Origin of the sequence: Cognatishimia activa (assembly GCF_017798205.1) — a bacterium.
Lineage (GTDB): Bacteria > Pseudomonadota > Alphaproteobacteria > Rhodobacterales > Rhodobacteraceae > Cognatishimia > Cognatishimia activa_A.
Genome location: NZ_CP060010.1, coordinates 3,160,153 through 3,217,823 on the forward strand (window position 1 = coordinate 3,160,153; position 57,671 = coordinate 3,217,823).

Consider the following 57,671-nt stretch of genomic DNA (forward strand, 5'->3'; position numbering starts at 1 on the left):
TCGATTGTTTCCATCGCGCCGGGGTAAATCCAGCTATGCTCGCAAATTGTCTCACCATAGGCTTTCAGCAGCACTGGGTAGTACGCCTCTACCGTTTCAAGGCTGTAACGATCCGTGCGCTCAAGGCCCACGGTCAACATCCGCTTACCACCCCGCAACGCAACACCCGCATCGCGACCTACAGAAAGAACATCCCCTAACCCCATGTCGCGAAAGCAATAATTCGCTGCAGCCAAAAGGTCGCCGCTAGTGTCCGCCAGCGTCCCATCCAGATCGAAAACAACGGTTTTGCGCATAGCTGCCCCCTCAATCGGCCCAAAGCGCGGCGGTTTTCTGCCAAGCCCTGTTACAAGTCGCAAACATCTTTGATGCTTTCCCCACTTGCACGACCCCCGCACTCGGATAAAACGAGCGGGTTAGAAATACAAAGAGAAATCTTAATGTCTATTGCACTGGTCATCCTTGCCGCTGGGAAAGGCACTCGGATGAACTCGGATCTCCCGAAAGTCTTGCATCAGATTGCGGGCGCGCCCTTGCTGGTGCACGCCATGAAATCCGGGGCGTCGCTCTCGCCTGAGAAAACCGTTGTGGTCGCGGGGCACGGGTTTGAGGCGGTGAAGAAAGCCGCTCAAGACTGGGACGAAGTCGCCGAGGTCGTGCATCAGGAAGAGCAGAACGGCACGGGCCACGCCGTCATGGTCACGCGCGCGGCACTGGCGGGCTTTGATGGCGACGTCATGGTGCTCTATGGCGATACGCCCTTTGTGCAGCCTGAGACGCTGGAGCGCATGGTCGATGCGCGCGGAGACCACGCGATTGTCGTACTGGGGTTCAACGACGATACCTCTGAAAAATACGGCCGTCTGGTCATGGAGGGCAAGACGCTCACCGCAATCACCGAATACAAAGACGCAGATGACGCCACCCGCGCGATTGATTTTATGAACAGCGGTGTGATGCTGATCAAAGGCGATGTACTGTTTGATCTGCTGGATGAGACGAATTCTGAAAACGCCTCTGGCGAATACTACCTCACCGATATCGTTGAAGTTGCCCGCGACAAGGGCCTGACCTCCACCGCGATCTCTTGTGATGTCGCGGAAACCATGGGCGTCAATTCCCGCGCACATCTGGCCGAGGCGGAAGCCGCTTTTCAAGCGCGCGCCCGTGCCGAGGCCATGGAGGACGGGGTGACTTTGGTCGACCCCTCAACTGTCTTTCTGGCCCATGATACGGTTATTGGGCGCGATACAGTCATTGAACCCAATGTCTTCTTCGGCCCCGAAGTCACCGTGGAATCCGGCGCTCATATCCGCGCCTTCAGCCATCTTGAGGGCGCGCATGTCTCGCGCGGCGGAGTCATTGGCCCCTATGCGCGCTTGCGCCCCGGCGCGGAACTCGCTGAAGACGTCAAGATCGGCAACTTCGTCGAGGTCAAGAACGCGCAGATCGATGAGGGTGCGAAGGTCAATCACCTCTCTTATGTGGGTGACGCCCATGTGGGCGAAAAGGCCAATATCGGAGCGGGCACGATCACCTGCAACTACGATGGCGTGATGAAGCACAAAACCACCATCGGCAAAAACGCCTTTATTGGATCAAACACGATGCTGGTGGCCCCCGTCACTGTCGGAGACGAGGCAATGACGGCCTCTGGATCCGTTATCACCAAAAACGTAGGCGACGGCGCCTTGGCACTGGCCCGCGCCGAACAAATTGAAAAACCCGGCATGGCCCGCAAGCTTTTTGAGATGCTGCGCGCCAAGAAAGCCAAACTTTCTAAGGACAAATCATAATGTGTGGGATCGTTGGCGTTCTGGGGCATCACGAAGCCGCCCCAATTCTGGTCGAGGCGCTGAAACGCCTTGAATATCGCGGCTATGACAGCGCAGGCATCGCAACCGTCAAAGATGGCGCGCTGGATCGCCGTCGCGCGGTGGGCAAGCTGGTGAACCTCTCGGACCTTTTGGTGCATGAACCATTGGCGGGTAAATCCGGCATCGGCCATACCCGTTGGGCCACGCACGGCGCGCCATCGGTCTATAACTGTCACCCGCATCAGGCGGGCCCCGTCGCTGTTGTCCACAACGGTATCATCGAGAACTTTCGCGAGCTGCGCGAAGAGCTTTCCGCCGCAGGCTATGGCTTCACCACGGAAACCGACACTGAAACCATCGCCCTGCTGACGCAGATGTACATGGACGCAGGCGACGCGCCTGTAGACGCAGCCCACAAGACGCTCGCGAAGCTGGATGGTGCCTTCGCGCTTGCCTTCCTTTTCGAAGGCGAAGAGGATCTGATCGTCGCGGCCCGCAAAGGCTCGCCCCTGGCCATCGGTCACGGCGACGGAGAGATGTTTGTCGGCTCTGACGCGATTGCACTTGCGCCTCTGACCGATGAAATCACCTACCTTGAAGAAGGCGACAGCGCGGTCCTCACCCGCACCTCGTTAGAGATCCGCAACGAAGCCGGAGACCTTGCCAATCGCGCCAAAAAGAAAATCGCCATCGACTCAGCCCAGGTCGATAAGGGCGGCTATAAACACTTTATGGCCAAGGAGATCGCCGAGCAGCCGACCGTCATCGGCGAGGCGATCAGCCATTACCTGACGCAAGACGGAACGGATATCGCTCTGCCTGCAGAGATCGACTTCACCAAAATCGACCGCCTGACCATGGTGGCCTGCGGCACGGCATTCTATGCCTGTATGACCGCCAAATATTGGTTTGAACAATTGGCGCAGTTGCCGGTCGAGATCGACGTGGCCTCGGAATTCCGCTACCGCGATCCGGTGATCACCAAGGGCACCGCAGCCCTTTTCGTCAGCCAATCCGGCGAGACCGCCGACACGCTCGCAGCACTGCGCTATTGCGAGGGCAAGGCCGAACAGATTCTGTCGGTCGTCAACGTCGCAACCAGCTCGATCGCGCGGGAATCTGACGTTGCCCTACCGATCCTTGCAGGCACCGAAATCGGCGTGGCCTCGACCAAAGCCTTCACCTGCCAATTGACCGTTCTGCTGATCCTCGCGCTGAAGGCCGCCAAGGACCGCGGCACCATCGAGGACGCGCGCTACCAAGAACTCTTGACCGAACTGCGCGCCTTGCCCGGCATCATGAACCATGCGCTGACCATCGAAGCAGTCACAGAAAAGATCTCGCGCAAGCTGGCCGAGGCCCGCGACATCCTGTTTTTGGGCCGTGGCGTGATGTATCCACTCGCGCACGAAGGCGCGCTTAAACTGAAAGAAATCAGCTATATACACGCCGAAGCTTATGCATCCGGAGAGCTGAAACACGGCCCCATCGCCCTAATCGACAAGAAGGTTCCCGTGGTGGTTTTAGCCCCGCGCGACGGGCTCTTTGATAAGACGGTCTCCAATATGCAAGAGGTCATGGCCCGTAACGGGAAAGTGCTCTTGGTGTCGGATTCCAAAGGCCTGATGGAAGGTGGCGAAGGCACATGGGAGGCCATCGCCATGCCCGATGCAGATCCTGTCCTGACCCCGATCCTCTATGCGATCCCGGCCCAGCTTTTGGCCTATCACACGGCCGTGTCCAAAGGCACCGACGTGGACCAGCCGCGCAACTTGGCGAAATCGGTGACGGTGGAATAGGCTTTACGGCGCGCAGGCAATGCGTAGTCTGGCGAGGACATGACCAAGGAGAGCTTGATGTCCTCTTACGAAACCTTGCCAGACAATCTTCCCACGCCCGAGGATGACGGCGCCTGCGCGCATCTGGAAGGCATGCCCTTGCCTGATCTGGACTTGCCGACCACCGGCGGCGGATCGGTCAACCTCTCTAAACTGCCGCGCAAAACAGTGGTCTATTGCTATCCCATGACCGGCGTGCCCGGCGTCGCACTGCCTGACGGCTGGGACGAGATCCCTGGCGCGCGGGGCTGCACGCCGCAATCCTGTTCTTTTCGCGATCACAACGCTGAAATAAACGCGCTTGGGGCCGATGTCTTTGGTCTCAGCACGCAGGACAAGGCCTATCAGGAAGAAATGGCGGAACGGCTCCACCTGCCCTTCCCCGTGATCAGCGACGCTGGGTTCGCTTTGATAGAAGCGTTGAACCTGCCGACCTTCGAAGCCGACGGTAAACGCCTCACCAAACGTGTGACGTTCATCATCGATGGCGGCAATATCACCGCCGTTCACTATCCGGTATTCCCCAGCCACTCTGACCCGGATTGGGTCATGGCGCAGTTGAAAGAGACCTAGCCATGGGCACGCAGTATCCAGAACTCAGCGATGCGCATATCAAGTTCATCGGCCAGCAGCACATTTTCTTTGTCGGTTCCGCTGCCACAGATGGGCGGGTGAATATTTCTCCCAAAGGCATGGACAGCCTGCGCGTTTTGACCCCAAACCACATCATCTGGCGCAACATGACCGGAAGCGGCAATGAAACCGCAGGTCATCTGGCTGAGGTCAATCGGATCACGCTCATGTGGTGCGGATTTGAGAAACTGCCGATGATCCTGCGGGCCTATGGTACGGCGCGGACCTTGCACCCAAGGGATGCAGAGTTTGACGGTTTCAACGCCGATTTCCCGCCCTCTCCCGGCGCACGTCAAATCTATGATGTGACCATAGAAATGGTACAGAAATCATGCGGTTACGCGGTGCCCTTCATGAACTTTGCGGGCGATCGAGATGTCTTGAAAAAATGGGCCGAGGACAAAGGCCCAGACGGCGTTCAAACCTATTGGGAAAAGCGCAATCAGCAGACCATCGATGGCAAACCCACAGGGATCATCACGTGACCATAGACGAGGCAATCGCCGAGCTACGCGCGCATATCGAACCCGGTCGCGCCGAGGGCATGGCCGCCTATCACAAACAGACCCGCGAGGTCTGGGGCATCCCAAACCCCGCGACCAATGACGTCACCAAAGGCTGGCGACAGCGATTGACGGTCGAGGAACGGGTGCAGCTCGCCTCGGATCTTTGGCAGACCGATATCTTTGAAGCACGGCTTGCCGCCGCCAAAGTCCTGACCCAAGCGCGCATCAAACCTGATGACACGGGCGCGTGGGATCTGATCCAAAGCTGGGTGCCCGATTTTGACAGCTGGGCCATCGCCGATCACGCCTGTATGGCCGGCCAAAAGCGCCTTGTGGCCGACCCCACCCGCGTGGATCAGGTCGAGGCCTGGACGCAGTCAGACCACATGTGGACCCGCCGCGCGGCGCTGGTGATCACCCTACCCTGGACCAAACAGAACTTCCCGAAACCTGCCGAACTAGAGACCCGCGACCGCGTGCTTGGCTGGGCCGCAGGCTACGCCTCCGACCATGATTGGTTCATCCAAAAGGCGGTGGCCTGGTGGGTCCGTGACCTCTCAAGACACGATGCCGCCCGCAGCCGCGCCTTCCTCGACACCCATGGCGAGAAAATGAAACCCTGGGCGCGCAAAGAAGCCGCACGTCATATGTCCTAAATCACGCGTCACGCGTCGGTGAAGCCCCTTGCAGCGCCAAGGGCTTAGGCATAGTTTGCAGGCATGATAGCTCCGCTTATTGACCCATTCATGCGCCCGATCACCTATCTGCGTGTCTCTGTGACCGACAGATGTGATTTCCGCTGTGTCTATTGCATGGCCGAGGACATGACCTTTCTGCCCAAGCGCGACTTGCTGACGCTTGAGGAGTTGGACCGCATGTGTTCGGCCTTTGTCGATCTGGGGGTCGAGAAACTGCGGATCACCGGTGGCGAGCCTTTGGTGCGCCGCGATATCATGACGTTCTTTAAGGGCATGTCGCGCCATCTGGACAACGGCGCTCTGAAAGAGCTGACGCTGACCACGAACGGCAGCCAGTTGCACCGTTTTGCGGATAAGCTGGCGTCTTATGGCGTCAAACGGATCAACATCTCGCTTGATACCATCGTGCCCGATAAATTCGCGGCCATCACCCGCTGGGGCAAGCTCGACAACGTGTTGCGCGGCATCGATGCGGCACAGAATGCGGGCATGCGGGTCAAGATCAACGCCGTCGCTCTGAAGGATTTCAACGACAGCGAGCTTTTCACGATCACCGAATGGTGCAAGAGCCGCGATATGGATCTGACCTGGATCGAAGTCATGCCAATGGGCGACCTCGGCAATGAAGACCGTCTGGGCCAATATTGGTCACTCGAAGACCTACGTGGCCAGCTTGCCCAGCAATATTCGCTGACAGAGCTCTCGGAACGCACCGGAGGCCCTGCCCGCTATGTGCGCCTTGAAGAAACTGGCCAAAAGATCGGCTTTATCACTCCTCTGACCCATAATTTCTGCGAAAGCTGCAATCGCGTGCGCCTGACCTGTACGGGTCAGCTCTATATGTGCCTCGGTCAAGAAGACATGGTCGATCTGCGCGCACCGCTGCGAGCGTCGGAAAGCAACGGTCCGGTCAGCGAGGCCATCCGTGATGCGATCAGCAAAAAGCCAAAGGGCCATGATTTCGACTATTCCCGTCAACGCATCGACGGTCAGATGTCGCGCCACATGAGCCACACCGGCGGATGAAGACGGACCAAGAGGCCGCGCCGCTCCCGACGCTCTACCGGCTCTACACGGTGGGCGCGCAAATGGCGTCACCGATCCTGGATCGTATGCAGCGCAAGAAGCTGCAGAAGGCAGGTATTCCGAATGCCCGCCTGAACGAGCGCGCGGGCTTTGCCAGCATCGAACGCCCATTGGGTCGGCTTTTGTGGATCCACGCGGTGTCCGTCGGGGAAACCCTGTCGATTTTGGACGTTCTAAAAGAGCTGCGCGCACAGGCGCCTCGGATGACCGTGCTTTTGACGACCACGACCACCACCGCGGCCGAACTCGCGGCAAAACGGCTGCCTGAAGGCTGCATCCACCAATTCGCGCCGCTCGACACTCCAGCGGCCACCAAACGCTTTCTGGAACATTGGCAGCCTGACCTCGTGACATTTGTCGAAAGCGAAATCTGGCCGCATCAGATCGTGAGCGTGCACGACGCCGAAATTCCTCTGGCGCTGATCAATGCACGGCTCTCGGCAAAATCCCTTGCGTCATGGGCCAAACGGAGCGACCTCGCGCGGGCGCTGTTTGGGCGGTTTACTTTGATGCTCTGTCAGACCGATCCGGTGCGCGACGGCCTGCGGGTCTTTGTGCAAGAGCCGTGGAAAGTGGTGACTTCAGGAGACCTCAAGAAATCCTCAGATCCCCTGCCCGTTGATGATCTGGAAAAGGCCCGACTGGCCCGCGCAATTGGCGACCGCCCGTTTTGGCTCGCTAGCTCCACCCATGAGGGTGAAGAAGAATTGATGAGCGAGGCCCATCGGCAGTTCGTGTCGCAGCATGAAAACGGTTTGATGATCCTTCTGCCTCGCCATCCTGAACGCGGCCCAGAACTGGCTGAAATGCTACGCGCAGAAGGCTGGCCCCTCGCGCAACGCAGCAAGGGCGAGCCCATTACTGACGATACTCAGATCTATCTGGCCGATACGTTAGGCGAGACGGGTCTGTTTTACAGCCTCACGGATCTGGTTTTCGTGGGTGGCTCTTTTGTGCCTGTCGGCGGGCATAACCCTTACGAGCCCGCCCATATGGGCTGCGCCATCCTGCACGGCCCGCTTTATGCGAATTTCGCACAGGCCTATGCGGATATGGCCGAGCAAGAAGCGAGCCTTGAGGTCGCGGATGCGGACGCTCTAGGCCAAGCGCTCTGTGACCTCTGGGGCGATGATGAAGTCGAGCTTTTGCAGGCCAATGCCAAGTTCTACATCGAAGCAAGCCGCAATATCCGCAAGGATGTGGCAGGCCATCTGCTGGCGCTGATTGATACCTAGTGCAGCCGTGATTTGATCCGGCGGATAAGATACCAGACCAAGCCGATCACCGGCAGGGTCAGCCCCGCGATCAGCACGCTTTTAGATACCCCAAAGACGCCAGCCAGCGGCATGAACAAATAGCCCGCGAGTGACACCGCGTAGTAACTGATGGCGACCACCGAGAGCCCCTCAACCGTTTCTTGCAGGCGCAACGCAAGATGCGCGCGTTTGTCCATGCTGGCTAAAAGCTCTTGGTTCTGCTCCGAGCGCGCCACATCGACCTTTGTCCGCAACAACTCACTGGCGCGGATGGATCGGTCTGCCAGTTGATTAAGCCGGTCTTGCGAGGCTTCAATCGTGCGCATCGCAGGATCAAAGCGGCGCATCATGAACTCACCAAAGCTCTGACGCGCCATGAAAGGCGTCTCGCGCAGGACGTCGATCCGCTGCTTCACAATCGCGGAATAGGCCTTGGTCGCACCAAACCGATAGGACGAGCGGGCAATCGCGGCCTCAAGCTCCTGAGAGATACTGAGCAGGCCATCCAGCGTCTTCTCCGCCTCGGCATTGCCTGTCATGTCATCCATGAGCCGCGTCAGCTCGACCTCAATCTGGCCTGTCCGCCCTGCCATATCCCGCGCACGAAAGAACCCGAGCATCGACATGGCTTTGTAGGTCTCGATCTCGCAGATCCGCTGGGTGACCCGCCCGATCCGTCCAGGACCGCAGTCCTTTTTGGGAAAGATCGCAAAGCGCAAGTGGCCGGCGGGATCGACACGGAAATCGCCAGCAACGACGGCGGATTCATCCAGAACAAAGCTGCAGGCCATGCTTTCCGGCACGAACCATTCACGCATGTTATTCAGAACATCCTCATCCTTGCCCTTTTCCTCAACGCGAATAAGCGCAGAGGTCACGCGCACGCCGGGTGCCTCTTGCAGCCAGTCATGCGGGAACACCTCAAAGGCAGCAGGGTCAAATGGGCGATCCGTCAGGCCTTCGGAAAAGATCGTATAAGTGACGAACTCAGTATGTTGCTCCCACTTTATATTATGCTTGCCGATGGTGCCGGAATAATGCGTGGCCCCCGGTTGCGGATGTGGCGCGCCATAGCGGTCCAGCAGAGCGATCAAATGCGCCAGATCCCCATCGCGATCCCGCCCTGCGGCTTGATCTTCTTTCTTGATCGCCAGGAACGCAACGGTCGCCGGAGCGTTGAAAGACGGGAACGGGCGCGCATGCAGCTCGTTGGCGAGCTTAAATCGCAGGGGGTGATCAGTGATTGGGGTCATGCGCGGTCTCCGTTTGAACGCAACATGGCTGAAATGCCCCAAAAGGTCAATATTTTGTTTTAATTCAATAGCTTACCAGAATGCAATGGTATACACATGCCCCGCAGCCGGAAACTTTCAAAGTTTCCGGAATCGATTTCTTTGAAAGAAATCGGTCACTTGCAGCAAAAAGGGCGCCCCGTTGGACGCCCTTTTCTAAGTTATCTTTGATCGCTTACTGGATCATAGTCAGCAGCGTGTCGAGGGACGCTTTCGCGTCGCCATAGAACATGCGTGTGTTTTCCTTGTAGAACAGCGGGTTTTCGATACCGGAATACCCGGTGCCCTGACCACGCTTGGAGACAAACACCTGCTTGGCTTTCCAGCATTCCAGAACCGGCATGCCTGCGATTGGCGAGTTTGGATCCTCTTGCGCCGCTGGGTTCACGATGTCGTTGGAACCAATGACAATCGCCACGTCGGTCTCTGGGAAATCATCATTGATCTCGTCCATCTCCATCACGATGTCATAAGGAACCTTCGCTTCGGCTAAGAGCACGTTCATGTGGCCCGGCAGACGCCCCGCAACAGGGTGGATCGCAAAGCGCACCTCTTTGCCCTTAGCACGCAGTCGACGGGTCAGCTCCGCCACGTTCTGCTGAGCTTGCGCCACCGCCATGCCGTAGCCCGGGATGATAATCACAGAGTCTGCTTCATCCAGCGCGGTCGCCACGCCTTCGGCGTCTATCGCGATCTGCTCGCCTTCGACTTCCATCGCAGGACCGGCCGCGCCACCAAAGCCGCCGAGGATCACGCTCACGAAAGAACGGTTCATCGCCTTACACATGATATAGCTGAGGATCGCACCAGAGGAGCCCACCAGCGCGCCCACAACGATCAGAAGGTCGTTGCCAAGGGAGAAGCCAATCGCTGCGGCTGCCCAACCAGAGTAGCTGTTCAGCATAGACACAACGACCGGCATATCCGCGCCACCGATGCCCATGATCAGGTGATAGCCGATAAACAGCGCCATCAGGGTCAGGATATAAAGCGGCAGAACGTTGCCGGAGTTCAGATACATGATCAGCGCGATCACAGAGATCGCCGCCGCCGCTGCATTTAGGATATGACCACCGGGCAGTTTTGTTGCAGCAGAGGTCACACGACCAGAGAGCTTACCATAGGCAATCACCGAGCCCGTAAAGGTCACAGCACCGATCCAGATCCCCAAGGCTGCTTCGACCCGCAGGATATTGATCTCGACCGCGTCTTTCTTGGCCAGCAGCGCGGCAAACCCCTCAAGGGATTTCTTTTCAGCCGCATCCATGCCCATGACATTGATCAGCTCGAAATGCGCGTTAAAGCCCACAAAGACTGCCGCCAGACCGACCAGCGCGTGCATACCCGCCACCAGTTCTGGCATCTGGGTCATCTCGACCTTGGACGCCAGCTGATAGCCAATCAGACCACCCGCCGCGATCAGAACGACCGACAGCCACCAAAGGCCTGCGCCCGGGCCGATCAGTGTTGCGAAGACCGCCAGCGCCATGCCGACAATGCCATACCATACCGCGCGTTTCGCGCTTTCTTGTCCGCTCAGACCACCCAAGGACAGGATGAAGAGAACGGCTGCGACCACGTAAGCCGCTGTAGTGAAACCGAATTCCATTGATCTCTACTCCTTAGGATTTCTGGAACATGGCGAGCATGCGCCGTGTCACGAGGAAGCCGCCAAAGATGTTGATCCCGGCCATAAAGACCGAAGCGGCGGCAAGGATGATCACCAACCCCGAGCTTGAGCCGATTTGCATCAGCGCACCCAGAATGATGATCGAAGAGATCGCGTTGGTCACAGCCATCAGAGGCGTGTGCAGGGAATGCGAGACGTTCCAGATGACCTGAAAGCCGACAAAGACCGCCAGAACAAAGACGATGAAGTGCTGCATAAAGCTTGCAGGCGCCACAAGGCCCACGCCCAGCATCAGCGCGCCACCGACAGCCAACAGTGTGACCTGCTGTTTGGTCTGCGCTTTAAACGCAGCCGCCTCTTCGGCTTTGATCTCTTCTGGGGTCTTTTCTTTGACCTCAGGCTTCTTCTGCGCCGCAATCGCAGCCACTTTTGGCGGTGGCGGCGGGAAGGTGATCTCGCCTTCAAAGGTCACGGTCGCGCCGCGGATCACGTCGTCTTCCATGTTGTGATTGACTTGACCGTCCTTCTCAGGGGTCAGGTCAGCCATCATGTGACGGATGTTGGTCGCGTACAAAGTCGAGGACTGAGCCGCCATGCGCGATGGGAAGTCGGTATAGCCGATGATGGTCACGCCATTGTCGGTTACGATCTTCTCGTCAGCGACGGTCAGCTTACAGTTGCCGCCCTTCTCGGCTGCTAGGTCGACGATCACAGAGCCGGGCTTCATCGCGGCAACCATGTCTTCGGTCCACAGCTCTGGGGCTTCACGGTTCGGGATCAGCGCGGTGGTGATCACGATGTCAACTTCTGGCGCGAGTTCGCGGAACTTCGCCAGCTGCGCTTCGCGGAATTCAGGAGAGGACACAGAGGCATAACCGCCAGTGGCCGCGCCGTCCTGCTGTTCTTCTTCGAAATCCAGATAGACGAACTCAGCGCCCATGGATTCAACCTGCTCGGCCACTTCTGGACGCACGTCAAACGCATAGGTGATCGCACCCAGCGATGTAGATGTGCCGATCGCGGCAAGGCCCGCAACACCCGCACCCACAACCAGAACCTTCGCCGGAGGCACTTTGCCCGCCGCGGTGATCTGACCTGTGAAGAAACGACCAAAGTTGTTCCCCGCTTCGATAACAGCACGGTAGCCCGCGATATTTGCCATCGAAGACAGCGCGTCCATCTTCTGAGCACGCGAAATCCGTGGTACCATTTCCATGGCGATCACATTCGCGCCTTTGGATTTCGCCAGCTCCATACCCGCTTCATTGGCGGCAGGATTAAAGAAGGAAATCAGCGTCTTGCCTTTGGTCAGACGCTTAAGCTCTACTTCTTCAGGCTGGCGGACTTTGGCGACGATATCGCAGGCCTTCCACAGTGCCGCTGCAGTGCCGATGACCTCGACACCTGCCTCTTTATAAGCGTCATCGGAAAAACCAGCCGCAGCGCCGGCCCCTTTCTCAATCGCGCACTCATAACCCAATTTGATCAGCTGCAAAGCTGACGCCGGCGTCATCGCAACACGCGACTCCCCCGCAAAGATCTCCTTCGGAGTTCCGATTTTCACGTCTAATGTCTCCTCACCTAACGGTGTTTATGCTTCTCAACCCAAGAACCGAGATCCGTTTACTTGCAAAACCCCTGTCTCACAAGGCTTTGACGGACCTATAGGGAGTAATACGCATGTGAGCGCTAAACTACGCATGCGACATTTCACCCGCAGGACACGACAAAAATCTAAGGTTTCAGGGTCACGTTCCCACTTCGATTGCTAATATATGAAAATCTTTAGGCCACATAGCGTAATATTTGCACTTGCAGAACGACGTCACGGCAATTACGCTGCGATGCAGCAATTTTCTAGCATATTCACCCAACGTAAACTTGGGATTGCGTGAGGAATTGTTGGGCTATGCCGTCAGCGATGCTGCCAACATACGCGCAAGCACGTCGCGGCGGTTGTCAAAACCTGCATAATCAGATTGACCGGCCTTCAACCCATAAAGAGCAAGGCCCATGATGTCGGCCACAACCGCCGCATCGCTGCCATAGGCTTCCAAACTAAGACGTTTAGCGCTCGCTTCGCGCTGCAACCAATCCGCATAAACTTTGGCGACTTTTTCCTGTCCGGTTTTTGCTTCGGCATGGCTGGCTGAATTATGTGTATCCAACAATTCGTCGCCATGCGGGGATTCCAGCAAGAGTTTAAACGTCTCACCAGCATGTTCAGCAAAAGCCGCGGTTAAAAGATCAGCAACCGACCCTTCTTGCGAAAACGCCTCTTCGACCTTGCTGGCGACGCTGTCGTAGTAAGCCACGGTCATGGACCTTTGGATGTCTTCTTTATTGCGAAAATGCAGATAAAGCGCGGCGCGCGACATGCCGGCGGCTTTGGCGATATCCTCCATAGAGGTTCGCCGGAACCCATAGGCGCGAAAGGTTTCGAAGGCCGCCATCATGATGGCCTCGGTCTTGCTGTCTTTTTGTGTCACTGTATCGGCCACTGGCTGCCCCTGACATTTCTGTCAGATAATGTTATTCATACATATGACACAAATCTACAGCCTATTTGATTAAATTCAAGTGACCGCAGATGCCAAACTAGGCAGATTTTAGCAATGTCGTCGCTTGCTTATCGTTTGACCAGGCATGAACGGCTTGCCCAAAGGCCTCAAACAACGGCCGACTGACCGGATCCGCTGCGGCGTTGTACTCGGGGTGCCACTGCACGGCGAGCGTAAAGCCCGGCGCATCAGAGACATAGATCGCCTCGGGCGTCCCATCTGGCGCATGGCCGTCGATCACCAAACGCGGACCAGCGGTTTTGATCCCCTGCCCGTGCAGCGTATTCGTCATGACCTTCTGCGCGCCCATCACCCGATGAAACACGCCGCCTTCCTGGAAGGTGACTTCATGGCGCAACGCGAATTTCTCTTCGAGCGTGCCGTCAGGGGGCATGCGGTGATTGTCGCGCCCGGGGAGGTCTCGGATTTCGGGATAAAGCGATCCGCCCATGGCGACATTCACCTCTTGGAAGCCACGGCAGATGCCAAGGATCGGCTGCCCTGCTTCGACGCAAGAGCGGATCAACTCTAACGCAACTTCGTCACGCGCACGGTCAAATTCGCCATGTGCTTCGGTAGCGGCTTCGCCATATTCTTCGGGATGCACGTTAGGGCGTCCACCCGTGAACAGAAACCCGTCACAGGCGTCCATCAACTCGGGCACGCTGACAAATCGAGGGTCTGACGGGATGATCAGTGGCATGCAGCCCGCCACATCCGTGACGGCTGTCGAATTCATCGTTCCCGCGGCATGGACGGGATATTGATCGTTCATCAGATAGGCATTGCCAATGATACCAACGATGGGGCGCGCCATGTTCAGCCTCTTATTGCTTCTGAAAAGATACGCTACACGAAATTTTCCGAAACCCAACGTCTCGATTCACATAACGTGGCTGTGCATCAGCACACAGAAGCCAAATGGCGCACTTTTGGGCGTTAGCCTTCGCCGGTGAGGCCCGCTGACGCGATACCCGCCAATCCAGCCTCGGCATCATTGTCCGAGGTGTCTCCGGTCACACCGACCGCGCCAATCACGCTGCCTTTTTTGTCACGCACCAGAATGCCACCAGGCACGGGCACAACCTGACCACCATAGACACCGTTTACAGCGGCCATGAAATAGGCCTGCTGTTCGGCCCGCGCCATCTGGGCAGACCCGGACATCCCCAACATAACCGCGCCATAGGCCTTGCCATGGGCGATTGCGAAACGGCCGGGTGCCGCGCCGTCTTCTTTTTCAAAGGCGATCACATGGCCGCCCGCGTCCAGCACGACGACGGACAGAGGCTTAAGCTCCATCTCGCGGCCTTTTTCCAAGGATTTGCGAATGATCGTGCGCGCCTTGCGCAATGAGATTTCAGCCATTTAAGCCCCCTAGGTCCAGTCTTACTCGATTTCGTAAACCAACGGTTAAACCGCTGGCAGCTGTTGTGTGGCGCAGTGAATGCCGCCGCCGATTTCGCCAAGCGCATCCACATTCAGAGCGACAATCTCGCGCCCCGGATAGTGCCGTGCCATGGCTTTTGCGGCCTCTTTGTCGGCCGCCCTATCTCCGAATTGCGCCATGATCACCGCACCATTGCATGCATAGTAATTGGCGTAAGACGCCACAAAGTCCAGTGCTTCAACCCGGCGGCGAATTGGCTCGGGGATGACGTCAACCCTAAGGCCTGCTGAGCGGAGCGCTGCGAGCGTTTCTTCAGCCGCAAGATGAAAAGGATCCGCCGGATCAACCTCTTGCGGCATGTTCACAAGCACGCGCCCAGCGCCAGTGAATCGCGCGAGGCTGTCGATGTGATAATCGGTGATGTCCTCGCCATAGACACCCTCGGACCAGATCATGCGGTCCGCGCCATAGGCATCGAGCAATCCATTTTCGATCTCTTGACGCGACAGGCCCGGATTGCGATTCCTATTCACCCAAGAGCTTTCATGCGCCATGAGCAGCCCATGGCCATCGTGTTCCACGCCTCCGCATTCGCCGACAATACCCGAGGGGACAAGATCAAAGCCCAGCGCGTCGGCCACACGTTCCGCCACCCGCGCATCATGGCGATCACGTTGTTTACCGCCCCAGCCGTTGAACTGAATATGGCTGACCACACGCTGAGTGCCGCGAAAGGCCGTCAGAGGGCCTGAGTCCCGTGCCCAGAGGTCTTCGGTCGGGATATCCCAGAGCTCCACCCGATCCGACAACAGTTTACGCGCCGCGCGGTGCTGGCTTTTGTCGGCCAGCATCACCACCGGTTCGAAATCGGCAATTGCATTGGCAATCCGCGCGATGGTGCTCTGCACATCTGCCAGCCACCAGCGATCATCATAGACCGCACGACTGTTGGGCCATTGCATAAAGGTCAGCTCATGTGGCCCCTCTTCGGGCGGAACATAGAGGCCTTGGGTCGCGAGTGCATGGGTTCCAGTCAGCGCAAGCCCCCCGGCTGTCAATTTCATAAAGTCTCGACGTGAGCGCATACAGCCTCCGAGATACAATATGCCCCTTTATGCCGAAGCTTTCAGCTCGAGTCGACGGGCATGCAGGACAGGCTCGGTATAGCCTGACGGCTGCACACGGCCTTTGAAGACCAGATCACAGGCGGCCTGGAAGGCAATGCCAGCGAAACTCGGAGCCATTGGCGCGTAAAGCGGGTCGCCTGCGTTCTGACCATCCACGACGGCAGCCATCTTTTGCATGGACGCCATGACCTCGGCCTCAGACACAACGCCATTGTGGATCCAGTTCGCCAGATGCTGCGCCGAGATCCGGCAGGTCGCGCGGTCTTCCATCAGACCGATGTCATTGATGTCAGGCACTTTGGAACAGCCAACCCCCTGATCCACCCAGCGCACCACATAGCCAAGGATGCCCTGACAGTTGTTATCAACCTCATTGGCGATTTCCTCGGGCGACCAATTCGCGCCTTTGGCCAGAGGGATCTGCATGATGTCCTCACGCGCGGCGCGGCGACCGCCCTCTTTGAGGCCGTTCTGAACGCTCATGACGTCGACCTTATGGTAATGCAGCGCATGGAGCGTCGCCGCTGTCGGGCTTGGCACCCAAGCGCAAGTCGCACCGGACTGCGGGTGGCCGATCTTTTGATCGAGCATCGCCTCCATCATGTCAGGCATGGCCCACATGCCCTTACCGATCTGCGCTTTGCCCTGCAGGCCGCATTCCAGACCGATATCGACGTTCAGCGCCTCATAGGCCGCGATCCAGCCTTCTTTCTTGATATCATCCTTACGCAGGAAGGCGCCTGCCTCCATCGAGGTGTGGATCTCGTCGCCTGTGCGATCAAGGAAGCCAGTGTTGATAAAGGCCACACGCGATTTCGCGGCGCGGATACATTCCTTAAGGTTCAGCGATGTGCGACGCTCTTCATCCATGATACCGATCTTGACAGTATTGGCGGGCAAGCCCAGCGCCTCTTCGACGTGGTTAAAGATGCGGTTGGTGAAAGCGACCTCTTCGGGGCCGTGCATCTTGGGCTTCACGATATAAACAGAGCCATGCACCGAGTTGCCGCTTTCCCGCGCCAAATCGTGCTTAGACACCAGAACCGTGGTCATGGCGTCCATCAGGCCTTCCATGATCTCATTGCCGTCTTTGTCCAGGATCGTGGGGTTGCTCATCAAATGTCCCACGTTGCGGATCCACAAAAGCGCGCGACCCTTCAGAACACGCTCTTTGCCTGCAGGCGTTTTGAACGTCACATCCTCGTTCAGCTTCCGCGTGACCGTCTTGCCGCCCTTCTCAAAGCTCTCTTGCAGATCGCCCTTCATGAGGCCCAGCCAGTTGCGATAGGCCAGCACCTTGTCCTCTGCATCCACGCAGGCGACCGAGTCCTCACAGTCCATGATCGCAGACATAGCGGCCTCGACAATCACATCGGCAATGCCCGCGGGATCGTCTTTGCCAATTGGGTGGCTTGGATTGATGATGACACGGATATGCAGGCCGTTTTTGACGAAAAGCAGCTCTGTCAGATCCTCGGTGATGCCGACAAACTGCTGCACCCTTTCCAGATTGGCGATCGTGTCGCCAAGACGCACAACAAACTGACCGTCTTGGAAATCGAAACCGGTGACATCGGCCCATTTGGCGTCTTTCAATGGCACGGCCTCATCCAGATGTGCCTTGGCAAAAGCAACCACCTCGGCCCCGCGTGCCGCGTCATAGCCACCCGCCGACGGCGTCGTGCCCATCGCATCCGTGCCATAGAGCGCATCATACAAAGACCCCCAACGCGCGTTTGCCGCGTTCAGCGCATAGCGGGCGTTGGTGATCGGCACCACAAGCTGAGGCCCCGGCACCCAAGCGATCTCGGGATCGACATTCGCGGTGTCGATCTGGAAATCTTCGCCTTCAGGCAGCAGGTAGCCGATCTCTTCGAGGAAGGCTTTATAGGTGTCGAAATCAAAAGCCTGGCCCTTGTTAGACATGTGCCAAGCGTCAATTTTCGACTGAATATCCTCACGCTTTTGCAAAAGCGCGCGATTTTCGGGACCAAAGTCATGCACCAGCGTGCTGAGGCCCGCCCAAAAGGCGTCAGCCGTCACTCCAGAGCCGGGAAGCGCCTCATTCTCAATGAAATCAACATATTCCGCAGCAACCTGCAGGCCGTTTTTGTTGATGCGTGTCATGGCGTGTCCCTCCAAAATGCGTCTTAAGACCCGAAATTCGGTCCGATTTTCCATTTACCTAGTCTGATTTCCGAACACCATCAACCGTTTTGGTAAAATTATTTTACCAAAATTTCCAAGAAACTGTTTCGGCGCTGAAGAAGGCAGCAGCAGAAAGCCTTGCAGCCCCCGCCTGACAGGATACATCTATCGCACCACAATTTACGGAGTGCGATGATGCGCGATGCGGCCCCTCAGACGATCTACCTCAAGGACTACACCCCCTTTGGCTATCTGATCGACAGCGTCGAGCTTACGTTCAAATTGCACCCCACCAAGACGCGCGTTCTGTCCAAGATCGCGTTTCGCCCCAATCCTGAGGCCACCGACACGCGTTTCTTCCTCCATGGCGAAGAGCTGACGCTGATCTCGGCCAAGATCGACGGCCAAGACGTCACGGTACGCCATGAGGACGGAGGCCTAGAGGCCGACGGACCCGCGCGCGCCTTTATCTGGGAGGCCGAGGTCGAGATCTCTCCGTCGACCAACACCGCGCTTGAAGGGCTGTATATGTCAAACGGCATGTATTGCACCCAATGTGAGGCGGAAGGGTTTCGCAAGATCACCTATTATCCTGACCGCCCAGATGTGATGGCCACCTTTGATGTGCGTATCGAAGGGGAGGAACCGATCCTGCTGTCCAACGGTAATCTCGGCGCTGCGGGCAAAGGTTTTGCGGAATGGTCCGACCCCTGGAAAAAGCCCGCCTATCTCTTTGCTTTGGTCGCAGGCGATCTTATCAACCATCCCGGCAGCTTCACCACGAGGTCCGGTAAGGACGTTGAGCTCAACATCTGGGTGCGCCCAGGGGATGAGCACAAATGCGCCTTTGGCATGCAGGCGCTGAAAGACTCGATGAAATGGGACGAGGACGTCTATGGCCGCGAATATGACCTCGATATCTTTAACATCGTCGCGGTCGATGACTTCAACATGGGCGCGATGGAGAACAAGGGGCTGAACATCTTCAACAGCTCTGCGGTTCTGGCCTCGCCCGAAACTAGCACGGACGCGAATTTCGAACGTATCGAAGCGATCATCGCCCATGAGTATTTCCACAACTGGACCGGCAACCGCATCACCTGCCGCGATTGGTTCCAGCTGTGCCTGAAAGAAGGCCTCACCGTCTATCGCGACCAACAGTTCACTGCGGATATGCGGTCTGGCGATGTGGCGCGGATTGAAAACGTGCTTGCCCTGCGCGCGCGGCAGTTCCCTGAGGACCAAGGCCCGCTCAGCCATCCGGTGCGCCCTGAGGAATTCCAAGAGATCAACAATTTCTATACGGCCACCGTCTATGAGAAAGGCGCTGAAGTCATCGGCATGCTCAAGACGCTCGTGGGGGATGAGGCCTATGCCAAGGCGCTCGATCTCTATTTCGAACGCCACGACGGCGACGCGGCCACGATTGAGGACTGGCTGAAGGTGTTTGAGGACGCCACCGGACGCGATCTGACCCAGTTCAAGTTCTGGTATAGCCAGTCGGGTACGCCGAAGGTCTCGGTTAGCGAAGAGTGGGACGCGGAAAGCGGCACTTTCTCTCTGACATTCACGCAATCCACGGCCCCTACCCCGGGCCAAGACGTCAAAGACCCAAAGGTCATCCCAATCGCCATTGGCCTCCTCAGCCCAGAAGGCGAAGAGATCCAAGCCACCGAGATCTTTGAGATGACCGAGGCAACCCAGACCTATCAGGCCAAAGGGCTCTCGGTCCGTCCCGTCCCGTCGATCCTGCGCGGCTTCTCGGCCCCTGTGATCCTGGAACAAGACATCGACAACGCCCGCCGGGCCTTCCTCTTTGCCCATGACACTGACAGCTTTAACCGCTGGGAAGCGGGCCGCGATCTGGCACGCGACGCGCTTTTGGACATGATCGAAAACGATGCAGCCCCAAGCGCGCTTTACCTCGACAGCCTGCGCAAAGTCTTTGCCGATGACACATTGGACCCCGCCTATCGCGCCTATCTGCAGGCGCAGCCCGCAGAGTCCGATCTTGCCCGCACCTTGGCCGCGAAAGGCGTGACGCCCGATCCGGATAAAATCCACGCGGCGTCCAAGGCGTTCAAACAGGCAAAGGCAGACGCTCTCAAAGACCTTTTGCGCCCGATCTATGAGGACAACCAGATCGACGGGCCATTTGTACCGGATGCGGAAGGTTCTGGAAAACGCGCATTGGCGAACGGTGTTTTGTCTCTGATCACCAAACTGGACGGCGGTGCCTTGGCACAATCGCAGTTTGAAACTGCCGACAACATGACCCAACAGCTTGCAGCGCTTAGCCAGTTGGTGACGGCCGGCAAAGGTTCAAAGGCCATCGCCGCGTTCTATGAACAATGGCAAGAGGATCGTTTGGTCATCGACAAATGGTTCTCGCTGCAGGTGGCCTTGGCGGACCCAGATGACGCCGCCAAGGTCGCGACCGCCCTCACCCACCACCCAGATTTCGACATGAAGAACCCAAACCGCTTCCGCGCCACGTTGGGTGCTCTGGCGGGCAATCATGCAGGCTTCCACCATAAATCAGGCGCGGGATATAAGGCGCTCACCGATTGGCTGATCAAATTGGATGATCTGAACCCGCAAACCACCGCGCGCATGTGTTCCGCGTTCCAGACCTGGAAAAACTATGACTCAGACCGTCAGGCGCTGATCAAGGCTCAGCTCGAACGGATCCTTGCGAAAGAGGGCCTCAGCCGAGATACTTCGGAAATGATCACGCGGATTCTAGGGTAAATGGAGTACAGCTACGAAAGCCAAGGGCGCACGCCGAAATCCATCGCAGCTCTGGTCGCGATGGTATTTATCCTGATCGGCCTCGATTATATCGGCACGGTGTGGTGGATCATCGTGATTGTCGCGATGATCACCCTGCCCGCTGCGATTGATGTCTTCGTCAACGCCACTGCGCGGCTTGACCTGAACGACTCCCAGCTGTTCTGGAAAAACCGCAGCCAAGAGGTCACGATCCCCCTGCATGAAATCGAGAAAATCCGGTTTGACGGGCGTATGGATATGTCTGTCCGCGTGAGCGTTGTGCTGAATGATGGACGCAAATTGCGCATGCCTTATGATGCCATGCCGCCCCACAAAGAGCTGGAAGCCGCGTTGCAAGCGCGGGACGTCAGGACCGAGCGGCACGCCTTTACGGTGTTTTAGGATCAAGCGGTCTCGCCCCTGACGGGCAGTATTGTTCGCGGCGAAAGAACAATACCTCGCGCAACCTGTAATTGCGACGTGTCGCCTAACCAATACCACCATTCTCTCACGCAATGGCCCGCGAACTTCCGCGGCTTTGCCCCTTTTCGGCCCGATTTTCAGGTGAATTTGCTCTCAACTCACAGGAGCAACTGAATGTTGAAAACCCGCCATACGCTCATGCCGCAAATGCCAGAAGTCTTGCGCGCTGTCGTTCGCAAGTTCACCAAGCCGCGTGAAGACGCGCCTTTGGCGTTTCTGCCGACGGTTTATACGGATCAGAATGTCGCGGAAGGCGTGAAAATTCCTGTAAACAACGCATCAGTGCGCAAATGCGATGACGCGAAGTTCCGCGAAGAAGGTCAGTTTCTGGCCCGTCAGGAACGGTGGGAGGATCTGTCCACCCGCATCCAAGAGGCCGATCGCGCCCGCGCGAAAAGCGCTTCAGGTACGTCTATTGCTGAACTTTTGCTTTTCGGAGGCCGCGCAGACGTCGTTGCGGCTGCCGAGCACGCGCTGTTGCATGGAACGCCAGAGAAAGACGCGAACTTCGTTGCCGGTATCGAAGATATGGAACTGATGCTCAGCGAGCACCCAAATGACTATGCGCTCGCCCTGACAGTTGCCCATATGCATATCGACATTGGCTGGGCCTGGCGTGGCCATGGTGCTTTGGCTACCCTACCGCATGAAAACCGCGAGGCGTTTAAAGCGCATTTCCACCGTGCCGAAGAAATCATGGATGCCTTCTGCGCTCATGAAATGGATTCCCCTGCCCTGAGTGCCGCGCGCTGCGCGCTTTTGCCAGCACAGGATCATCCGGGTGACTGCGTATCGGACGATTTCGAAGATCTCATCGATCTGGACCCGCAAAACCCACGCCATATGCGTGCTTTGGGCAATTATCTCTTGCCACAATGGTATGGAGGCTATGAAAAGCTCGACCTCGAGGCGCGTCGAACGGCGGCCCGCACTTACGATCTTTGGGGCGCCGGAGGCTATGCCTGGGTGTGGTTTGACGCAATCCTCAGTGATCCGGAATGTCTGGCCCACATGGACCCGGACTATTTCCTGGACGGCGTCTTTGACATTCTAGAGCGCCAAACTGATCAGAACACCGCAAACCTCATGGCCGCGCAGGTCTATTGCGCATGGCAGGCGAGCCGCCAGAATTACATGGAGGGAGGCACCTCTGGAGCACAAGCGACCGTTCTGCGCAAAGGGTTTGAGGATATCGTTCACAAACATCTGCGCGAAGTGCATCCGCTGATTTGGGGCCATGCAGAATACGGTTTTGACAACCGCAATCGTTCAATTTCGTTGGAACGCCTGGCACGCAAAGGTACCGATCTGGCGCTGAACGCGGTGGCTCAGCCGTTTCGCAAGATGATTGAGCAGGGTCTGACCATTCACATCGGCCCTGAAGGTATTACCGAGATTCACCCTTAAAATAGTCCTCGCGCGTCATGCGATAGACGATATGGGCCGCAAGCCAATGCTCTTTGGGCAGAAATGGCATGTCGAAATCCCAAGCCTCATGGCGCGTCATGCCGATACGCTTCATGACCTTGGCAGAGGGTTCATTAGGCACGGCCGTAAAGGACACGATCTGATCTAAACCTTTCTCTTCAAATCCAAATTTCAACCATCCCTTCGCGGCTTCGCTGGCATAACCTTTGCCCCAGGCCGCAGGCGTCAATCGCCATCCAATCTCGACCTGCGGCGAAAAGGGCGACGCGGCACTAAAAAGCGACAGACCACACAGCCCGAGAAACACGCCCTCTTTGTCCGTCACCGCCGAGAACCCAAAGCCTTGCGTCTCCCAGCTCTCCTGACACTTCGCCATGGAGTCCGCCGATTTTTCGCGCGAATAGGTCATCGGGTAAAACCGCATCACCTGAGGATCCGCATTCATCGCGGCATAGGCGTCTAAATCGCGCGGTTCAAACGGGCGCAGGATCAAACGGTCGGTTTCAATCATAGTGGGCCTCTTATTCAGGCAAAATCAGACCGCCGAGCTTGCCCAAAAGGCCCATGATCCGCAAGCCCTCTTGCCCCTGCCCGCGCCCTGTCCTAGAACGCCGTCTAGCACAAGTTTTTTGGAGCCTCAGCCGATGCTGGACCTGACATATGAAACCCCGAAACCCAAAGTCATCGCGGGCGCGAAATACGACTGGGAACTCGTGATCGGGATGGAAGTCCATGCGCAGGTAAGCTCGAACGCGAAACTCTTCTCTGGGGCCTCCACGCAGTTTGGCGCAGAGCCGAACGCCAACGTGTCGTTCGTTGATGCGGCGATGCCCGGAATGTTGCCTGTTATCAATGAGTTCTGTGTTGAACAGGCGGTGCGCACCGGTCTGGGTCTGAAGGCAGAAATCAACCTGAAATCGGCCTTTGACCGCAAGAACTATTTCTACCCTGACCTGCCCCAAGGCTATCAGATTTCCCAACTCTATCACCCAATCGTGGGCGAAGGCGAAATCATCGTCGATATGGAGCCTGGCATTGCGCGCAAGGTACGTATCGAACGCATCCACCTAGAGCAAGACGCCGGCAAATCCGTGCATGACATGGATCCGAATATGTCATTCGTGGACTATAACCGCACCGGCGTTGCGCTGATGGAGATCGTCTCCCGCCCCGACATTCGCGGCCCCGAAGAAGCCGCAGCCTATGTCACCAAACTGCGCCAGTTGCTGCGCTATTTGGGTACCTGCGATGGCAACATGCAAAACGGCAACCTGCGCGCGGACGTAAACGTGTCGGTCTGTCGTCCGGGACAGTATGAAAAATATATGGAAACGCAGGATTTCTCGCATCTCGGCACACGCTGTGAGATCAAGAACATGAACTCCATGCGCTTCATCCAAGCGGCGATTGACTATGAAGCCAAACGTCAGATCGCAATTGTTGAGGCCGGTGGCACCGTGGATCAGGAAACCCGCCTCTATGATCCGGACAAGAACGAGACACGCTCCATGCGTTCCAAGGAAGAAGCGCATGATTACCGCTACTTCCCGGATCCAGATCTGCTGCCTCTGGAGATCGAGCAGGGCTGGGTCGATGACATCGCAAAGTCCCTGCCTGAACTGCCGGACGAGAAAAAGTCCCGTTTCGTCAATGACTTCGGCCTGTCTGAATATGACGCCTCAGTTCTGACCGCAGAAGCTGAGAACGCCGCCTATTTCGAAGCCGTCGCCGAAGGCCGCAACGGAAAGCTGTCGGCAAACTGGGTGATCAACGAACTCTTTGGGCGTCTCAAGAAGGACGACAAGGGCATTACCGAAAGCCCGATCTCGCCAGAACAACTGGGCGGCGTCATCGACCTGATCAGCTCGGACGCGATTTCCGGCAAGATCGCCAAGGACCTCTTTGAGATCGTCTACACCGAAGGCGGCGATCCGGCGAAGATCGTTGAAGAACGCGGCATGAAGCAGGTGACCGACACCGGCGCGATTGAAGCCGCACTGGACGAGATCATCGCCGCCAACCCAGAGCAGGTGGAAAAAGCCAAGGTCAATCCAAAGCTCGCGGGCTGGTTTGTCGGTCAGGTGATGAAAGCCACCGGCGGCAAGGCCAATCCGAAGGCGGTCAACCAGTTGGTGGCTCAGAAGCTCAACGGCTGATCCGCCACCTCTGGGTTATTTCGCTCAAAATTGCACAACCAAAAGCCGCAGGAAGGTCGGGAATTCCTGCGGCAATTTCCCCGTGGCGCCCTTTCTAAAAGACATTTAAGTCAAGAAATGCTATATTTTCGGCAATAGAGCAGAGTTCCATGGTTTACGAATACAAAGTCATTCCAGCACCGGTTAAAGGACGCAAGGCGCGCGGGGTCCGCAAGCCTGAGGACAAGTTTGCCTTGGCGGTTCAAGAGAGCATGAACGAAATGGCTCAGCTTGGCTGGGAATTTCTGCGCAGCGAAACATTGCCCAACACGGAACGCACTGGGCTCACGCGCCGCACCACCACCGAGCGCAGCGTTTTGGTGTTTCGTCGCGAGATCGCACAAGAGCCCAAAAGCTCTCTGGAAGCGACGCTGCGCGAGGTCGAAAAACCCAAGCCTGTCGCAGCAGCGCCGGTCACTGAGTCGCCCACCACTGAGGTCACAGAGCCTGAAGTGCCTGAGGTCGCGGCCGCGCCAATCACCGCTCGTGACGATGCGCAAACCGTTGTTCCTATGAACAAACCCTTGGTCGCGGAGCAAGCACCCACGGAAGACCCTGCCCCAGCAGCTCCAAAGAAACTGGCGGCTGTTGAAACCGAAAGCTTTCCAGATCCGCGCCCTATGGAGCCGCAGCAACCCGAGTCTCAGGCGCTCTACACGAAAGATACCGTGAAGCCTGCGAAGACTTCAAAAGCGAATGCTCTACCCGCAGCGCTGCGCAGTCGCGCATCTCAGGCGCAAGAAGGCAAAAAGGCCTAGCTGTCCAAGTCCAAAGCTAGGGCGTGAATGCGCCCTACCAGCTCTGCCCCTAGCGCCTTGTGAACGGCCCTGTGGCGCGCGACTCTTCCCATGGTTTCAAAGGCTTGCGCGCGCATCCTGACGTTAAAATGGCTCTGCCCACCTTCTTGATAGCCAGCATGCCCCCGATGGCTTTCGCTGTCATCTACAACTGTTAGCTCCCGCGGGTTAAAGGCGGCAGACAACCGCTCATGAATTTCGTCTTTTACCAACATTTTTTTGGCCTGCCCCCTTCAATCTAGCGCCAGTTACTTTAAACTCTCGAACCCGAGTCGAATAGGTATGTTCCATGTCAAAATCAGATCCCTTCGGATTCGATATGTCCGTCTCTTCTGCCAAGAAAAAGAACCCGCGTGGGCGGCGGGGGATGTCTGGCGCGTCTGAAACCTCGACACGGGTTTGCGAACACCCGGACTGCCAAGAAGCAGGCCAGTATCGCGCGCCCAAAGCACCGGATGTGCTGGATGAGTACCGCTGGTTCTGCAAGGACCACGTGCGCGAATATAACGCCAAGTGGAGCTTCTTTGACGGCAAGACCGAGGCGGAAACCAACGCGCAGAAGTCCAAAGACAAAGTTTGGGAGCGGGAAACCAAGAAATTCACCGACCCTGAGACCCGCGCCTGGGCCCGTCTGGGTATCGAGGATCCACATCAGGTTTTGGGCGGTAATGCCACGCAAAACCCTGGTCGTTCGACCGGGCGTCGCCTGCCACCCACCGAGCAGCGCGCAATTGATATCCTAGAGGCCGAGGCCAACTGGTCAAAGGCGGACATCCGCAAGGCCTATAAAAAGCTGATCAAGGTTCTGCACCCGGACATGAATGGCGGCGACCGCAGCCAGGAAGAGCAGTTGCAAGAAGTCGTCTGGGCCTGGGATCAGGTCAAGGACAGCGCGAGCTTTAAGTGAAGTAAGAAGCCCATGCGCGCGCATCTACTGTGCGCCATGGTCATTCGTCATCCCCAATATGCGAAGACCGCTGACGCCGGCATCTCTCAGAGCAATAGCGCACGTTTTCCCAGTCTTTCTTCCATTTCTTGCGCCATAAGAACGGTCGTTTGCAAACCGGGCAGGCTTTCTGAGGAAGTTCAGACTTTTTCATGGTTTTCCAGTGCCTTAAAGAAGCGCGCACTGTCAACTGACACGGCATCCCGCTTCTCGTCAGACATGCGATCCAGCGTCTTATAGACGAAGCCTAGCCGCGGATTGCCCCGTAGTTTGCCCTCATTTCGCATCATGAAATCCCAGTAAAGGTAGTTGAACGGACAGGCTTTGGGGCCGTTTTTCAGGCTGACCTTGTAGGAACAAGAGTCGCAATAATTGGACATTTTCTTGATATAGGTGCCGCTGGCCGCATATGGCTTGGACCCCAGAACGCCGCCATCGGCAAATAAAACCATGCCGTGGACATTGGGCAGTTCGACCCACTCATAGGCATCGACATAGACCAAGAGATACCACTCGTTGACCTCTTGCGGATCGATCCCCGCGAGCAGGGCAAAATTGCCAAGCACCATCAATCGTTGAATGTGGTGGGCATAGGCGTTCTCTTTGGTTTCCAACACGCATTGCCTCAGGCAGTTCATCTGGGTGACGCCGTCCCAATAGAAATCAGGCAAGGCCCGCGATGCGCCGAAATAGTTTTCTTCTTTGTAGGATGGCATCTTCAGCCAATAGATCCCGCGCACATATTCCCGCCAGCCAAGGATTTGGCGGATAAACCCTTCGACGGCGTTCAAAGGGGCGAGCCCGTCGTGATAGGCCTGCTCCGCTGCGCGGACACACTCCAGTGGATCAAGCAGCCCCACGTTCAGATAGAGCGCGATGTGACTGTGGAACATCCACGGTTCTCCTGCGATCATCGCATCCTGATAGGTGCCAAAGAGGGCGAGCCTTTTGCTGATGAACTGGCGCAACGCCGTCAAAGCCCCCGCTCGAGTGACCGCATAGGGAAACGGCTCTAAATCGCCGAAATGGCTTGGGAAATTGCTGGCGACAAGCGCGAGCACCTCAGTTGTGACCAGATCCAACCTGTCCTGAAAAGGCGCAGGTACCTGCAGCCCTTCTTTCGGAGGGCTCCGGTTCTCGCTGTCATAATTCCACGCGCCTCCTATGGGCCCGCTATGGTCCATCAGCACAGAGTATTTGCGACGCATTTCGCGGTAAAAATACTCCATCCGCAGCTGTTTTCGCCCCTGCGCCCAATCCTTGAACTCTTGGTGTGACACAAGAAATCTGGTGTCATCCAGGATCTGAACCGGAACGCCAAGCCTTTCCGTCCAACCCTGCATCTCTGACAACAACCGATACTCGCCGGGCTCTGTGACAATCACTTCGGTGGCATTCAGATCCGCAATGGCGCGGGCCACCTCGTCATATAGGCTGCCTGCATTTTCAGGATCGGTGTATTTTGTATAGCGAACAATGTGCCCGCCTTGCCGAAGGCTTTCTGCGAAATGACGCATGGCCGAAAACACAAAGGCGATCTTTTTCTTGTGGTGTTTGACGTAGGTCGCTTCGCTGCGCACTTCGCACATCAAAACAATGTCTTCACCTGATGCGGCTTGCAGACTGGATATGTTCCGGCTGAGCTGATCACCCAGTATCAAAATTAGCTTCATGTCGCCGGCCCCTTTTCAAGAGTCTACGGCGGGTTTTGCGGTATGGATCAGGAAAGCTCGAAATAACAAAGCCCCCAGACATCAGTCTCGGGGCTTTCAAAAAGTTGGAATCGGAAACTTTAAAAGTTTCCGTCGGCGATTTCTTTCAAAGAAATCGGACGCTACGCGGCTTTGAACACCAGCGACACACCGTTCAGGCAATGGCGTTTGCCGGTTGGTTTTGGCCCATCATCAAAGATATGCCCCAAGTGGCTACCACAACGGCGGCAATGCACCTCTGTACGCAGGCGCAGCAGCTTGCGGTCAGGTTTGGTTCGCACAGCATTGCGCAGCGATTTATAAAAACTCGGCCAGCCGGTGCCGCTGTCATATTTGTGCTTGGACGAATATATCGCCAGATCACAGCCCCGGCAGTGATAGACCCCGTCAGAATAATTCTTGTCCAGCGGAGAGCTCCCGGCCCGTTCCGTCCCTTCCTGACGCATCACTTTATACTGAAGGGGCGTCAACATCGCGCGCCATTCGGCCTCGCTGCGGGTGATCTCAAACTCTGCAGCGATCGCGCCGGTGCCCGAGAGGCTTCCAAACAGGGCAAAAGCAGTGGTCCCTAGCAGTGCATCACGACGGTTCATAGGCGTCCCCTTTCCTTTACGGTTGCGCAAGTTCACCACGCCCCGGCGCATTTTCAAACCAACACTTGGTCAAAAACCCGTGACAGGCTGCAACAATCCGCGGCGCCTATGCATACAATCGCACTTTTTCCGCGGGGTTTTTCGATGATGCGTCGCTTTTGCCCTTTCCCTTGCCACATCCAGCGATATGTTGCGATGCGGAATGATTATCCGGTGTATTTTCACCGTGACACAGAGGACGAGACCCATGGCCGACGGCATGACTGACATCGACGCGAAACCAACCGAAGATATCTCGGTGCGCGACGTATTTGGCATCGACAGTGATATGACGGTCAAAGGCTTTGCGGATGGCTCTGACCGTGTGCCAGAGCTGGACAGCACCTACAAATTCGACCCAGACACCACGCTGGCGATCCTGGCGGGCTTTTCCCACAACCGGCGTGTGATGATCCAGGGCTATCACGGCACGGGCAAATCTACGCATATCGAACAAGTCGCAGCGCGCCTGAACTGGCCAGCGGTGCGTGTGAACCTCGACAGCCACATCAGCCGGATCGACCTCATTGGTAAAGACGCGATTAAGCTGAAAGACGGCAAACAGGTCACCGAATTCCACGAAGGCATCCTGCCATGGGCGCTGCGCAACCCTGTTGCGATTGTCTTTGATGAATATGACGCAGGCCGCGCGGATGTGATGTTTGTGATCCAGCGGGTTCTGGAACACGACGGTGCTCTGACCCTGCTGGATCAAAACAAAATCCTGCGCCCTCACCCGCATTTCCGTCTGTTTGCGACCGCAAACACCGTCGGTCTGGGTGACACCACCGGCCTTTATCACGGCACCCAACAGATCAACCAAGCGCAGATGGACCGCTGGTCGCTGGTCAGCACGCTGAACTATCTGTCGATTGACGCAGAAACCAACATCGTTCTGTCCAAAGCACCGCATTACAACACCGAGGCTGGCCGCAAGACCATCAAGCAGATGGTGACTGTCGCCGATCTCACCCGCACGGCCTTCATGAATGGAGACCTTTCCACCGTGATGTCCCCGCGGACTGTGATCAACTGGGCGCAGAACTCGGAGATTTTCCGAGATGTGGGCTATGCCTTCCGTCTGACCTTCCTCAACAAATGTGACGAGTTGGAACGCCAGACCGTGGCCGAGTTCTATCAGCGCCTGTTTGACGAAGAACTGCCGGAATCTGCGGCGAGCATGAGCCTCGGCTAAACCCTTCGCCCGGCGGAACGCCGGGCTGCGCCCGACCCGCCCCCCATGGGCCGCGCGCTTTGCACCCACCCGCGGGACGGGCGCTGCCCTCACCGCTACTTGGTTGGCCTTCTGCATGTCGGGGATGTGGAGGCGCTGTGGCACTTAGGAGAAATGCGGAATGTCAAAACCATCTGACAACCCAGCAGATCCGTTTAAGAAAGCCCTTGCTGAGGCCACCAAAACGCTTGCCCATGACCCAGAGCTCTCGGTCACCTATACCGTAGACCCCTCGGGCGTCTCAGGCGACGCGATGCGCCTGCCGCAGGTCAGCCGCCGGATGAGCCGCGAAGAGGTGCTCATGGCGCGCGGCACAGCCGATGCTCTCGCGTTCAACCGCCGCTATCACAACGCCGACACCCATGCCCGCTACGCCCCAACCGAAGGCATGGCGCGCGAGCTTTATCAAGCGATGGAGACCGCCCGCTGCGAAGCCATGGGCGCGCGGGATATGCCGGGCTCGGCGGGCAACATCGACGCCAAGATCGCGTCCGAGGCCCGCATTCGTGGCTATGAGAATGTCACCCAACCAGCCGATGCGCCTTTGTCGGCAGCGGCGGGCTATCTGATCCGCCATTTGGCCACGGGCCGCGACCTGCCTTCCCCTGCGCAGAATGTGATGGAGCTGTGGAAGCCTTTCATTGAGCAGAACGCAGGCGAGACGCTGGGCGATCTCTCGGACCTTTTGCACGACCAGACCGCATTCGCGAAATTCGCGCGGCAGATGATTGATGATCTGGGCTATGGGGATCAACTCGGCGAAGATCCCGATGAGCTGGACGATGAGGATGAGTCTGAGGCGGAAGAACAGCCCGATGAAGAGCCCGATCCAGATAGCACCGGCGACGATCAGTCCGACGAAGAGGAAATGGATGCAAATCCTGAATCTTCACAGGAAGATCAACAGGATAGCCAGCAGGCCCAAGTCACCATGGACGATATGTCTGATGAGGAGATGGCCGAAGAAAACGAGATGCCGGACGGCGAGGCTCCGCTCGAGCCACCTGCGCCGCAGCCGATTTCTGATGCGGATCCGGACTATCAGGTCTTTGAGACCGAATATGACGAAGAGATCCGCGCCGAGGATCTGGCCGAGGTTGCGGAACTGGAACGTTTGCGCGCGTATCTGGACCAACAGCTAGAGCCGCTAAAAGGCGCCGTAAGCCGTCTGGCCAACAAGTTGCAACGCCGCCTTCAGGCGCAACAGAACCGGTCTTGGTTGTTTGATCTGGAAGAAGGCATTCTGGACGCAGGCCGTCTGGCGCGGGTTGTGGCCAATCCGACGACGCCGCTTTCGTTCAAAGTCGAGAAGGACACTGAATTTCGCGATACCGTCGTGACGCTCTTGCTCGATAACTCGGGCTCTATGCGCGGCCGTCCGATTTCCATCGCGGCCATCTGCGCCGATGTTCTGGCGCGTACGCTGGAACGGTGCAATGTGAAGGTCGAGATCCTTGGCTTTACCACCCGCGCGTGGAAAGGCGGCCAAAGCCGTGAGAAATGGCTGGCCGATGGGCGTCCGCAACAGCCCGGTCGTCTTAATGACCTGCGCCACATCATCTATAAATCTGCTGACGCGCCTTGGCGTCGGACTCGGCCCAATTTGGGTCTGATGATGAAAGAAGGCCTGCTGAAAGAAAACATCGACGGCGAGGCCCTTGAATGGGCCCACCGTCGCATGGTGAGCCGTCCCGAGGCGCGCAAAATCCTCATGGTGATTTCCGATGGCGCGCCGGTGGATGACTCAACTTTGTCGGTTAACCCCGCGAATTACTTGGAAAAACACCTACGCGATGTGATCGCGATGGTAGAGAAACGCCGTCAGGTGGAACTCTTGGCCATCGGCATCGGTCACGACGTGACCCGCTATTACGAGCGTGCCGTCACTATCACCGATGTCGAGCAACTGGCAGGCGCGATGACCGAGCAACTGGCAGCCCTCTTTGACAGCGATCCGCGTGCCCGGGCGCGTGTGATGGGCATGCGCCGCGCGGGGTAAATCGGCGGGGGACGCGCCCTCGTTTTTGCTCTGTTCCACGCCCGCCGCGCCGCCTATGCTGCGCCTGTTGATCCCTAATTGGAGCGCCCCATGTTTCAGAGTTTTGATGCCAGCAGTTCCCCCGAACAAGGGCCGCCACGCCTTGCGAGACTGCGGGCTGAATTGGAGCGTGTCGGCGTGGACGGCTTCCTTGTGCCACGCGCGGATGTGCATCAGGGCGAATATGTCGCGCCGCGCGATGAGCGGCTTTCCTGGCTGACGGGGTTCACGGGATCTGCCGGCTTCTGCGTCGCGCTGAAGGACCGCGCAGGACTTTTTGTGGACGGTCGCTATCGCGTGCAAGGCCGCCAGCAATGCGCGGAGGATTTCACCATCGTGCATTGGCCAGAGGTTGGCCTGGCGAGCTGGCTAAAAGAGAACATGAGCGCGGGCAAGATCGCTTTTGATCCTTGGCTACATACGGTTGGCCAGATCGACCAGCTTCAGGCGGACCTTGCAGGGACGGATATCACGCTGACCCCAAGCCCCAATCTGGTGGATGAAATCTGGGCCGATCAACCGGGCAAGCCAAACGCCAAGGCTTTCGCACAACCGATTGAATATGCAGGCGAAAGCAGCGTCGATAAACGCGCGCGCCTGGGGAAATCAATCGCCGAAAAAGGCGCGCGGTCCGCAGTCATCACCCTACCCGACAGCCTCTGTTGGCTCTTGAATATCCGCGGCGAGGACATCGCGCATAACCCCGTCGTGCATGGCTTTGTGATCCTGCACGCCGACGGAACCTGCGACCTCATCGCCAACCCCGAGAAATTCACCGAAGTCGTTGATCACCTTGGTGAGGGCGTCACCCTACGCCCAGAAGAGGATCTATTGCCGGCGCTGCAATCCCTCGCGGGCCCTGTGTTGCTAGAGAAAAACTCTGTGCCAACAGCCATCGCAGCAGCGCTGACCTCGGCAAACATCCCCGTAATCTTTGGCGCTGACCCATGCGCCCTGCCCAAAGCCTGCAAAAACGCCGCCGAGATCGCGGGTGCCGAGGCCGCCCATCTGCGCGACGGCGCGGCGGTTGCGAATTTCCTCGCGTGGTTTGATGAAAACGCAACCAAGGGCATCACGGAAATCGACGTCGTTACCGAACTCGAGGCCCGGCGCGGCGCGACTAATATGCTGCGGGATGTGAGCTTTGACACCATCGCAGGGGCTGGCAGCAACGGCGCCGTGATCCACTATCGCGTGACCCATGAAACCAACCGCACGCTTAATCCCGGCGAGTTGCTGGTTTTAGACAGCGGCGGCCAATATCAGGACGGCACCACCGACATCACCCGCACCCTCGCCATCGGAGACGCTGGCGACGAAGAAAAGCGCGCCTTTACGCTTGTTCTAAAGGGCATGATTGCCATCTCAGAGCTGCGCTTTCCCAAGGGCTATGCCGGGCGTGACATTCAATCCATCGCGCGGGTGCCGCTTTGGTCGGCGGGGCTCGATTTCGACCACGGTTTGGGCCACGGTGTGGGCAGCTATCTAAGTGTGCATGAGGGGCCTCAAAGCCTTTCGACCAAGGGGCATGTGGCGCTCGAACCCGGTATGATCGTCTCAAACGAGCCGGGGTATTACAAAGAAGGAGCCTACGGCATCCGCATCGAAAACCTCTTGGTGGTTCAAGAGGCCGAGGCACTGGAGGACGGCGATACGCACCGTCAAATGCTCTGTTTCAAGACTCTTCCCTACGTCCCTATTGACCTGAGCCTCGTCAACGCCGATATGTTGTCCTCATCTGAACGGGACTGGCTGAACACTTACCATGACGCCTGTTACCGCACCTTGATCCCCCTTGTTGAGGCAAGCACCAAGGACTGGCTGCGGAAGGCCACGGCCCGCATCTGACATACTTGCGTTACAATTGGCTGTTTTGACGGCCACGACTGTTTTTGAGGAGAGGCCCATGACACCTTACATTACGATCCGCAAAGCACCCGGCAACTGGACCGTGCGCGCTGGTGGCGCTGTTTTGGGTGAATCCTCAAATGCGCTGGAGCTGACCGAGGGCGACTACCCGTCCGTGATCTATTTCCCCCGCGAAGACATTGCGATGGCGTTTCTGGACGAAAGCGACAAGACCTCCCATTGCCCGCATAAGGGCGACGCGAGGTATTTCTCGATTGTGACCAAGAGCAAGACCATCGCGGATGCTGTCTGGAGCTATGAGGATCCCAAAGACGACGTTGCACGCATCAAGGACCATCTGGCCTTCTACACAAGCGACGAGCTGACGGTCGAACAGCTGTAACGCGACATCACAAATCATCATGAAAAGGGCGCCTCGTGCGCCTTTTCTTTTGCCCGCTCGGGTGGTTTAACTCATCCTCTATCGTTTGTGAGTTTTCCCCATGTCCCAGCAAAAAACATCCCTAGGGCTGATTTTCCTACTTTATGCGGGTGGCCTGGGGGCCGCTGGGCAATTCGCCAAAATCGCGACGATTTTTCCCGAGATTCAGGCGCTTTATCCGGCCTCGGTCGTGACGCAGGGTCTGATCATGTCTGTGATCGGATTTCTCGGCGTGGTCTTTGGCATCTTTGTCGGGCAGATCGTGTCCTCGCTGGGATACCGCAAGATGTTGATCGCGGGCATGCTCTTGGGCGCGGCCATGTCCTTTGTGCAGGCGTTTTTGCCGCCTTTGCCTCTGTTTCTGGCAAGTCGCATGATCGAAGGCCTCGCCCACCTCGCAATCGTCGTCGCCGCGCCGACGTTGGTGACCCAAGTGACCGCCCCGAACAAGCGCTACCTGTCGATGACCCTCTGGAGCAGTTTTTTCGGGGTTGGATATGCCCTATGCGCCTCTGCCGCGCCTTTTGCTCTGGAAATGGCTGGGCCACCTGCCCTTTTCGCGGGCCATGGGTTCTATATGCTCGCACTCGCTGGCCTGTCCTTTGCGTTCCTGCCGCGTCTTGGGCTGGAACGCGCGCCGCTTCCAACGTTGAATGACGTGATCGCGCGGCACTTTCGTGTCTATAGGTCCCCCTATCAGTCGCCTGCGGCCCTAGGCTGGTTATTCTACACGCTGACCTATCTAGCCTTACTGACGGTTCTGCCGCCTCTGTTTCCGGCTGAGCATCGGCTCGCCCTCGCAACCATGCTGCCCATCGTTAGCATTCTCTCTTCCTTCACGCTCGCCGCCACGCTAATGCGGTTTCTATCAGCGGTCACAGTGGCGCAGATCGGTTTTGCAGGCGGCATTGCCGCAGCGCTTTGGATGGCGGTCTTTGGCGTCTCGACCGAACTGGCCGTGGCGATTTTTGTGGTCATGGGGCTTTTGCAATCGGCAGGCTTTGCGCTGGTGCCAGAGTTGAACAAAGACCCGCAAGATCAAGCCCTTGCCATGGGTGGCATTGCGCAGATGGGCAACCTTGGCACTATGTCAGGCACGCCGATCTTGTTGTTTTTGCTAAGCCTCATGGGAACAGGCGCGATCCCTCTGTTTCTGGCGCTGATCTTTGCAGGCGGGTTCACGTCGCATGCCATCGCGAAACGGTTAAGACAACGCCCTTAGGAATGCTCTTCCGCAGCCGTCGCGGCCAGCGCGCGGTTATAGGCCTTAAGCGCATCTACCTGATGCAGTGCCCCCAACAGCTCCGGCGCTTCGCCGCCGCCCTTTAGACGCACGACGGGTATGAAGGCGATATTGGTGGCGTCAAAAATCGGCATCGCCTGCTCCAGCGTCGCCCCTGCCCCTAGATAGATGTCCTGCTCAATCTTCTGCCAACAGGCCTCTTCCGTGGCGCCGCGTTCGGGATCAATCGGCTTCATCACGCGCGTTACATTGAACATCGCCAAGAGATAGGCCTGAGGCCCTTTGGCGACGTGAATATTGCGCCTTTCAAGCTGCGTCAGGAAATAAGACCCATCCACAAGCCGCGATCCCAAAGCGGTTGAGATCGAGACCGTCACCATCACGGCCACGCCGGTCTGCCAGTCTCCGGTCAGTTCAAAAACGATCAGCGTGGTCGAAATCGGCGCTCCGAGGACGGCGGCGGCGACGCCCCCCATGCCCGCCAAAGCATAAAGCGTGATCGAGCCCGAGAAATCCGGAAAGATCGGTGTGGCGATCAGGCCAAAGGCCAATCCCGTCAGCGCTCCCAACATCAGCGCCGGAGAGAACACCCCGCCGCCCATGCGTCCCGCTAAGGTGATCGCGACGGCTATGATTTTAAGGATCACAAAGACAATCGCCTCATGCAGCAAGAGCTGCCCTGTCAAGGCATCCGACGTCGTCTCATAACCCACACCGATGATATGCGGGAACCAGATCGCCATAAGGCCCAAGAGCGCTCCGGAAATCATCGGGCGCATCCAGCGTTTGATTTTGAACTGATCCACCACATGGGTGGACATGTCATCAGCCCAAAAGATCGTCCACATCAGGGACACGGCAACAATCCCGCAGACCGCGCCGAGGATCAGAAAGGCCGGAAGCTCCTGATAGAAGGCCAAGGTGGATTCCATCGGCAGCATGAATTCGGTGACGTCTCCGAATTCGAGGCGGTTGATGACGGTGCCTGCGGCTGACGCGATGACAATCGGCGCAAAGGCGTGCACTGCGAAATGGCGCAGGACGACTTCGAGCGCGAAAAGAGCGCCCGCGATTGGCGCGTTGAAACTGGCCGAAACCGCAGCCGCCACGGCGCAGCCCAACAGATCCCGCCCTGTGATCCCGTCGGCTTTGATGCGGTTGCTGACCCAACTGGAAATCACCGCGGCCATATGCACGACGGGGCCCTCTCGGCCTGTCGATCCGCCCGAGCTGAGCGTTATGAATGAGGAAAGAGCGGAGGCGATGCCCGATTTGATGTTCACGCGTCCTTCATGCAGCGCCGCGCCTTCAATCACATCCGCAGGCCCCTGCGCTCGCGCATCAGGTGTCATCCGGTCCAGAATGATACCGACAATCAGCCCACCAATGATCGGAATGATCAGCACCCAATACCAAGGCAGGGACTCTGCAAATGTTCTCAGCTGAGACACATCATCCGTGCCATAGAGAAACGCCTGAAGCGCCTCGATGCCTTTGCGGAAAAACAGTGCCGCAAAACCCGAGGCAATCCCGATCATCAACGCAATAAGCCAGAACTGGATTTGGTTCGGCCCCCGTTTTAGCAGGACTTTCCAGCCACCATGACAGCTGCGCCCAGCGTGGCGCACAGAGTCGGCTATGAAGGATCCAATCGGGTTGGGCATGGTGCCTAGGGCCAGTTAATCCACTCCAGCTTTACGCCTGAGCAGCGGGTGTTGAAAGCCCTGAGGCCTCAGAATTTATCAACTGTTGCGAAACATAGTCTTAAGCCTGCGCAAAAGGCCAGCAATCAGGCAACTCCCGCCAAAAGCGCCTTGGCCGCCTCGCGCGCGGGATCGGTGACCACGTCGCCCGAGACCATCCGTGCGATTTCGTCGACGCGCTCTTGTTCGTCTAGTGGCACGACTGTTGAGAGGGTCACATCCCCTTCGACGCGCTTCTCGACACGCCAGTGATGCGCGCCAAGAGCGGCCACCTGCGGTGAGTGCGTGACCACGAGGATCTGCCCGCCCTTCGCCAAGGATGAAAGACGACGGCCTACAGCATCCGCAGTAGCGCCGCCCACGCCTCGGTCGATCTCGTCAAAGATCATGGTGATCTGACTGTCATCGCCACTGAGGCAGACTTTCAAAGCCAAGAGGAAGCGGCTGAGCTCACCACCTGATGCGATTTTCGCCAGGGGCCCTGAGGGCGCACCGGGGTTCGTGGCGACTTGGAAGGACACGGCGTCGATGCCCTCTGGGCCTGCCGTATCGGCCGAGATCTCTGTGGTGAAAACCGCGCGTTCCATTTTCAGCGGCGCAAGTTCTTTCATGACCGCAGCGTCCAGAGACTTCGCGGCCGTTTTGCGAGCCGCACTGAGTTTTTCTGCTGCTTTATCAAAGGCATCGCGCGCGGCCTTCGCCGCTGCTTCCAATGCTGCGATATTGCCTTCGCCTGCGTCCAGCGCCTCCATCTTGGAGCGCATATCGTTGGCAAATGCGCCCAGCTCGTCAGCGGTTACGCCATGTTTGCGCGCCAAGGCGCGGATCGCGAAAAGACGCTCTTCGATCTGTTCGAGTTCATGCGGGTCAAAGCTCAATTGATCCAGACAGCGCTCAACCCCATTGACCGCCTCGCCGAGCTCTCCCATGGCCCGCGCAAGCGCTGCCAAAGGTTCCTCCAAGGGCTCGCCCACCTCAGCCACAGCGCCCTCGAGCCAACGGCTGGCGTCACCCATCGCCCCTTCTGCCCCGTCAGAGCCAAGCGCATGAAACGCCTTGGTCACGTCTTCGCGCACGCGCTCCGCGGCTTGCATCAGACGACGACGCGCGTCTAGGTCGGCGTCTTCGCCGGGTTGAGGATCCAGTTGATCCAGCTCTGTGACCGCATGGCGAAGGAACTCTTCCTCGGACTTCATCTCGGCCAGCGCAGACTGAGCTTGCAGCAAAGATTTCTGAGCCTTTTGAGCAGCTTGCCACTTGGCGCGCACGTCGGCTTTCAGATCACCAACATCGGCGAATTGATCCAGCAAAGCGCGGTGGCCCTTTGGGTCCAACAAACCGCGATCGTCGTGCTGACCATGCAGTTCCACCAGATGATCCGAGAGCTGGCGCAGCACTTCGCCAGAACAGCGCCGGTCATTGACCCACGCCGTCTTGCGTCCGTCTTGCGTATTCACCCGGCGCAACAACAATGTGTCACCACCCGGCAGCCCAGCCTCTTCAAGGATCGCATGAGCGGGATGGGCGTCAGGCAGATCGAATTCCGCGACAACCTCGCCACGCTCGGCCCCTGCCCGTACCAATTCCGCGCGACCGCGCCAGCCCAGCACAAAGCCCAAGGAATCCAACAGGATCGACTTGCCCGCGCCGGTTTCACCGGTCAGCACATTCAACCCGGGTTGAAGATCCAACTCCAACCGGTCGATGATCAACATGTCCCGAATTTCCAGCGCCCGAAGCATCAGCCCACCCGAATTACGTTCCGGCGCCGGTTACAGCCACTTGCCCTTGACCGTCTGACGATAAATGCTCGCCAGCCAACCGTTGCCCCGTGCTTTGGGTTCCAGCCCCTGGCCCGTCAACAGTCGATAGCTGTCTTCATACCATTCAGTCGAGCGGAAGTTATGCCCCAGAATGGCACCCGCGGTCTGTGCTTCGTCGGTCAGACCAAGCGAGAGATAAGCTTCAACCAGTCGATGCAGCGCCTCTGGCGTGTGAGTCGTGGTTTCAAAGTCCTCAACCACAACGCGGAACCGGTTGATCGAGGCCGCATAATTGTCGCGCTTGAGGTAATAGCGCCCGATTTCCATCTCTTTGGCCGCGAGGTGGTCAAAGGCCAACTCGAACTTCAGCACAGAAGACCGCGCATATTCGCTGTCCGGATAGGTTTCGATCACAGCACGCAGGGCTTGCAACGCTTGGAACGTGAGGCCCTGGTCGCGGCCAACTTCGTCGATCTGATCGTAATAGCTGAGCGCCAAGAGGTACTGCGCATAGGCCGCATCGTCATCCACTGGGTAAAAATCGATGAACCGCTGCGCAGCGCTGCGGCTGTTTTCGTAATCTTTATCAAGGTGATAGGCATAGGCCTGCATGATCAAGGCGCGTTTGGCGTAGTCGGAATATGGATAAAGCCTTTCCACTTCCGAGAAATAGAACGCCGCATCATCCGGCGCGCGGTTTTCGATTTCATATTCGCCGCGCTCATAGATCTGGCGGGCGGTGAAATTCTCAAGCTCTGGATCCGGGGCAAAGAGGCCTGCACCTCGGTCACCACAGGCCGACAGCAAAAGTGTCGAGGCCAAAAGAACTGATCCCAGTTTGCGTGACATAGAGACTGCCATTCTGTTTACCTTTTTGAGCATCGCTTAAGACATAATGCGTCCCAAGCGTTTAGCATAGAATGTAGCGAGGAAAAAAGACTTTGGCGACGGGGCATTTGCCCTTGCCACATCAAAGTCACGCGACCGCCGGTACCTCTGACAGTCGTACGCCCATGCCCGGCAGTTTTGCGCAGGTGTTTTCAGAGCATTCCACAAAGCTATAGGCCATAGGATCCGCGAACAGCTTGCGCAGCAAGGCGTTGGTCAGTGCGTGCCCGGCACGGTGGCCTTTATAGGCCCCAAGGATCGGCGCGCCCGCTGTATAAAGGTCGCCCAAAGCATCCAGCATCTTGTGGCGCACAGGCTCATTGTCGCGACGCAGGCTGCCGGCTTCGATCTTGGACCCGTCAAAAACAATCGCATTTTCACCCGGAACACCGCCAAGGGCCAAACCGTTGGATTGCATCGCAATCACGTCAGAGCGGCGACAGAAGGTGCGGCTGTCGCACAGCTCGCGCACAAAGGTGCCGTTCGCCATATTCAGCGTATGTTGCTGAACGCCGATGGCCGCGTCTTCAAAATCGATGTGGAAGTCGATTTCCAGATTGTCCGCTGGGGTCAGTTCCGCCCAAGCATCGCCCACGTCTACACGGATCGGCTTTTCAACCTTGATCGCGCGGATCGGAGAGGCCTGCTCTTGCAGGCCGCGGGACAGAATGGTTTTCACGAAGGGCGCGCTTGAGCCATCCATGATTGGAACTTCAGGCCCATCAATTTCGATCAGAGCATTATGCACGCCACAGCCTGCAAGGGCCGCCATGATATGCTCGATGGTCGAAACAGAAACGCCAGAAGAATTCTTGATTAGAGTGCAGAGAGGAGATTGTTCCACATTGTCCCAACGCGCCGCGATCATCGGATCCCCGTCCAGCACGTCAACGCGGCGGAACCAGATACCATAGTCGGCGGAGGCGGGTTCAATCACCATACGCACAGGCTTACCAGAATGTAGCCCGACCCCGGTGAAACGAATTGTAGAACGCAAAGTATTTTGCACAGGCAGTCCCCAGTTTTACGGCTCCCCAACCGTAGGGAAAGCTCTAAAGGGCGCGGGCCGGTGAAACAATTCAAAGATTGCGACGGGTCGAAACATGACATGCACAGATCGGCATATTTTCGCCAAAACATGCATAAGCATCTGATTTAAAACAAATAAAGCCGCCTAACAAGGCGGCCTTACTTTGTTACAAACTGTAATCTTTAGTTGGCTTGACGCCGCAGGAAGGCTGGGATTTCGATACGATCCTGCTCTTCTTCTTCCATTGGTGCCGGCTGCATTTGCGGCTCTTGGCGCGCGACCTGAGCACCTGCGTCCTTGGAATGACCTGTCATGCGACCGATCAAAGAGTTGATACCGAATTTACGCTCTTCTGGCTGAGGCGCTGGCTCAACTGCAACGATCTTTTCGCGTTCCTGTGGTGCGGACGGCACCTTGGAAACCGCGGTGCGCAGACGTGCGAGTGCCTCTGGAGACGGCGTGCCCGGTGCTGGTGCTTTTGGCGCGACAAAAGCCTCTGGCTCATCGTCCACATAGTCTGTTTGCGGCTGGAATTGCGCGACCTGCGGCTGATAGGCCGGAGGTGGCAGGTCATCTGTTGCCGCTGGGGTCTGCTCTTCGAACAGATCTTCCATCTGATCCTCAGAGGCCGCTTGTTCTGCATCAAACTCGCTGAACAGTGCAGGCTCTTCTGGTGCAGTTGCCGGCGCGGCAGCAACAGGTGCTGGCGCTGGCTCTGGTTCGGCTTGCTTCAGCGGCTCGGACAGTTTGCGGCGCGCCACTGGGGTGTCCATGATAACTTCGCTTGCATCGATGCCGGTCGCGACGACGGACACGCGCATGCCACCATCCAAGGACGTGTCCATGGTGGATCCAACGATGATATTTGCTTCTGGATCAACTTCTTCGCGGATGCGGTTGGCTGCTTCGTCCAGTTCAAACAGGGTAAGGTCTTCGCCGCCGGTGATGTTGATAAGCACACCACGCGCGCCACGCAGGCTGATTTCGTCCAAGAGTGGGTTGGCGATGGCTTTTTCCGCCGCCTGGATCGCACGATCCTCGCCGGTTGCTTCGCCGGTGCCCATCATGGCTTTGCCCATCTCGTCCATCACGGCACGAACGTCTGCAAAGTCGAGGTTGATAAGGCCCGGACGCACCATCAGGTCGGTCACGCCTTTGACGCCTTGGTAAAGAACATCATCGGCCATCGAGAAGGCTTCGGTGAAGGTGGTTTTCTCATTCGCCAGACGGAACAGGTTCTGGTTTGGAATGATGATAAGAGTGTCGACGACTTTCTGAAGCGCTTCAACGCCGGCTTCCGCCTGACGCATGCGCTTGGCGCCTTCGAATTGGAATGGCTTGGTGACGACCCCAACGGTCAAAACACCCAGCTCGCGGGCCGCTTGTGCGATGATTGGGGCCGCGCCGGTACCGGTGCCGCCGCCCATGCCTGCGGTGATGAAACACATATGAGAGCCAGCGAGGTGATCGACGATCTGTTCGATGCTCTCTTCTGCTGCGGCCGCACCCACGGTTGGGCGTGCCCCTGCGCCAAGGCCCTCGGTGGCTTTGACACCCAGTTGAACCCGCGCCTTGGCATCATTCTGTTGAAGCGCCTGTGCGTCTGTGTTCGCGACGACGAAATCGACACCCTCAAGCTCTTTGGCGATCATATTGTTGACCGCGTTGCCGCCTGCCCCGCCAACACCGAACACGGTGATACGTGGTTTGAGGTCTTCCTGCTCCTGGAAGGTCAGATTCAATGCCATCAGAATGTCCGCCTGTCTTGCCCCGAATTTACGGGTGTTTTTCATCTACTCTCTAATAGTCATAGCGTTCACAACGCGCTACGTCACGCCCAAAAGCGGTATCAGCCACAAAATATGGCCAAAATACGACTTAGACCCGCGTGATTTCGCCCAAAATGCAAAATACAGTGGGAATCTGAGGGTTAGGACACAAAAAGAGGGATTGGACGGCCCCTTAAGGGCAGTCGGCGTGTGGTGATTCACAGGTTTGGCGAAGCTGCTCTGCCTGCCAGTGGCACGTTTTGTGCCTTTGTAAGACTCACCTTAGCCGAATCTATCCTTGCTGTCGACGGTCAGTCCTTCTGATGGGGTAGACTATTCATGATGGGCCTACCAATTCGCTTTAAACCACCGCACGGCGCGGCGGAAACTTTTGACGCCGTGATGTTCAACCGGCAGGTCGAAATCCCAGCATTCATCTTGCGGGCGGGTCGCAAAGAGACACATACCAACCGAAGAGCTGAACCCCGGCCCTGTCGTGGCCTGTGGCAGGCCATGGACGCGGATCGGACGACCCAGACGCACTTGCTGCCCGAGGATACGGCTTGCGAGTCCATCAAGACCCGGCATCTGGCTCGCGCCGCCGGTCAGAACGATTTTCTGGCTTGGCAGATGCTCGAACCCGGCGGCATCGAGACGTTTGCGGGCTTCTTCGAGGATTTCTTCGACGCGAGGACGGATGATCCCAATAAGTTCCGCGCGGCTGACCTGACGGCGGTCATGTTCCCAATCGCCGGTCTCGCCATTGATCTCGATCATCTCGCGATCATCCATGCCGGTGGCCTGAACGCCGCCGTAGAAAGTTTTTATCCGTTCAGCCGTCGCGGCGGGCACCTGAAGGCCCATCGAGATATCGCTGGTCACGTGATCCCCGCCCATACGCACCGCATCGGCATAAATCATGTGTTTCTTCATAAAGATCGAAATGCTGGTTGAACCGCCGCCAAGGTCGATACAGGCCGCGCCCAGTTCTTGCTCGTCTTCAACGAGAGCCGCGAGCCCCGACACATAGGCCGAATTCGCGATGCCCGCGAGCTCCAGATCGCAGCGCTTTACACAATGGGCAAGGTTCGCGACGACCGAAGCGTCCACAGTCAGCATATGCATATCACAGCTGAGGTTCTGCCCCACCTGGCCGCGTGGATCGCCAAGACCACTGCGGTGATCCAGCGCAAAGTTCACCGGATGGGCATGCAGAACCTCGCGCCCTGCCCCGATGTCGGGAGTTTCGCACCTAGAGAGCACGTGGGCGACGTCATGTTCAGTAACTTCCTGCGCCATCACCTCGACGCGGCCATCCAGACCGTAAGAGCGAGGAGACGCGCCCGAGAAACAGGCAATCACATGATCAACGCGGATCTGCGCCATCTTTTGGGCCGCTTGCACCGCCGTCCGGATCGCGCGTTCCGTTTCCTGCATCGCCGAGATCTCGCCAAAGCGTACGCCACGCGACCGTGTCGACGCGGCTCCGATCACCCTAAACCCGCTTTGCCCCGCCAAAGGTCCGATACCATCCATGTCTCCGACTTGGTCCACGCCATCAAAGCGCAGAACCAAACAGGCGATTTTCGAAGACCCAACGTCCAAAATCGCAACAACACCACGTTGCATCGCGGCTTTTCGCATGGCGCGCATCGCGCGTTGTGATTGATAGAGGTCGCCCATTATTCTTTTACCCCCAAGCTCGTTTTGCGCACATCCCACCAGTTCTCGACAGAATTCTCCGCAACCCTCAACGTCGGCCTATTGCCGATCCGCAGATCGACCACCGACACGTCTCTTTCTAATAAGTCCTGCACCTGCGCCATCGCTACGATGCGCTCCAGCGCGCCGACCGCTCCGTTTTCAGGCAGCATGATGCGTTGATCTCGATCCAGCACGATGTCCCAGCGCCGATTTCCGACCCAAGCCAAGCCGCGCACCCGATCGCCCAAAGGCGCTGCAACTTTCAGCAATTGCAGTGCTTCTTTAGCATGCACATCAGCCCCAACGCCCGCCATCAACGGCAGATCGCCATGCGCCAGACGCCCTTTTGCAGCCGAAACCACAAACCCTTCGGCATCCACCAGCTGCAGGCCATCCTGCGTGCGCCACAAGAGGACCGGCGTCCGTTCTTCAATCGCGATCTGCAGCACATTGCCATCGATCTTGATCTGAGCCGACTTGACCGGAGACAGCCCCAAAAGTGTCTCACGCATCGCGGCCACATCGATATCAAAGCTGCTGATGGGAAAATCTGTATGCAGAACTTCTCGAATGTCGCCAGCCAGGATCGGGCCCGCCCCATCGATGGTCATCGCGCCAACCATGAACTCGGGCCGCTCCACAAAACTGGTGCGCAGATCTTGCAGCATTAGGAAGAAGTTATCCGAGCGCTCTTGATCCGCGAAATAGGCATTGACTGCCAAGACGGCGAATACAAAAGGCGCAACAACGCGCAGAGCAAAGCGAAACAGCGGCGTGAGCATCATCCGTTCATAGCGATACCAGAAACGAGACGGCGCGGGATCCGACTTGGCCGCGCGCGGCTGTGGTTTAGGAGCCGGACGATAATAGCTGGGACGCGTCGCAGTTATCTGTTGCATGATGCATCCTCCACCAACCACTTACACAACTCTGGAAACGAAATACCGACGGCCTGCGCCTGCTCTGGGCTGAGGCTTGTTGGGGTCATGCCGGGCTGAGTGTTGGTTTCAAGCAGAATGAGCCCTGCGAGGCCTTTGCTTTCATCCCAGCGGAAATCGGTACGGGAAATGCCACGACAGCCCAGAACCTGATGGGCTTTCAGAGACATCTCCATACAGGCGTCAAAAATTTCGGAGGGCACATTGGCGGGCACCTCGTGACGAGAGCCCCCTTCCGCATATTTCGCGTGATAGTCATACCAACTGTCGGTGATAATATCCGTGACCGTCAAAGCGCGGTCCCCCATGACAGTACAGGTCAACTCGCGGCCATCCACATAGTCCTCGACCATCAGCTCATCCGGCATATCCGGCGCAAGCGTGGGAGGGCCATTGGCGGCCTCTTGAACAATATAGACACCAACAGAGGAGCCCTCATTATAAGGCTTCACCACATAGGGCGGCTCCATCACATGGTGGGATTCAATCTCGTCACGCTGCGCCAAGAGGCTTGCGGCCACAGGAAGTCCAGCAGCGCGATAGGCCTCTTTGGACTTTTCCTTGTCCATGGCAACGGCGGAACTCATGACACCGGAATGGGTATAGGGGATCTGCATCCATTCCAGCAGACCCTGCACACAGCCATCCTCGCCCCAGCGACCATGCAGGGCGTTAAAGACAACATCCGGCTTTATTCTCATCAAGTCCTGAGCCAAGTCGCGGTCGGCTACGACCTCGACAACCTCAAAACCTGCTTCCCTCAACGCAGCGGCACATTCTTTACCCGTCGACAGAGACACCTCGCGTTCGGCCGAGGGGCCACCCATCACTACCGCTACCTTTTGGGGTGTTCTGCTCGAACTACCCACGTTAACAGCCTCAATTTTCCGAGCCTTTTTCGGCCCTTGTTTATTGCCCTTTTTAAGGCGATCTCCGCCGACTCTTAGGGTCTCATGTACGCGCCAGCCCGGTTCTCCGGCACCGACTGATATTTCATGTCCAGATCTTATGCCCGGATCATTGATTGCAAATCAGTCATACTCGCCAATTCGCTTAATTTCCCATTGTAGCTCTATTCCGCTGTTTTCGAAAACCTTTTTTCGCACCTCTTCGCCAAGATTTTCGAGATCAGCCGCCGTGGCGTCGCCGGTATTGATCATAAAATTGCTGTGTTTCTGGCTCATTTGCGCGCCGCCCACCCTGGCCCCACGCATGCCCGCGTCATCAATCACCTTCCACGCCTTTAGGTCGTGTACGTCATCTGCGCGCCCTGTGCTGGAAAAACCGGCTGGATTGCGGAACGTACTGCCTGCGCTGCGGTCTTTGGTCGGCTGCGTGGCGTCGCGTTTTTCCAGTTGCGACTGCATGCGAGCGCTCAGCTCCTCAGGGTCGCCGCTGGGGGCCTTAAACGTGGCTTCCACAAGAACCCAGCCTTCTGGCAAATCCGATTGGCGGTATTGAAAGTTCAAGTCATCGGCGGTGAGCGTCACCAGTTCTCCGCCCCGGGTCACAGCTTTGGCCGAGACAAAAACATCAGCAATATAAGAGCCATAGCAGCCGGCGTTCATGCAAACCGCACCACCGATAGCGCCCGGAATGGTGCGCAGGAAGGTCAGATCCACGCCCTGCTCTGCTGTTTTACGCGCCACATGCGCATCAAGCGCCGCGACGCCTGCGGTCACGCGATTGCCCTCGACCTCTATCTGGTTAAACCCGCGCCCCATGCGGATGACGACGGCCCGAAGCCCACCGTCGCGAATGATCAGATTGCTGCCCACGCCCATTGGGAAAACCGCAACCTCTGGGTCCAGATCACGCAGAAAATCCTGCAAATCCGATACATCCTGAGGTTGAAAAAGATAATCCGCTGGCCCACCGACCCGAAGCCACGTCAGATCCGCCAAAAGGCGGTTTTCTGTGATTTTTCCACGAACGCTTGGCAAGCCGCTCATCGCTCTGACCCCCTCGGTTTGATCCGCTCTATTCGCCAATTCACCGCATAGCCGAGCAAGGCCCCAAGGCCAAGACCGACGAGCGGAGGTAAACAGGCGGTTAACCAGAACAGGAAAAGACGGAAGCTGTCCCAGCCCTCAAGCAGTTCGGCCCAGATGAAAACACCGATATTCAGACCGCCCAGAAGGGTTGAGAGCAACAGGATGACCCGCCAGGAATCCCGCTGTGTCAGAACGAAACCCGTGATCCCCAAAAGGATCATCAAAGTGCCTCCGATCAGCAGCAGAATTTCAGCTGGCACCATGCCCGACAACCCTCTTTACCCAGCGGCCCAAATAGATCACCGGCCAGCGCATGATCCACATGCCGGCCAGCAGGAAAACACAAGCCAAAAGGATGCCATGCTGCAGGAAAATGCCAATCAAAATCGGCACGGCAATGGCGATCATGACATAGGCAAAGCGCCAGTGTTTATCCCGACTGGGAAACATGGCGCGCATGTTGACCACGACCATCCAGATAAGGGCTGCGATGACGCTGAGGCTCATGTTAGTCTGCCAATCGTTTCGGAAGCGCATTGGCCCAGGCGCTGATCGTACCAGCGCCAAGACACACGACCATATCGCCCGGTTGTGCCTGTTCTTTCACGAGGCGCACCAGATCATCCTCGCTGACGATCGCACGGGCGTGGCGGTGGCCATGGGCGATCAAGCCGTCGACCAGATCATCGCGGGTTGCGCCTTCGATCAGATCTTCGCCCGCGGCAAAGACTTCGGCGATGGCGACCACATCGGCCTCGTTAAAACAGGTGCAGAAATCCTCAAACAGGCTGTGCAGACGCGTGTAGCGGTGCGGCTGATGCACCGCGATCACGCGGCCTTCGCTGGCCTGACGCGCGGCTTTCAGCACGGCAGCGATTTCCACGGGATGGTGACCATAGTCGTCGATGATCGTGATGCCATCAACCTCACCCACTTTGGTAAAACGACGGTTTACCCCACCGAATTTCGCAAGAGCCTCACGGATCTCATCGAGCTTCATACCCAGATGACGCGCCACAGCAACGGCACTTAAGGCATTGGAAACATTGTGATCTCCGGGCATTGGCAGAGTGCAGCCCTCGATGACAAGCCCTTCGTTTTGCAGGTGAATGTCGAAATGCGCGACGCCTGCCTTATAGGTCGGCTTGGTGGCCCGCACATCCGCTTGCGAATTGAACCCATAGGTCACAACGCGCCGGTCGGTGATCTTCCCAACCAACGCCTGAACTTCGTTATGATCGGTGCAACAGACCGCAAGACCATAGAAGGGGATGTTGGACACAAACTCATTGAAGCCTGCACGCAGCGTGTCGAAATCGCCCCAATGCTCCATATGCTCGGGGTCAATATTGGTGACAATCGCAATGGTCGCTGGGAGGCGGTTGAACGTGCCGTCAGACTCATCGGCCTCAACCACCATCCATTCGCCATCGCCAACCCGCGCATTGGAGCCATAGGCGTGGATGATCCCGCCATTGATCACCGTCGGGTCGAATTTGCCATGATCCAGAAGTGCCGCGACCATTGTGGTCGTCGTGGTTTTCCCATGCGTCCCTGCGACCGCGATATTGGACTTCAGCCGCATCAATTCGGCCAGCATTTCCGCGCGGCGCACCACTGGCAAGCCCTGCCGACGAGCTTCATCCAGCTCTGCATTCCCGGGTTTGATCGCAGAGGAAATCACAACAACTTCAGCGGCCTCAAGGTTCTCGGCCTTTTGCCCAATAAAGATCGTCGCGCCCATCTCGGCCAGCCGCTGGGTGATCTTGCTGTCCTTGAGGTCAGAGCCCTGCACTACATAGCCATGGTTCAACAGCACCTCGGCAATGCCCGACATGCCAATGCCGCCAATGCCGACAAAATGGATCGGGCCAACGTCTCCGGGGAGTTTGGTTGCTGCATTCATATCAAACGTCCTCTTGGGCCAGGTCCCGGACCATCGCGACCAGATTGGCCGTCGCGTCCGGCATGCCCATCGCAAGCGCCCCCGCACTCATTTCAACAGCCGCATCCGCGTCGCTTAGGATCGCGGCGATCTGGGCCGTCAGGGTTTCTACATTAAACGCGGTCTCTGGGATCACAACCGCCCCATCCGCTTCCTCAAGCCCGCGCGCATTGGCGCTTTGATGATCGCCCGTCGCAATCGCCAGAGGGATCAGAATCGACGGCCGACCGATGACGGAGATATCAGCGACGGAAGAGGCCCCTGCCCGCGAAATCACCAGTTGCGCTTCACTCATCCGCTCTGGGATATCAGTGAAGAATTCCTGCACGTCGGCCGTGATGCCCTGCTCGGCATAGAAGGCGGCAACATTCGCATGGTCCTCGCCGCGCGCCTGATGGCTGACACGCAGGTGGGATTTGATCTCGTCCGGCAGCATCGCAATCGCAGGCGGCACGACCTCGGATAGTATGCGCGCGCCCTGGCTGCCACCAATGACGAGGATCGACATCGGGTAGTCTCCGGGTGGGATATAGCCCGCGCCCGCGCGGTCCAGAACAGTTTGGCGCACAGGGTTGCCGGTGTGAATGCCGGTAATCCCCTCGGGCAAAATCGTCGGCCATGTTCCACATGCAATCATGTTGACGCGTTTCGCAAAAGCCTTGTTCACACGCCCCAAAACACCGTTTTGCTCATGGATCATCCGAGGCAGCTTCAACAAAACTGCAGCGCCCATGGCTGGAATGGTCGGATAGCCTCCAAAGCCCACAACCACGTCAGGCCGATCACGACGCAGCTTGACCACCGCACTCAGTACACCGCCCAAAATCCGAAATGGCGCGGCAAGCTTGGCCACAACCCCGCCCCGCGCAAAAGTGGCGGAAGAGACCTGTTCGATCTCCACGGCTTCGGGAAAGGCTCCGGTATAGCGCGCGCCACGGGCATCTGTGGACAGCTTCACGCGCCATCCCTGCGCCAACATCGCTTCGGCTAAAGCTTGCGCCGGAAACATATGGCCCCCGGTGCCTCCTGCTGCCATCAGGAGCAGCGGTTGTTTTGTCATCTAATGTGGCCTCGAAGTATATCGCCAAATTCACCCTGAGCCCGGCTCCGGGTCAGCGCCAGCAACATACCGACTGCGATGCCACCTGCAATAAGAGAAGAGCCGCCATAGCTGACAAACGGCAAAGTCATGCCTTTGGCGGGCAACAATCTGACGGCGACCCCCAGATTGATCATTGCCTGGATACCAAACAGAGAGACCAAGCCGGTACCCGCAAGGCGGATAAACGGATCACGTTCCCGCATCAGACGCAGCAAAGAGCGCGCCACGATGGTGGCGTAAAGCGCGATGATACAAAGGACCAGCACGAGGCCATATTCCTCGGCGGCCACCGCAATGATGAAATCCGTATGCGCATCGGGCAGAGACCATTTCACCTGCCCCTCGCCCACGCCGACGCCGAAAAATCCACCCTCGCGGATCGCGTTCGTGGCATACCCCAGCTGCGTGGTCGGATCGACATCTGCGGTCAGAAACCCATCAATCCGGCGCGCGAAGTGCTCGGATGCGTTATAAGCGATAAAACCGCCAATACAGACAAAGCCCGCCATAGCGACCAGCAGGGTCATCGGGGCTCCGGCGACGAAGTACATGACGCCCCAACCGAACAAAATCAGACAGGCCTGCCCAAAGTCGGGTTGCATCACCAGCGCGCCCACAATGATCAGCGTCAAAAAAATCGACCAGCTTTTGCCCGGAGGTCCGTTGATCTCTTGGCTCGCGGCAAAGAGCCAGGCCATGACGACTACATAGACAGGTTTCAGAAACTCAGAGGGTTGCAGCGCCGCAAAGCCCAGCGAATACCAGCGCACTGCGCCTTTGCCGTAGTCAGTCCCAAAGACCGGCAACAACAACAGCGCCACAAAGGCCATGAGGAAGCCCAATACGGCCAATCGCCGGATCTCGCGCGGAGATAGCATCGAGACGATAACCATCGTGACCATCGCCCCACCTACGAAAATGCCTTGGCGCAAGACGTAGTGGAAATATGGAAAGCCGTTTTTCTCAGCCAAAGGCGGGCTTGCGGCCAACCCCAATAGCATGCCGATCCCCATCAACCCCAAGACACAAGTCAGGGTGATTTTATCAACTGTCCGCCACCATTTCGGAAGAATCGGCTCCACGTCCCGAACTGGGACTCCGCCGTAGACCATTTCTGTCATCAAAGACCTGCCGATTTGCCTGTTTGCGCCCGGTTCTCCGGATCTGAGGTGAAGTTTACCACGAGTTACGCTTTAAGGGAAGTATTGCGGCGGAGTCCTCGTAGTAAAATCGCGCCGTGGCGACTCCCATATTGGTATGGATATTTTACACAAAATTGGAACTTTTATGAAAACCTATTTCCGGTAGCTATGGGCCAAGACCTACCGGAGCCCCTCATGACTGATCAGCCAAGCTATCCCATCACCCAGACCAATCGCATCAAACGCGCCCATGAGCGCGCGGCCTATGATCACGCGAGCGTGCACGCCATTCTGGACGCCGCCGCGCTTTGTCATGTTGCCTATGTGATTGACGACCAACCCTATGCCACGCCGACCATGTTCTGGCGCGAAGGGTCTCGGCTTTACTGGCACGGAAGTGCTGCGAGCCGGATGATCAAGACCATCCGTAAGGGCGTGAAGGCCTGCGTGACGGTGACCCATTTTGACGGGCTGGTGATTGCGCGGTCTGGTTTCCATCATTCTGCGAACTACCGGACGGTCATGGCCTTTGGAACAGCGCGCCTGCTTGACGATCCCGATGAAAAATACGCAGCGCAAATTGCCATGGTGGATCGGCTGTTCCCGGGTCGGACAGAAGGCTTGCGCAAAGTCACGGATCAGGAACTTAAGGCAACGTCTTTTATCTACATGGACATCGAAAGTGCCGCAGCCAAAGTGCGGACGGGCACCGTCAAAGACGACGAAGAAGACTACGCCCTGCCCATCCACGCCGAAGTCATTCCAATCCACACAACACTCGGCACACCAGAACCCTGCCCGCGCAGCCATAGCGAGGCCGCGCGCTGTGCGGATCTGGACCTCTATTCTGCCGGGGTCTCGCTTGAGGGTGCCTTGACCCAGGCCTATGGCGAGACCTTTGGCTAGGGATTGAAACGCACGTGCCCCCTGTCCATATCTTTTGCAGATCAAGGGGGACGCGATGACAGATACAATCTTATGGCAAAGGCTCGAAGGCCTCGTGGTCTTCGTCGCCTCCGTGGTATATTTCGCAAACCTCGACAGCGGCTTGCCGATCTGGGCAGCGGTGCTGATCTTCTTCGCGCCGGATCTGTCCTTTGCGGCCTATGCGGCGGGCCCCAAGGTCGGCGCCTTCGCCTATAACCTCGTCCACGTGTACGCACTCGGGGCCGTCTTAATCGTTGCCGGCCTTTTGACGGCCAATGTTTTGTTGACAGCCATTGGGGCCTTGATGTTGGCCCACACCGGCTTTGACCGTGCGCTTGGCTATGGGTTGAAATCCACCAAAGGCTTCAAACACACCCATATGGGCGATCTATGACAAAGCCCCGCCAAAGCGGGGCTTTCTTTTCGCTTAGAAAAAGGGCCTTAGCCGATGACGCCACCGTCGGTGCGCTTCACGGCAACCACGCAAGAGCGCGGCAGCGTGCCTGGGCCATCTGGGAAGTCAGCCGCTGGGTGCTGGATACCAACAAAAGCGGTGCGACGGTCCAAGGACCAGCACAGACCCGTAACTTCACAACGGTTCGGACCGGTCATGAAACGCACGATCTCGCCCGTCGCAGGATCACCGATCAGCATCTGGTTGTTGCCCTGACCCGAAAAATCGCCTTCGTTCTTATAGTCACCGTCGGTCTGGATCCACAGCAGGCCTTTGCTGTCAAACTGCATCCCGTCAGGGCTGTTGAACATATTGCCCGCATTGACGTTCGCGGAGCCTGAGCGGTCATCGTCAAACACAGTCGGGTTGCCCGCCATCACATAGAGATCCCATGTGAATGCAGTGTCGGTGTGATCACCATTCACCGGACGCCAGCGCACGATTTGACCAAACTTATTTGCTTCGCGTGGGTTTGGACCGCCCACAGGTGTCTCATCCCCACCTGCGTTGGTCTTCAGACCACGGTTCTTATTATTGGTCAGCGCGCAATAGGCTTCGACTTTCAGAGGGTTCACCGCCACCCATTCAGGACGATCCATCGTGGTCGCACCCACTTTGGAGCCCGCCACACGGGTGTGAATGCAGATTTCCTCGGCTGTCATGCCAGTCGCTTCTGGGGTCAGGGCAATCCATTCACCGCTCAGATCGTCGTTGAATTTCGCCACATAAAGCTGACCGTCGCTCAGCAGACCCTCGGTGCTGCCGCCTTCGACATAAGCGTCCTTGGAGACGAATTTATAAAGGAACTCGCCGCGTTCATCGTCGCCCATATAGACAACCACGCGACCATCCGCCGCCAGAACGGTTTCCGCGTTCTCATGCTTGAAACGACCCAGAGCGGTGCGTTTCTTTGGCGTTGAGGTTGGATCCGTCGCATCAATCTCAACAATGTAACCATGACGGTTAGGCTCGTTGATGTTCTTGCTCAGATCGAAACGATCGTCGAACTTTTCAAACCCGTAGCGGGATTTGGTTTTGATGCCATAGCGCTTGAACTCTGCTGGCAACTCTTGCTCTGCATCTGCCGACCCGAAATAGCCGTTAAAGTTTTCTTCGCAGGTCAGGTAGGTGCCCCAAGGGGTCTCGCCATTGCCGCAGTTGTTCCAGGTGCCCAGAACGGTTTTCGCCATTGGATCTGCGTCGGTTTTCAGCAGATCGTGGCCTGCCGCAGGACCGGTCAGCTCCATCGGCGTGTCAATGGTGATGCGGCGGTTGAATTCCGAATCCAGCACCACGTCCCAGCCAGTCGCGCCCTCTTCGATTTCGATGATCGAAATACCATGAGCGTTCTTCATTTTTTGAACGTCATCGGCATTGATCGCCTTGCCGTCTTTGCGGTTGCTCAGCAGAACTTTGTTCTGAATATACTCGTTGTTCACCGCAAGGATCTGTTTGTCGCCCTTGGCAAAGATCGCCATACCATCGGTGTTGTCGCCAAACGCGCGCGCTTGGGTTTCGGCGGTGCCGCCGGTCGCTTGATCGACGTCAGCGGTGCCAGACCACAAAGGCTGACCCCATTTGACCAGAACTTCCCACTCATAACCCTCTGGCAGAGTGATGGTATTCGCGGTGGACGTTGGGATCGGGTTAAAGCCAAAGCGGTTCGCCGCCTGCGCCTCAGAGGCGAGGAACGTCGTGCCCATAACAGCTGCGCCAGAGCCAAAGGCCACAACGCCGCCCAGGAACCCACGGCGAGACATCGCCGCGTCGACTACGGCATCAAAACCGTTGTCCTCTGGGCGCGGGTCGCGCAGTTCGTCATAGTCATCAAAGGAAAGCTCGTCGATGTCGTGCTCACGCATTGGGAAATCCTTGTCGTTTGCTGGATAGTGAGGGCCCCTCCCTAGCGCGCGGTAGGCAACGAATTCGTTGCAGATTTGTATGATCTAGATGACGGTTTGTTTGCCGTTTTGTGACGCCAAAAATTCGGGCAAATTGGTTAACATATTGCTTACGACTTGACCTTCGCCTCTCGGCTCAGGCATGGGCGTCTCATGCAAGTCAAAACCATGATCCTTGGTGCCGGAGCCGCCGGAATGATGTGCGCAGCCCATGCGGGCGGTGACACTTTGGTGGTCGATCACGCCAAAGCGCCGGGCGAAAAAATTCGTATCTCGGGGGGCGGTCGCTGCAATTTCACCAATATGTACGCAGGGCCCGAAAATTTCCTGAGCGGCAATCCGCATTTCTGCAAAAGCGCGCTCAGCCGGTATACGCAATGGGATTTCATCGACCTCGTCGCGCGCCACGGGATCGCCTATCACGAGAAAACTCTGGGGCAGCTGTTTTGCGATGAATCCTCGAAAGACATCATCCAAATGTTGCTGTCTGAGCTGCGCAAAGCGGGCGCGGATCTGTGGCTGAAGACGTCAATTCTGTCGGTGACACGAAAAGACGGTGCCTTTGAGGTTTCACTCGATAAAGACGGCACAAAAACCACCGTCACGGCTCAAAACCTGGTTCTGGCAACCGGCGGCAAATCCATCCCCAAAATGGGCGCGACGGGTTTGGCTTACGACCTTGCCCGCCAATTTGGCCTGAACGTCACCGAGACCCGCGCGGGCCTTGTACCTTTCACATTCTCTGACGGGCGTTTCAAAGCCCTCGCGGGCGTCGCTCTTCCCGTGCGGGCATCGCTCCCATCCACCTCGTTTGACGAAGCCTTGCTTTTCACCCATCGCGGCCTTTCAGGCCCCTCGGTTCTGCAGATCAGCTCTTACTGGCGCGAAGGCCAGAAAGTCGCCTTTGACCTCTATCCCCTAGGCGGTCTTTACGAGGCGCTGCGTGCAAAACGCACCGAAGATGGTCGCAAAAACCTCTCAACCATTCTAGCGCAGTTTCTGCCCGCGAAGCTCGTTGATTTCCTCACCACTGACCTCGCACTCACCGGCAACATCGCCGACCAATCTGACGCCAAACTACGCGCTCTCACGGACGCCATCCACACCTGGCACCTCACCCCCAGCGGCACCGAAGGTTATCGCACCGCCGAAGTCACGCTGGGCGGCATCGACACTGACGCGCTGTCGTCAAAAACCATGCAAGCCAAATCCGTCCCCGGCCTCTACGCCATCGGCGAAGCGGTCGACGTCACGGGCTGGCTTGGTGGCTTCAACTTCCAATGGGCCTGGAGCTCGGGCTACGCCGCCGGCACCGCAATCGCGGCCAGCTAGGCTTTTTCTCTTGCCAAAAATATCCCCGCCGGAGGCATCCCACACGGGCCACACCCTATGACAGCTGGGCTTTCACAAGCTCTGCAAAGTGATCGCCACGTTTCTCGAAACTGTCGTATTGATCAAAGCTTGCCGCGGCAGGCGCCAGCAAAACCGTCTCGCCTTCTTGCGCCTCAGCCACTGCTTTCGACACAGCCGTCTCCATATCCGTGCAAACCTCAGCCTCAAGCCCGCCAAGCTGCATAGCGAAATTCGCGGCCTCGCGGCCTATCACATAGGCCTTAACGACTTCACCAGTGGCCGCCTGCACCGCCTCAAGACCACCATCCTTCTGCAATCCGCCACAGATCCAACGGATCTTTTTGAACGCCCCAAGCGCCTTGGCCGCCGCATCCACATTGGTCGCCTTACTGTCATTCACATAGGTCACACCATCCGCCTCAGCGATAATCTGAGAGCGATGCGGCAGGCCTGCGAAACTATGAAACGCCTGCTCAATCACCCGCGGCGCAAGCCCAAGCGAACGACAGACTGCATAGGCCGCGCAGGCGTTCTGATGGTTGTGCACTCCCGGCAAGCCTTTTACAGACCGCAGATCAATCGACCCGACCTGCTTGCCCTTGCGATACTCAGACAAAAAGCCCTTCTTGGCAAAGACCTGCCAGCCCGGCCCCGTCAGTTTCTGCTCAACCGACATTCGGATCACGCGGTCATCGGACAGGCCTTCAGAGAGTTGATTGGCCAGATAGAGCCCCTCATCCTCGTCAATCCCAATCACAGCGCGATCCGGCCCGCCTTCGGCAAAGAGCCGACGCTTGGCCGCGAAATAGCCGCCCATGCCAGCATGGCGATCCAGATGGTCAGGCGAGAGGTTCGTGAAGACTGCAATATCCGGCGTCAAAGACCGCGCGAGATCGGTTTGATAGCTCGACAGCTCCAGCACCACGACCTCGCCATCGATGGCCGGATCTATATCCAAAACACCACGCCCGATATTGCCTGCGAGCTGACAGGGGCGGTTGGCGGCCTCCAGAACGTGATGGATTAAGGCCGAGGTGGTGGACTTGCCGTTGGAGCCAGTGACTGCAACCACTTTGGGCAGCGTGTCGAAGTTATCCCAGTCCCGTGTCGCGAAGCTGCGAAAAAACAGGCCGATGTCATTGTCCACGGCAACGCCTGCCGCCAAAGCGGCCTTCACCACCGGATTAGGCGTCGGATAAAGATGCGGAATACCGGGCGAGACAATCAGGCTGGTGATGCCCTCAAACGCGCCCTGCTTTGCGAGTTCCTTGATCGCAAAGCCTTCACCCTCCGCCGCCGCGCGCGC

The 57,671-nt window shown here is 57.5% G+C and carries 51 protein-coding genes (2 of these 51 only partly in view); 21 read left to right on the plus strand and 30 right to left on the minus strand.

Annotated features, from left to right (window positions below; all coding sequences use genetic code 11):
* Positions 1-296, minus strand: partial view of an HAD-IA family hydrolase gene (locus HZ995_RS15635; RefSeq protein WP_209356576.1) — the beginning only. It extends 376 nt beyond the left edge of the window; only the first 296 of its 672 coding nucleotides appear in the window; the start codon lies at positions 294-296; its stop codon lies off the left edge, out of view.
* A gap of 144 nt (positions 297-440) precedes the next feature.
* Between HZ995_RS15635 and glmU the strand changes: the two genes are divergently transcribed.
* From glmU to HZ995_RS15670, 7 genes are all read left to right on the plus strand, one after another.
* Positions 441-1,796: a bifunctional UDP-N-acetylglucosamine diphosphorylase/glucosamine-1-phosphate N-acetyltransferase GlmU gene (gene glmU / locus HZ995_RS15640; protein WP_209356577.1), complete on the plus strand. Its 1,356-nt coding sequence runs from the start codon at positions 441-443 to the stop codon at positions 1,794-1,796.
* A complete protein-coding gene (gene glmS / locus HZ995_RS15645; RefSeq protein WP_209356578.1) occupies positions 1,796-3,616 on the plus strand; it encodes a glutamine--fructose-6-phosphate transaminase (isomerizing) in 1,821 nt (606 codons plus the stop codon). Before glmU ends, glmS begins: the two co-directional genes overlap by 1 nt.
* Before the next feature lie 57 nt (positions 3,617-3,673).
* Positions 3,674-4,228: a peroxiredoxin gene (locus HZ995_RS15650; RefSeq protein ID WP_209356579.1), complete on the plus strand. Its 555-nt coding sequence runs from the start codon at positions 3,674-3,676 to the stop codon at positions 4,226-4,228.
* A gap of 2 nt (positions 4,229-4,230) precedes the next feature.
* Positions 4,231-4,773: a pyridoxamine 5'-phosphate oxidase family protein gene (locus HZ995_RS15655; protein WP_209356580.1), complete on the plus strand. Its 543-nt coding sequence runs from the start codon at positions 4,231-4,233 to the stop codon at positions 4,771-4,773.
* Positions 4,770-5,450, plus strand: coding sequence for a DNA alkylation repair protein (locus tag HZ995_RS15660; protein WP_209356581.1), 681 nt, complete (start codon positions 4,770-4,772; stop codon positions 5,448-5,450). The genes HZ995_RS15655 and HZ995_RS15660 overlap by 4 nt, the downstream gene beginning before the upstream one ends.
* Positions 5,451-5,513: 63 nt before the next feature.
* Complete coding sequence (gene moaA, locus HZ995_RS15665) at positions 5,514-6,518, plus strand: GTP 3',8-cyclase MoaA (protein WP_209356582.1); 1,005 nt, start codon at positions 5,514-5,516, stop codon at positions 6,516-6,518.
* Positions 6,515-7,813 (plus strand): 3-deoxy-D-manno-octulosonic acid transferase, encoded by a 1,299-nt coding sequence (locus HZ995_RS15670; protein ID WP_209356583.1) that lies wholly within the window; start codon positions 6,515-6,517, stop codon positions 7,811-7,813. Before moaA ends, HZ995_RS15670 begins: the two co-directional genes overlap by 4 nt.
* Here the strand turns inward: HZ995_RS15670 and HZ995_RS15675 are convergent.
* From HZ995_RS15675 to HZ995_RS15710, 8 genes are all read right to left on the minus strand, one after another.
* Complete coding sequence (locus HZ995_RS15675) at positions 7,810-9,087, minus strand: DUF3422 family protein (RefSeq protein ID WP_209356584.1); 1,278 nt, start codon at positions 9,085-9,087, stop codon at positions 7,810-7,812. The two genes, HZ995_RS15670 and HZ995_RS15675, sit on opposite strands and share 4 nt — an antisense overlap.
* Before the next feature lie 214 nt (positions 9,088-9,301).
* Entirely contained in the window at positions 9,302-10,735 is a 1,434-nt protein-coding gene (locus HZ995_RS15680; protein WP_209356585.1) for an NAD(P)(+) transhydrogenase (Re/Si-specific) subunit beta, read from the minus strand.
* Positions 10,736-10,748: 13 nt separating this feature from the next.
* A complete protein-coding gene (locus tag HZ995_RS15685) occupies positions 10,749-12,320 on the minus strand; it encodes a Re/Si-specific NAD(P)(+) transhydrogenase subunit alpha (protein WP_209356586.1) in 1,572 nt (523 codons plus the stop codon).
* A gap of 343 nt (positions 12,321-12,663) precedes the next feature.
* On the minus strand, positions 12,664-13,257 hold the full coding sequence (locus tag HZ995_RS15690; RefSeq protein WP_209356587.1) for a TetR/AcrR family transcriptional regulator: 594 nt from the start codon (positions 13,255-13,257) through the stop codon (positions 12,664-12,666).
* Between the two features lie 97 nt (positions 13,258-13,354).
* Positions 13,355-14,134 (minus strand): gamma-glutamyl-gamma-aminobutyrate hydrolase family protein, encoded by a 780-nt coding sequence (locus tag HZ995_RS15695; RefSeq protein WP_209356588.1) that lies wholly within the window; start codon positions 14,132-14,134, stop codon positions 13,355-13,357.
* A 122-nt stretch (positions 14,135-14,256) separates the two neighbouring features.
* Entirely contained in the window at positions 14,257-14,685 is a 429-nt protein-coding gene (locus tag HZ995_RS15700; protein WP_209356589.1) for a GlcG/HbpS family heme-binding protein, read from the minus strand.
* A 45-nt stretch (positions 14,686-14,730) separates the two neighbouring features.
* On the minus strand, positions 14,731-15,771 hold the full coding sequence (locus HZ995_RS15705) for an agmatine deiminase family protein (RefSeq protein WP_245168689.1): 1,041 nt from the start codon (positions 15,769-15,771) through the stop codon (positions 14,731-14,733).
* A gap of 48 nt (positions 15,772-15,819) precedes the next feature.
* Complete coding sequence (locus HZ995_RS15710; RefSeq protein WP_209356591.1) at positions 15,820-17,961, minus strand: malate synthase G; 2,142 nt, start codon at positions 17,959-17,961, stop codon at positions 15,820-15,822.
* Between the two features lie 216 nt (positions 17,962-18,177).
* Here HZ995_RS15710 and pepN point away from each other — a divergent pair, with 216 nt between their 5' ends.
* The 3 genes from pepN (at position 18,178) to HZ995_RS15725 (ending at position 22,644) form a co-directional block, all read left to right on the plus strand.
* Positions 18,178-20,733 carry an aminopeptidase N gene (gene pepN / locus HZ995_RS15715; protein ID WP_209358295.1) on the plus strand — a complete coding sequence of 852 codons (2,556 nt, stop codon included), beginning with the start codon at positions 18,178-18,180 and terminating at the stop codon, positions 20,731-20,733.
* Positions 20,734-21,156, plus strand: coding sequence for a hypothetical protein (locus HZ995_RS15720; protein WP_209356592.1), 423 nt, complete (start codon positions 20,734-20,736; stop codon positions 21,154-21,156).
* Between the two features lie 195 nt (positions 21,157-21,351).
* The gene (locus HZ995_RS15725) at positions 21,352-22,644 is read left to right on the plus strand and encodes a hypothetical protein (RefSeq protein ID WP_209356593.1); all 1,293 of its coding nucleotides are present in this window, start codon (positions 21,352-21,354) and stop codon (positions 22,642-22,644) included.
* On the opposite strand, the gene HZ995_RS15730 is transcribed toward HZ995_RS15725, so the two are convergent.
* A complete protein-coding gene (locus tag HZ995_RS15730) occupies positions 22,625-23,176 on the minus strand; it encodes a GNAT family N-acetyltransferase (RefSeq protein ID WP_209356594.1) in 552 nt (183 codons plus the stop codon). The two genes, HZ995_RS15725 and HZ995_RS15730, sit on opposite strands and share 20 nt — an antisense overlap.
* Positions 23,177-23,309: 133 nt before the next feature.
* Here HZ995_RS15730 and gatB point away from each other — a divergent pair, with 133 nt between their 5' ends.
* A complete protein-coding gene (gene gatB, locus HZ995_RS15735) occupies positions 23,310-24,821 on the plus strand; it encodes an Asp-tRNA(Asn)/Glu-tRNA(Gln) amidotransferase subunit GatB (RefSeq protein WP_209356595.1) in 1,512 nt (503 codons plus the stop codon).
* A 149-nt stretch (positions 24,822-24,970) separates the two neighbouring features.
* Positions 24,971-25,618, plus strand: a complete 648-nt coding sequence (locus HZ995_RS15740) for a hypothetical protein (protein WP_209356596.1) — start codon at positions 24,971-24,973, stop codon at positions 25,616-25,618.
* On the opposite strand, the gene HZ995_RS15745 is transcribed toward HZ995_RS15740, so the two are convergent.
* Positions 25,615-25,872 carry a BolA family protein gene (locus HZ995_RS15745; protein WP_209356597.1) on the minus strand — a complete coding sequence of 86 codons (258 nt, stop codon included), beginning with the start codon at positions 25,870-25,872 and terminating at the stop codon, positions 25,615-25,617. The two genes, HZ995_RS15740 and HZ995_RS15745, sit on opposite strands and share 4 nt — an antisense overlap.
* 74 nt (positions 25,873-25,946) lie before the next feature.
* On the opposite strand from HZ995_RS15745, the gene HZ995_RS15750 reads away from it, so the two are divergent.
* Positions 25,947-26,564: a DnaJ domain-containing protein gene (locus HZ995_RS15750; RefSeq protein ID WP_209356598.1), complete on the plus strand. Its 618-nt coding sequence runs from the start codon at positions 25,947-25,949 to the stop codon at positions 26,562-26,564.
* Positions 26,565-26,604: 40 nt separating this feature from the next.
* Here HZ995_RS15750 and HZ995_RS15755 read toward each other — a convergent pair whose 3' ends face one another.
* The 3 genes from HZ995_RS15755 to msrB form a co-directional block, all read right to left on the minus strand.
* The gene (locus tag HZ995_RS15755; protein WP_348521217.1) at positions 26,605-26,805 is read right to left on the minus strand and encodes a DUF2256 domain-containing protein; all 201 of its coding nucleotides are present in this window, start codon (positions 26,803-26,805) and stop codon (positions 26,605-26,607) included.
* Complete coding sequence (locus HZ995_RS15760; protein WP_209356600.1) at positions 26,744-28,276, minus strand: cryptochrome/photolyase family protein; 1,533 nt, start codon at positions 28,274-28,276, stop codon at positions 26,744-26,746. Before HZ995_RS15760 ends, HZ995_RS15755 begins: the two co-directional genes overlap by 62 nt.
* Before the next feature lie 161 nt (positions 28,277-28,437).
* On the minus strand, positions 28,438-28,908 hold the full coding sequence (gene msrB / locus HZ995_RS15765; protein ID WP_209356601.1) for a peptide-methionine (R)-S-oxide reductase MsrB: 471 nt from the start codon (positions 28,906-28,908) through the stop codon (positions 28,438-28,440).
* Between the two features lie 247 nt (positions 28,909-29,155).
* On the opposite strand from msrB, the gene cobS reads away from it, so the two are divergent.
* From cobS to HZ995_RS15790, 5 genes are all read left to right on the plus strand, one after another.
* Positions 29,156-30,142 (plus strand): cobaltochelatase subunit CobS, encoded by a 987-nt coding sequence (gene cobS / locus HZ995_RS15770; protein WP_209356602.1) that lies wholly within the window; start codon positions 29,156-29,158, stop codon positions 30,140-30,142.
* Positions 30,143-30,302: 160 nt separating this feature from the next.
* Entirely contained in the window at positions 30,303-32,180 is a 1,878-nt protein-coding gene (gene cobT, locus HZ995_RS15775; protein WP_209356603.1) for a cobaltochelatase subunit CobT, read from the plus strand.
* Positions 32,181-32,270: 90 nt separating this feature from the next.
* Entirely contained in the window at positions 32,271-34,067 is a 1,797-nt protein-coding gene (locus tag HZ995_RS15780) for an aminopeptidase P family protein (RefSeq protein ID WP_209356604.1), read from the plus strand.
* A 58-nt stretch (positions 34,068-34,125) separates the two neighbouring features.
* Positions 34,126-34,470, plus strand: coding sequence for a DUF427 domain-containing protein (locus HZ995_RS15785; RefSeq protein WP_209356605.1), 345 nt, complete (start codon positions 34,126-34,128; stop codon positions 34,468-34,470).
* Positions 34,471-34,570: 100 nt separating this feature from the next.
* A complete protein-coding gene (locus tag HZ995_RS15790; RefSeq protein ID WP_209356606.1) occupies positions 34,571-35,731 on the plus strand; it encodes an MFS transporter in 1,161 nt (386 codons plus the stop codon).
* Here the strand turns inward: HZ995_RS15790 and HZ995_RS15795 are convergent.
* The 14 genes from HZ995_RS15795 to HZ995_RS15860 form a co-directional block, all read right to left on the minus strand.
* On the minus strand, positions 35,728-37,416 hold the full coding sequence (locus HZ995_RS15795) for a chloride channel protein (RefSeq protein WP_209356607.1): 1,689 nt from the start codon (positions 37,414-37,416) through the stop codon (positions 35,728-35,730). The two genes, HZ995_RS15790 and HZ995_RS15795, sit on opposite strands and share 4 nt — an antisense overlap.
* A gap of 125 nt (positions 37,417-37,541) precedes the next feature.
* The gene (gene recN / locus HZ995_RS15800; RefSeq protein ID WP_209356608.1) at positions 37,542-39,197 is read right to left on the minus strand and encodes a DNA repair protein RecN; all 1,656 of its coding nucleotides are present in this window, start codon (positions 39,195-39,197) and stop codon (positions 37,542-37,544) included.
* 30 nt (positions 39,198-39,227) lie between these two features.
* Positions 39,228-40,067, minus strand: coding sequence for an outer membrane protein assembly factor BamD (locus HZ995_RS15805; RefSeq protein WP_432417980.1), 840 nt, complete (start codon positions 40,065-40,067; stop codon positions 39,228-39,230).
* 127 nt (positions 40,068-40,194) lie between these two features.
* Complete coding sequence (lpxC, locus tag HZ995_RS15810; RefSeq protein ID WP_209356610.1) at positions 40,195-41,115, minus strand: UDP-3-O-acyl-N-acetylglucosamine deacetylase; 921 nt, start codon at positions 41,113-41,115, stop codon at positions 40,195-40,197.
* Positions 41,116-41,318: 203 nt separating this feature from the next.
* On the minus strand, positions 41,319-42,884 hold the full coding sequence (gene ftsZ, locus HZ995_RS15815) for a cell division protein FtsZ (protein WP_209356611.1): 1,566 nt from the start codon (positions 42,882-42,884) through the stop codon (positions 41,319-41,321).
* Positions 42,885-43,253: 369 nt separating this feature from the next.
* A complete protein-coding gene (gene ftsA, locus HZ995_RS15820; RefSeq protein ID WP_209356612.1) occupies positions 43,254-44,588 on the minus strand; it encodes a cell division protein FtsA in 1,335 nt (444 codons plus the stop codon).
* On the minus strand, positions 44,588-45,508 hold the full coding sequence (locus HZ995_RS15825) for a cell division protein FtsQ/DivIB (RefSeq protein WP_209356613.1): 921 nt from the start codon (positions 45,506-45,508) through the stop codon (positions 44,588-44,590). Before HZ995_RS15825 ends, ftsA begins: the two co-directional genes overlap by 1 nt.
* A complete protein-coding gene (locus tag HZ995_RS15830; protein WP_245168690.1) occupies positions 45,496-46,374 on the minus strand; it encodes a D-alanine--D-alanine ligase in 879 nt (292 codons plus the stop codon). The genes HZ995_RS15825 and HZ995_RS15830 overlap by 13 nt, the downstream gene beginning before the upstream one ends.
* 204 nt (positions 46,375-46,578) lie before the next feature.
* Complete coding sequence (gene murB, locus HZ995_RS15835; protein ID WP_209356615.1) at positions 46,579-47,499, minus strand: UDP-N-acetylmuramate dehydrogenase; 921 nt, start codon at positions 47,497-47,499, stop codon at positions 46,579-46,581.
* Positions 47,496-47,804, minus strand: a complete 309-nt coding sequence (locus HZ995_RS15840; protein WP_209356616.1) for a hypothetical protein — start codon at positions 47,802-47,804, stop codon at positions 47,496-47,498. The genes murB and HZ995_RS15840 overlap by 4 nt, the downstream gene beginning before the upstream one ends.
* Positions 47,791-48,048 carry a DUF2484 family protein gene (locus HZ995_RS15845; protein ID WP_209356617.1) on the minus strand — a complete coding sequence of 86 codons (258 nt, stop codon included), beginning with the start codon at positions 48,046-48,048 and terminating at the stop codon, positions 47,791-47,793. The genes HZ995_RS15840 and HZ995_RS15845 overlap by 14 nt, the downstream gene beginning before the upstream one ends.
* Before the next feature lies 1 nt (position 48,049).
* Positions 48,050-49,447 (minus strand): UDP-N-acetylmuramate--L-alanine ligase, encoded by a 1,398-nt coding sequence (gene murC, locus HZ995_RS15850; RefSeq protein ID WP_209356618.1) that lies wholly within the window; start codon positions 49,445-49,447, stop codon positions 48,050-48,052.
* 1 nt (position 49,448) lies between these two features.
* Positions 49,449-50,546, minus strand: a complete 1,098-nt coding sequence (locus tag HZ995_RS15855; RefSeq protein ID WP_209356619.1) for a UDP-N-acetylglucosamine--N-acetylmuramyl-(pentapeptide) pyrophosphoryl-undecaprenol N-acetylglucosamine transferase — start codon at positions 50,544-50,546, stop codon at positions 49,449-49,451.
* Positions 50,543-51,709: a peptidoglycan glycosyltransferase FtsW gene (locus HZ995_RS15860; protein WP_209356620.1), complete on the minus strand. Its 1,167-nt coding sequence runs from the start codon at positions 51,707-51,709 to the stop codon at positions 50,543-50,545. Before HZ995_RS15860 ends, HZ995_RS15855 begins: the two co-directional genes overlap by 4 nt.
* Positions 51,710-51,925: 216 nt before the next feature.
* Here HZ995_RS15860 and HZ995_RS15865 point away from each other — a divergent pair, with 216 nt between their 5' ends.
* Positions 51,926-52,636 (plus strand): pyridoxamine 5'-phosphate oxidase family protein, encoded by a 711-nt coding sequence (locus HZ995_RS15865; RefSeq protein WP_209356621.1) that lies wholly within the window; start codon positions 51,926-51,928, stop codon positions 52,634-52,636.
* Positions 52,637-52,691: 55 nt separating this feature from the next.
* Entirely contained in the window at positions 52,692-53,051 is a 360-nt protein-coding gene (locus HZ995_RS15870) for a DUF4260 domain-containing protein (RefSeq protein ID WP_209356622.1), read from the plus strand.
* 47 nt (positions 53,052-53,098) lie between these two features.
* Here HZ995_RS15870 and HZ995_RS15875 read toward each other — a convergent pair whose 3' ends face one another.
* The gene (locus tag HZ995_RS15875) at positions 53,099-54,973 is read right to left on the minus strand and encodes a PhoX family protein (RefSeq protein WP_209356623.1); all 1,875 of its coding nucleotides are present in this window, start codon (positions 54,971-54,973) and stop codon (positions 53,099-53,101) included.
* Between the two features lie 192 nt (positions 54,974-55,165).
* Between HZ995_RS15875 and HZ995_RS15880 the strand changes: the two genes are divergently transcribed.
* Positions 55,166-56,344 (plus strand): NAD(P)/FAD-dependent oxidoreductase, encoded by a 1,179-nt coding sequence (locus HZ995_RS15880; protein ID WP_209356624.1) that lies wholly within the window; start codon positions 55,166-55,168, stop codon positions 56,342-56,344.
* 55 nt (positions 56,345-56,399) lie between these two features.
* Here HZ995_RS15880 and murD read toward each other — a convergent pair whose 3' ends face one another.
* On the minus strand, positions 56,400-57,671 hold the 3' portion of the coding sequence (murD, locus tag HZ995_RS15885; protein WP_209356625.1) for a UDP-N-acetylmuramoyl-L-alanine--D-glutamate ligase. The gene runs 129 nt beyond the window's last position; only the last 1,272 of its 1,401 coding nucleotides appear in the window; its start codon lies beyond the right edge, outside the window; the stop codon is at positions 56,400-56,402.

What these genes read in the sequence shown, in the direction of transcription:
- HZ995_RS15860 (WP_209356620.1), bottom strand. Translation starts at nt 51,709, where the DNA reads ATGACAGAAATGGTCTACGGCGGAGTCCCAGTTCGGGACGTGGAGCCG.
- HZ995_RS15785 (WP_209356605.1), top strand. Translation starts at nt 34,126, where the DNA reads ATGACACCTTACATTACGATCCGCAAAGCACCCGGCAACTGGACCGTG.
- recN (WP_209356608.1), bottom strand. Translation starts at nt 39,197, where the DNA reads ATGCTTCGGGCGCTGGAAATTCGGGACATGTTGATCATCGACCGGTTG.
- HZ995_RS15745 (WP_209356597.1), bottom strand. Translation starts at nt 25,872, where the DNA reads ATGTTGGTAAAAGACGAAATTCATGAGCGGTTGTCTGCCGCCTTTAAC.
- HZ995_RS15760 (WP_209356600.1), bottom strand. Translation starts at nt 28,276, where the DNA reads ATGAAGCTAATTTTGATACTGGGTGATCAGCTCAGCCGGAACATATCC.
- HZ995_RS15840 (WP_209356616.1), bottom strand. Translation starts at nt 47,804, where the DNA reads ATGGTGCCAGCTGAAATTCTGCTGCTGATCGGAGGCACTTTGATGATC.
- HZ995_RS15710 (WP_209356591.1), bottom strand. Translation starts at nt 17,961, where the DNA reads ATGACACGCATCAACAAAAACGGCCTGCAGGTTGCTGCGGAATATGTT.
- HZ995_RS15675 (WP_209356584.1), bottom strand. Translation starts at nt 9,087, where the DNA reads ATGACCCCAATCACTGATCACCCCCTGCGATTTAAGCTCGCCAACGAG.
- HZ995_RS15700 (WP_209356589.1), bottom strand. Translation starts at nt 14,685, where the DNA reads ATGGCTGAAATCTCATTGCGCAAGGCGCGCACGATCATTCGCAAATCC.
- HZ995_RS15750 (WP_209356598.1), top strand. Translation starts at nt 25,947, where the DNA reads ATGTCAAAATCAGATCCCTTCGGATTCGATATGTCCGTCTCTTCTGCC.
- ftsZ (WP_209356611.1), bottom strand. Translation starts at nt 42,884, where the DNA reads ATGGCATTGAATCTGACCTTCCAGGAGCAGGAAGACCTCAAACCACGT.
- HZ995_RS15730 (WP_209356594.1), bottom strand. Translation starts at nt 23,176, where the DNA reads ATGATTGAAACCGACCGTTTGATCCTGCGCCCGTTTGAACCGCGCGAT.
- murB (WP_209356615.1), bottom strand. Translation starts at nt 47,499, where the DNA reads ATGAGCGGCTTGCCAAGCGTTCGTGGAAAAATCACAGAAAACCGCCTT.
- HZ995_RS15870 (WP_209356622.1), top strand. Translation starts at nt 52,692, where the DNA reads ATGACAGATACAATCTTATGGCAAAGGCTCGAAGGCCTCGTGGTCTTC.
- HZ995_RS15720 (WP_209356592.1), top strand. Translation starts at nt 20,734, where the DNA reads ATGGAGTACAGCTACGAAAGCCAAGGGCGCACGCCGAAATCCATCGCA.
- HZ995_RS15845 (WP_209356617.1), bottom strand. Translation starts at nt 48,048, where the DNA reads ATGAGCCTCAGCGTCATCGCAGCCCTTATCTGGATGGTCGTGGTCAAC.
- glmS (WP_209356578.1), top strand. Translation starts at nt 1,796, where the DNA reads ATGTGTGGGATCGTTGGCGTTCTGGGGCATCACGAAGCCGCCCCAATT.
- HZ995_RS15780 (WP_209356604.1), top strand. Translation starts at nt 32,271, where the DNA reads ATGTTTCAGAGTTTTGATGCCAGCAGTTCCCCCGAACAAGGGCCGCCA.
- cobT (WP_209356603.1), top strand. Translation starts at nt 30,303, where the DNA reads ATGTCAAAACCATCTGACAACCCAGCAGATCCGTTTAAGAAAGCCCTT.
- moaA (WP_209356582.1), top strand. Translation starts at nt 5,514, where the DNA reads ATGATAGCTCCGCTTATTGACCCATTCATGCGCCCGATCACCTATCTG.
- cobS (WP_209356602.1), top strand. Translation starts at nt 29,156, where the DNA reads ATGGCCGACGGCATGACTGACATCGACGCGAAACCAACCGAAGATATC.
- pepN (WP_209358295.1), top strand. Translation starts at nt 18,178, where the DNA reads ATGCGCGATGCGGCCCCTCAGACGATCTACCTCAAGGACTACACCCCC.
- HZ995_RS15670 (WP_209356583.1), top strand. Translation starts at nt 6,515, where the DNA reads ATGAAGACGGACCAAGAGGCCGCGCCGCTCCCGACGCTCTACCGGCTC.
- HZ995_RS15755 (WP_348521217.1), bottom strand. Translation starts at nt 26,805, where the DNA reads ATGCCGTGTCAGTTGACAGTGCGCGCTTCTTTAAGGCACTGGAAAACC.
- HZ995_RS15855 (WP_209356619.1), bottom strand. Translation starts at nt 50,546, where the DNA reads ATGACAAAACAACCGCTGCTCCTGATGGCAGCAGGAGGCACCGGGGGC.
- HZ995_RS15740 (WP_209356596.1), top strand. Translation starts at nt 24,971, where the DNA reads ATGGTTTACGAATACAAAGTCATTCCAGCACCGGTTAAAGGACGCAAG.
- HZ995_RS15790 (WP_209356606.1), top strand. Translation starts at nt 34,571, where the DNA reads ATGTCCCAGCAAAAAACATCCCTAGGGCTGATTTTCCTACTTTATGCG.
- HZ995_RS15830 (WP_245168690.1), bottom strand. Translation starts at nt 46,374, where the DNA reads ATGGGTGGCCCCTCGGCCGAACGCGAGGTGTCTCTGTCGACGGGTAAA.
- HZ995_RS15680 (WP_209356585.1), bottom strand. Translation starts at nt 10,735, where the DNA reads ATGGAATTCGGTTTCACTACAGCGGCTTACGTGGTCGCAGCCGTTCTC.
- HZ995_RS15650 (WP_209356579.1), top strand. Translation starts at nt 3,674, where the DNA reads ATGTCCTCTTACGAAACCTTGCCAGACAATCTTCCCACGCCCGAGGAT.
- HZ995_RS15875 (WP_209356623.1), bottom strand. Translation starts at nt 54,973, where the DNA reads ATGCGTGAGCACGACATCGACGAGCTTTCCTTTGATGACTATGACGAA.
- msrB (WP_209356601.1), bottom strand. Translation starts at nt 28,908, where the DNA reads ATGAACCGTCGTGATGCACTGCTAGGGACCACTGCTTTTGCCCTGTTT.
- HZ995_RS15805 (WP_432417980.1), bottom strand. Translation starts at nt 40,067, where the DNA reads ATGTCACGCAAACTGGGATCAGTTCTTTTGGCCTCGACACTTTTGCTG.
- HZ995_RS15695 (WP_209356588.1), bottom strand. Translation starts at nt 14,134, where the DNA reads ATGGCGCGCCCCATCGTTGGTATCATTGGCAATGCCTATCTGATGAAC.
- ftsA (WP_209356612.1), bottom strand. Translation starts at nt 44,588, where the DNA reads ATGGGCGACCTCTATCAATCACAACGCGCGATGCGCGCCATGCGAAAA.
- HZ995_RS15865 (WP_209356621.1), top strand. Translation starts at nt 51,926, where the DNA reads ATGACTGATCAGCCAAGCTATCCCATCACCCAGACCAATCGCATCAAA.
- HZ995_RS15880 (WP_209356624.1), top strand. Translation starts at nt 55,166, where the DNA reads ATGCAAGTCAAAACCATGATCCTTGGTGCCGGAGCCGCCGGAATGATG.
- gatB (WP_209356595.1), top strand. Translation starts at nt 23,310, where the DNA reads ATGCTGGACCTGACATATGAAACCCCGAAACCCAAAGTCATCGCGGGC.
- HZ995_RS15655 (WP_209356580.1), top strand. Translation starts at nt 4,231, where the DNA reads ATGGGCACGCAGTATCCAGAACTCAGCGATGCGCATATCAAGTTCATC.
- HZ995_RS15705 (WP_245168689.1), bottom strand. Translation starts at nt 15,771, where the DNA reads ATGAAATTGACAGCCGGGGGGCTTGCGCTGACTGGAACCCATGCACTC.
- HZ995_RS15795 (WP_209356607.1), bottom strand. Translation starts at nt 37,416, where the DNA reads ATGCCCAACCCGATTGGATCCTTCATAGCCGACTCTGTGCGCCACGCT.
- HZ995_RS15725 (WP_209356593.1), top strand. Translation starts at nt 21,352, where the DNA reads ATGTTGAAAACCCGCCATACGCTCATGCCGCAAATGCCAGAAGTCTTG.
- murC (WP_209356618.1), bottom strand. Translation starts at nt 49,447, where the DNA reads ATGAATGCAGCAACCAAACTCCCCGGAGACGTTGGCCCGATCCATTTT.
- HZ995_RS15825 (WP_209356613.1), bottom strand. Translation starts at nt 45,508, where the DNA reads ATGCAACAGATAACTGCGACGCGTCCCAGCTATTATCGTCCGGCTCCT.
- glmU (WP_209356577.1), top strand. Translation starts at nt 441, where the DNA reads ATGTCTATTGCACTGGTCATCCTTGCCGCTGGGAAAGGCACTCGGATG.